We start from the raw sequence: 56,223 nt of genomic DNA, 5'->3' as shown, positions 1-56,223 counted from the left end.
TGCCGAGCGGCTGGCAGGCGTCGTGGCCCTGCGAGGCGGGGGTGACGTCGACGAACGTGACGTCGGTGGCCTCCGCGGCGCGGCGGACGGCGTCGTTCAGGGTGGCCTCGATGTCGTTGAGGTACGGGACGTCACCGGTCGCCACCGGCATGGCCGGGTAGCAGCCCCGCTCCGCCGGGAGGATCTGCAGGTAGCCCGCGATCGCGATCCGGGCGTGCGGCGCGGCGTCCTTCACCGTCTCCAGAGCCCGCACCAGCGAGGGGTAGGTGACGTTGTTGATCGTGTCGACGAAGCGGTCGCCGTTCTGCCGCTCGCAGGGGTTGCCGGTGCCGGCCGTCGTGGCCGCCGCCGTGCCGCAGGCCTGGATCGCGCCGATGAACACCCCGCTGTCGTTGCCGCCGATCGTCATCGTGACCACGTCGGTCGACGCCGAGAGCGCCTCGACCTGCGGACGGACGCCGGGGTACTGCGACGTCGTGTAGTCCTTGGTCTCCGCGCCGCCGCAGGAGACGTCGGTGAGGTCGTAGCCCCATCGCGTCGCGAGGACGTGACCCCAGTTGCGCGCCGACTGCAGGCACTGCGGCGGCGCGCCGAGCGCGGGTGGCTGCACGCCGCTGCCCGCGCTGTAGCTGTCGCCCATGTTCACGTACTCGACGGTGCCGGACGGACCGGGTTCCCCGCCTCCGCCCCCGTGGCCGTCGCCGCCCTCCCAGGCGAGGGCGGCCGGGACGCCGAGGCCCAGCAGGCCGAGCGCGGTCACGATCACCAGCAGCGTGCGCCGCAACATCGCGGTGGTGCGCATGGAGTCCCTTCGGTGGGGCGCCTGGCGATCGGGCGCGCGTGCCCGTCCAACGATCGGGTCACGGCGCGGTCACGGGCCGTGGGTGGAGGCAGCCCTCCCAGGGCCCGAGCCGGCGTGTTCTGCGGGTGTCGGGGTACGGGGAGACGATGGTGATCGTTCGCCGCCGCCGTCGCGTCACGGAGGATCCGCCATGGGCTCACTGCCGGATTTCGACTCCGCCTACCAGGGAGAACCCCTCGCCGAGGGCGTCGCGGACGTGCCGTGGAACATCGGCGAGCCGCAGCCGGCGATCGCGGCGCTCGTCGAGGCCGGGTGGGTGCGCTCCCCGGTGCTGGACGCCGGCTGCGGGATCGGCGCCACCGTCCTGGACCTCGCCGCCCGCGGCTACGAGGTCGTCGGCCTCGACGCCGCGTCGGCGGCCGTCGACCAGGCCCGGGCGGCGATCCGCGACCGCGGGCTGAGCGCGGAGGTCGAGGTCGCCGACATCAGCGACTTCACCGGGTACGACGGGCGCTTCGCGACGGTCGTCGATTCGACGCTGTTCCACTCGATGCCGGTGAACCGCCGCGCGGGCTACCTCGCCGCGATCGCCCGGGCCTCCCAGCCGGGCGCGGTGCTGCACGTCCTCGTGTTCGACGTGACCGCGCCCTTCCCCGATGACGTCCGCCCGAACGCCGTGAGCGCCGAGGAGCTGCGCGAGGCGGTCGCCCCGTTCTGGACGGTCGACATGATCCGGCCGTCGGCGATCCACGCGTACACCCCGCCTGAGTGGGGCCCCGACCTGCCGCTGGACGGCGACGGACGGCGCATGCTGCCCGCCCACCTGCTCACCGCCCATCTGCCGTCCTGAGTCGCGCTTCGCGACGGAATCGTGATGCCGCCTGGTCCTGGCGAGTGGTCGAGCGTCCTAGGGTCGAGCTGACCGGTCACTTCGGGTGATCGGACGGGGGCCGGCGTCCCGTGCTGCTCCCGGAGCGGGCGTGGGGGCGGCCGTGTCGACACTGGGGTGGGTGCTCGTCGGTCTGGGCGTGTGGCTGGCCGTCGCGGTCGTCGTCGCCCTCGTCCTGGCCCGCCTCATGTGCGAGGACCGTCCGACCGCCCTGGAGCTGCTGGACACGCATCGGCGGCTGGGGGACGAGAGGTCGCCGCCGGAGGAGCCCGAGGAGCCCGACGCCGACGTACCCACCCAACGCGACGGCGCCCATGACGATGCCGAGACGGCGGACCGTCGGGGGGAGGGCACCCGAGGCTGATCGCGCCAGGGTCGGCGCCCCCCGGGACGTCTGTCCGCCGGGCGGCCACGCTCGTACTCTCGGCCGTGGACCTGGGGAGGGCGGCAGGTGCTGGGGCCCGTCTCGCGGGTCGAGCCGGGTGGGGGGCGGCGATGTCGATCGTGGGGTGGGTGCTGGTCGGGCTGGGCGGTTGGTTGGTCGTCTCTGTCGCGGTGGCCTTCGTCGTCGCGCGCCTCGCGGGGCCGGACGTCCCGATCGCCGGCCGGAGCGTTACGGTCGAGGGTGACGACATGGGTGACGGCCCGCGCGAGTCGTTCCGTGTCCCGGGGAACACGTCGCGCGGCGCCGACCCGGACGTGCCCGCGCCGCGCGACGACGCCCACGACGGCGCGGAAGCGGCGGACCAGCGGCCGGACGGGTTCGGGTGAGGAGGATCCCGGCTCGGCGTCGACACGTCGGCGCTGCTCACGGCGGTGGGGCGACGTCCCGGATGTTGGCGACGGTGAACTCGCGCTCGTCCTGACGCAGATGGCACCAGGCGATGAGCCAGCGGTGGAGCAGCTGGACGGGCGTGACGACCCGGTGCGAGATCGTGCCGTTGCGGTCGCTGTAGGTGATCAGGACGTCGTGCTCGTGGTCGACCGCGTCGGCGAGGAGGTCGAGCTCGGCGCCGTCGAGGGACGGGTTCAGCTCGCCGAGCTCCACGGCGGTCGGGGAGCTGACCAGATGGTGACCGACGCCGGCCTCGAGGAGCTGCGCCGCGAGTGTCTCGGGCGCCAGCGACTCCCGGGTGGGTCGCCGGTCGGCGTCGGCGACGCGGACCTCGGCACGGTCGACGACGACGGCCCCGGTGGCGTCCTCCCGCACCGGGAGGTATCCGGCCCCGCGCAGGGCTGCCATCACCTTCCCGGGTTCGGACGCGCTGGCCAGCACCGTCGGCGCGAGCCGGGTGAGCCCCAGGGTCCGCAGGGCGCGGGCGCGCAGGACCTCCTCGGCCAGCGGCTCGTCGAGGACCAGGCAGGCGGCGGCCGGGCGTACCCGCACATGGCCGTGGCGGCGGGCGACGTCACCGACGAGGTACTCCAGCGGCTGGGGCAGGGCACGCGCGGACAGTCCCCGGAGGCCCGCCAGCAGACCGTCGGCGTCCCACCCCGCGTCGAGGGCGGCGCGGACGCTGGCCGGGGAGAAGCGATAGGTCGTCGCCGACCCGCGGGACTCGGGCTCGGCGGCGTCCGTCAGCAGCGCGCTCACCGCGGCGCTCGGGCGCCCCGAGACGACGGCGGTCAGGTCGGACTGCAGGACGACCTCGCAGGACGCGTCGACGAGGTGCTCCGCGACGCGCGCCGCCACGTCCCCGCCGGCGACCAGGGCGTGCCCGAGCGGGCTCACGGCATCCCCGACGACCACCCCGAGTAGCTCGGCCTCGCGACCGGTCGCGGTGACGGTCGCGGCGAGCGCAGCCTCGTCGTCCCCGTGCGCGGGGCAGAACCACGCGAGCTCGCGCTCGGTCGCCCGCATGGACCGGCCGCCGGCGGCGGTGAGCCACGTCCGGCGCACGTCACCGGACGTGGTCGGGACGGGCAGGGGCGGCGCGATCTCCTTGCCGTCGATCCTGCGCGCCCCGGGGACGTGGTCGAGGCCGAACCACGACGATGCCAGGCGGGCCCAGCGGCGGGAGGCGTCGTCCTCGCGCCACGGGGCGTAGGCAGCGGTGGGCGTGTACCCGTCGTCGGTGCGGCCGAGCAGGCCGGCGTCCGCGGCGAGGTCGATGACCAGCGCCACGGTGTGGTCGTCGCCGAGATCGAGCCGCTTGACCAGCCGGGAGCGCTCCCGCGTGCCGACCCCGCCCGACTTGAGCCCCGGGATCGGTGCGGCCTGCGCGGCGTCCAGGACGACGGTGACCAGGTCGAGGAACTGCTGCGCGGCGGCCACCGCGCCCTCGGCGGCCCGCTCGCCCCCGTCGGCCGGGGCCGGCAGCTCCGGCATCCCCCGCAGCTGCGTGTGCCCGACCCAGACCGCGACAGCGACCTCGAGGGGGATGTGGGCGACGCGCCCCTCGAGGACGAGGAAGCCGGCGTCGAGCAGGTGACGGTCCTCCGGGCTGATGTGCTGAGCCAGGGCATCGTGGCGGCAGAGCTCGACGAGCCGCCCGCGCGTTGCGGGCGGCAGGGCGGCGATCCGGCCCCGCAACAGACCCGGGTCTGCCCACGCGTCGTGCAGCGCCCCGGTGATCTCGGCCTTGCGGAGGCCGGTGACGTCGAGGTCGTGCGCGACGGCGACCCGGCGCAGCTCGTCGGCGACCACGTGCCGGGCGAGGCGCGCGATCGGTTCGTCGCCGGCGACCTCGGCGCGCCAGTGTTCCGCGAGCGGCTCGGGGAGCCGAAGGCGCGTGCCGTCGGGCCAGGCCAGCCCGGCGCCCATCAGGACGTCGACCGGCCGGCGGACCACCTCGAGGTCGGCCTCGAACCATGCGGCGACCGCGTCGACCGTCGCCCGGGCATCCAGCAGGGCCAGCGCCCGTCCCACCTCGACGGTGTCCCGGTCGAGGCGCCGCAGCGCCGCGACCAGCGAGGCGCGCCCGGCGAGGCGGTCGGCGAGGCGGCCCAGGTCGCGGGGGACGGGCTCCGCGCACACGTCCGGGCGGCGGCGCAGCAGGTCGACCAACGCCGGTTCGTCGAGCGCGGCGAGGTGGTCGGCGAGTCCGGTCCCCACGACCGGGAAGTCTGGCGCGCGGCCGTCGGCGACCCGTGGCCGGGTTCTGTCAGACGAGGTCGCGGAGCGCGCCGAGGAACGCACGCAGGTCGTCGGGGCCGCTCCGTGCGATGGCGTGGACCCGCTGCAGGTCGAGGCGCCCGTAGGCGTGGACGAGCAGGTTGCGGAACGCCGCGGCGCGCCCCAGGCGTGCTCCGAGCTCGGGATCGAGGAGGCCGGCGTCAGCGAGGAGCCGGAAGGCGTCCCCGTAGGTCGGCGGGCTTCCGAGGCCGAGTCGCACGGAGGTCGCGGCGGCCAGGTCGATGACGACCTGGATCGCCTGCCAGAGGTGGAGGACGACGGTGTCGGTCGCCGACGTCATCGGGCGGAGTTCGGCCGGGTCGTCGGGGAGGTGGTCGGCGACGCGGTCGAGGTGGGCGAGGACGGTCGCGCTGCGTTCGGCGAGGAGCTCGCCGTCGATGGCCCGACTCATCCGAGAGAGGAGAGGACGTCGGACTGCGCGGCGCGGATGACCGGCCCGGCGTCGCACCAGAACGTCACCGCGTCGAGGCGGAACTCGAGGAAGGCGTCCTGGCGGCGCTCGAGGAGGAGCACGCCGTCGCGAGCCGCACGGAAGCGCAGCAGCGCGCTGGCCCGCCGCAGGTCGACGAGGTCGACGGCGTCGGTGCCGAGGGTCTCGGTGAGGACAGCGAGGAGCGCGACAGGGTCGAAGCCGTCGTCGGCGAGACAAGCGAGGTCCCAGTCCGAGCCGGGCCCCGCGTCGCCGCGGGCGCGCGAGCCGTGGAGGAGCAGGACGTCGAGCCCGGCCGTGGCCGGATGTCCGTCGAGGGCCGAAGCGATCTCGACGATCTCCATGGGGCGCACCGTACCGCGATGCTGCTGGTCAGACCTGGAAGCTCTGTCCGGCGAAGGTCCACGAGATCGGGGTGGCGAGGTCGAAGCGCTGCTGGTCGATGAGGGCTTCGAGGGTGTCGACGCGGGGCAGCGACTCCTGCCAGACCTCGGCGGTCTCCTCGTAGGCGGGGTGCTCGAGGTGCTGTCGGCGGACCTCGAGGAAGCGTCGCAGCCAGGCGGGGGCGTCGGCGGCCTGCGGACCGGTCTCGGTCATCAGGGCGGGGAGGTCGTCGGGTCCGGTGCCGACGCCGTGCTGGATGCCGGTGTCGAGCAGGCAGAGCTGGCCGAGGGCGGTGGTGACACCGGCCGCGCGGGCGCGGTCCATGGCGGGCCGGAAGTAGAGGTCGTCGTAGACGGCGTCCTGGGCCTGGTTGAGCCGGGGGTCGGTCTGTGAGGTCGAGCGCCAGACCTCTTCGAAGCCGCCGAGGCCCTTGGTGCTCGATCCGTCGTTGCCGTCCTGGACCTGCCGGTCGATGGTCCGCAGCGCCGGGAGGTACTTGCTGAGCGGGGTCGGGCCACCGGCGATCTGTTCGTAGCGCTGCACGACCAGCAGGAGGTCGTGGGTGCCGCTGGTGAACCCGGCGCGGCCGGCGGTGATGCCGCGGCCGTCGTCGAGGCGCTGCGCGGCGGCGTAGGGCAGCTCGACCGTGGAGTTCTCGAAGGTGCTGATGACGGCCTCGGCGACGTGGCGGCGCGCGGGGTCGGTGAGGTCCTTCGGCCCGGGCGCGGCGGCGACCGTCGGGCTGCTGCACCCGGCGAGCACGGTCCATCCCGCCGCCGTGGCACCGAGGGCGCCCAGGGTGAGGAACCCTCGTCGCGGCAGGACGGGTCGATCACGAAGCACCGCGCGACTCTAGAGGTTCTCCCGTTCGGCCCCTCCGCGATCGGTCGCCGTGTCACGCTCCGAGCGGGTGCGCTGGGGGAGGTGGGGCACGTGGACGAGCGACGCTGGGGCTTCGCCGGGCTGGACGACGCGGAGTTCGCGGAGTTCGCCCGCAGCGGCCCGCCCACCGTGCCGCCGCCGGCACGGCCCTCCGAGATCGTCGTCGTGACCCTCGGCCCGGCCGGGCAGCTCGAGAACGTCGCGGTGGCCGACGACTGGCGCGAGTCGGTGGACCCCCGCCGGCTCGGCGCCGAGGTCGTCGCGGCGGCCGGGCGGGCGGTGGCGCGCAGGCTCGAGGAGAACCTCCGTGCGGCGCCGCCACCTGCGCCGTCGGGCGTGCCCGATCTGGCGCCCTGGCGGGGCTCGCTGGAGCGGCTGCTCGCCGACGTCGCCAGGGACGTCGCCCATGTCTCGGAGGCGACCCGGGTGCCGAGGGTCGCGACGCGCGCGAGCGCGGCACACCACGTCACCGCGACGGCCCACCACGGCGTCGTCACCGACGTCACCGTCGACATCACCTGGGCCCGCGGCGCCTCCGCCCGCGGGATCGAGATCGAGGTCGGCGAGGTGCTCGCCGGCGTCTGCGGCGCGGCCGACGCACGCCCGATGCACCCGGCGACCGTGGCGCTCCAGCAGCTCGCAGCCGATCCGGAACGGCTCGTCCGGCTGGCCGGGATGCGGCCGTGACCGGCCCGGACAACGGCGGCATCGACGTCGAGCTCGCGGCGCTGCGCGCCGACGCGGAGGTGTGGCGGGCCGGCATCGCGGCGCTCGAACAGCCACGCCGCGAGCTGGCGCTGGCGCTCGTCGAGCCCGCGGCGTTCTCGATGTGGGCGGTCGACGCCGGGGTCGATCGGACCTACGAGGACGTCCGCGCCCGGATGGGCCGGCTGATCGACCAGGGCAGTGCCGCCTTCCGCGCGATCGCCGACGCGCTGGGCGCCGCCGCCGACGTCTACGAGCGCGAGGACGCGGCCGGCGCGCACGGGTTCGACGCCCTGCGGCCCGGCGGCGGGTGAGCGGGCGATGACCGTGGTCGACGACGTCCGCGCCCAGGTGGACGATCTCGAGCAGAAGCTGCGGGAGTTCTTCGCCGCCGCCGAGGAGACCCTGGCCGCCGCCGCGTCCGCACCCGTCCCCGTGGGCGGGCCGGTCCTCCTCTCGCCCGAGCTCATGGACGCGGTGCGCGACGGCCTCCGGCGCGTGCGGGCGGAGATGCAGTCGGTGCTCGACCGGTTCGGTCAGTTCCTCGACCAGCCCGGCGACCCCGAGCGGCTCCGACAGGCCGCGGCGGGCTGGTCGGTGGTCGCCGACGCCCTGAGTGACGCGGGCGGCAAGCTCGGCCTCGACCAGATGCGGACGAACATCGAGTGGGAGGGCGGCGGCGCGGAGGCGTACAAGGCGATGGTGCCCCGCCAGGGCGAGCAGCTCAGCACGATGACCGCGCAGAGCCAGGCGCTCTCGACCTCGCTGCACGGCCTCGCCGACCAGATCGAGTCGTTCTGGCTCGCGCTCGGCGCCGCCGCCGCGCTGATGGTCATCGCCGTCGTCACCGCGATCGTCGGCGCGGCCACCGTGGTCGGCATCCCCGCCGCGTGCGGCGCGATCCTCGTGGCGGTCGGTGGCGCCGCGACCCTGATCCTCACGGCGGTGCAGCAGATGAACACACTGACCGACCGCATCGCCACCGAGCAGCGCGCCATGGGACAGGCGCTGCGCGACATCGGCACTGCGTGGCCGATGCCGAACGCGGCCGCCATGGCCGACGCGAGCGTCACCGACGGCGACGCTGCGGAGTGGCGGCCGAACCGGTGACCGGTATTCACTACTTCGGGTGACACCGATGCCGTAGCGATGACCACCCTCCGTGGCGATGGCTGATCAGGGGATCCATTTCGTGGTTCCGGAGTCACAGGGGGAACGGTCATGGACGCTGCCGAGCGGGAGAAGGTCGCCACGGCGCCGGTGTTCGTCGACGCGAGCGGGCGCCGCCGGCGCGGGCTCTCGGTGCTGGGCTACCTCGGCGCCTCAGCGTCGGTCGCCTACCTGGCCGCCTTCGGCCTCACCGTCACCTCGACCGGCGGCACCATCGACGCCGCCACGGGCGTGCCGCTGACGCCGAGCCCCCTGATCGACGAGGGCGACGACGACGACGGCGGCGTCGACGTCCCGGCCGACACCGTCGTCGCGGCGACCCCGGCGCACCCCCGCGTCACCGACGCAGCGGTCACCCGGCCGGCGGCCCGGCACGCGAGCCGCAGCGAGACGCCGCGCCACGCCGCGACGAGCAGCGAGACGCCGCGCCACGCCGCAACGAGCAGCGGGCGGCCGCGCCACCGCCCAGCGAGCAGCGTGCGTCACCGTGCGGCCGAGCCGACGGCCGCTCCCGTAGTGCACCGCGTGACGCGCTCGTCGCTGGTCGCCGTCCGCGTCGTCACGCACACGTCGCGACCCGTGGTGGTCTCCTCGCCCACCGGCGGGCACCACCGCGTGTGGGACGACCTCGACACGCACCGCCAGCGGCACCACCACCGCCACCACGCGCCGCGGCACGCGGCGCCCACGGCGGCGGGCACCCACACCACCACGTCGTCCGGCGGCTCGTCCCTCGGCGCCGCGGGCTCCGACATTCTCCCGATGGGAGCCTGACCGTGGCCCGTCACGCCGCCCGTCGCGGCCGCGACCTCCGGTCCGCCCAGCGCGCACCCCGCACCCGGCGCCCCTGGCTGCCGCGCCGCGGCGTCGTGCTCGTCGTGATCGCGCTGACGATGTTCGGCTGCCTGCTGCTGGTCGACGGGCTGGCGCGCTCGCAGGTCGGCGTCGACGCCGGCGGGGCGGTGCCGGAGGTCGACGCGACCGACGGCGTCCCGCCCGCCATCACCGACGGCGGTCCCGTCATCGACGCGCGCGGTGCGAACCCGACGAGCGCCCGGATGCCCGCGAAGACGGTCGCGCTGACCTTCGACGACGGCCCCGACCCCACCTGGACCCCGCGGGTCCTCGAGGTGCTGCAGCGCCACCACGTGCCGGCGACGTTCTTCGTCGTGGGCTCGAACGCCGCGCGCCACCCCGAGCTGCTGCGCGAGATCCGCGCCGCCGGCTCCGAGGTCGGCCTGCACACGTTCACCCACCCCGACCTGTCCGACGCGTCGGGTCTGCGTATCGACCGCGAGCTCTCCGAGACCCAGCTCGTGCTGGCCGGGGCGCTGGGGGAGTCGAGCTACCTGCTGCGCCCGCCGTACTCGTCGACGGCGAACGCGGTCACCCTCGACGCGCTGCACTCCTTCCAGGCCGCCGGGGCCGACGGCTACGTCACCGTGCTGTCCGACACCGACAGCCGCGACTGGGAGCGCCCCGGGGTCGACGCGATCGTGCGCAACGCCGTGCCGGCGAACGGCGCGGGCGGGGTCGTGCTGATGCACGACGCCGGCGGGGACCGCTCGCAGACCGTCGCTGCGCTCGACCGTCTGATCCCCGAGATGCAGGCGCAGGGCTACCGCTTCGCCACCGCGGAGACGGCGGTCGGGCTGCCCGCCGACAACCGGGCCGTGTCGGCCGGCGCGCACCTCGCCGGCGCCACGCTGATCGGGCTGGTGGCGGTGGCCGGGGTCGTCGTCGACGCCCTGACCTGGCTGCTGGTCATCGTGGGCGTGCTGGTGGTGATCCGGCTGGTGCTGATGCTGGTGGTCGCCGTGCGGCACCACCGCCGGCGGCATGCGCCCGGCTTCTCGTGGGGCCCGCCGGTGACCGCACCGGTCTCGGTGATCGTCCCGGCCTACAACGAGAAGGAGAACATCGCAGCGACCGTGCGATCGCTGGTCGCGAGCGAGCACCCGGTCGAGGTGCTGGTGGTCGACGACGGCAGCACCGACGGCACCGCGGAGATCGTGGAGGCGCTGCGGCTGCGGAACGTGCGCGTGATCCGCCAGGAGAACAGCGGCAAGCCCGCTGCGCTCAACGCCGGCATCGCGCACGCGCGCCACGACCTGATCGTCATGATCGACGGGGACACGGTGCTGGAGCCGTCGACCGTGGGACGGCTGGTGCAGCCGTTCGGGGATCCGAGCGTGGGCGCCGTGGCGGGGAACGCGAAGGTCGCGTCCCGGCGGGGCCTGCTCGGGCGCTGGCAGCACATCGAGTACGTGATGGGCTTCAACGTCGACCGCCGCGTCTACGACGTGCTGCGCTGCATGCCCACGATCCCGGGCGCGGTCGGCGCGTTCCGCCGCCAGGTCCTGCTGCAGGTCGGCGGCGTCAGCGACGACACCCTCGCCGAGGACACCGACCTGACGATGGCGATCTGCCGGTCCGGGTGGCGCGTGGTCTACGAGGACTCGGCGCGGGCCTGGACCGAGGCGCCGGCGACGCTGGGCCAGCTGTGGCGCCAGCGCTACCGCTGGAGCTACGGGACGATGCAGTCGATGTGGAAGCACCGCCGCGCGGTGGTGGAGTCCGGTGCCTCGGGCCGGTTCGGCCGCGTCGGGCTGGCGCACCTCGCGGTGTTCCAGGTGCTGCTGCCGCTGCTGGCGCCGCTCGTCGACATCTTCCTGGTCTACGGGCTGCTCTTCCTCGACCCGGTGACGACGCTCGTGATGTGGTCGTCGGTGCTGGCCGTCCAGGTCGTGGCCGCGATCATCGCCTTCCGGCTCGAGCGGGAGAAGCTCGGCGTGCTGGTGTTCCTGCCGCTGCAGCAGATCGTCTATCGGCAGCTGATGTACGCGGTGCTGATCCGCTCGATGGTCACCGCACTCGGCGGGATCCGGCTCGGGTGGCAGAAGCTGCGGCGTGTGGGTGGGCTGGACGAGCTCCTGGCGCAGAACCCGATGCCGCCGAGCGCTCCGGCGCCGTCCGGGAGCCGTCTGGTGGTCCTCAGCCGCCGCTGACCGACCCGGAATGGACACGGAGCGTCGTGGGTGTTGGCTGGGCGGACACCCACGAGGTCAGGAGTCAGCCATGCGTCGAGGTCGGAGCATTTCGTTGGGGGCCGTGGTCTACCTGATCGTCGGGCTGGTCGTGGCCCTGTCCAACGGCTACGGGATCACCGATCTCTCGTCGCTGCTGTCGTTCCTCCTCGCGTTGTTCCTGTGGCCGCTCGTGCTGCTGGGGATCAGCCTGCACGTGAGCCTCGGGGTCTGAGCCTCGTCGTCGGTCCGGACCTCAGGAACCGGGCCGGCGCCGTCCGAGAGCGTGCACGGTGAACCCGGCGCGGTCGAGGACGTCGGCGTCGAGGATGTTGCGGGTGTCGACGACGACCGGCTGCGCCACGAGCTGGGCCAGGTCGGACCAGGGGAGCGTGCGGAACCCCGGCCACTCGGTGAGCACGACGAGGGCGTCGGCGTTCTTCGCGACGACGGCGGGATCGTCGACGACCTCGATGCCGGCGAGCTCGGGTGCCTCCGAGTCCGGCGAGACCGCGGGGTCGTACCCGACGAGCTCGGCTCCGGCCTGCCGCAGCAGGGCGGCGACGGCGATGGCGGGGGAGTCGCGCAGGTCGTCGGTCCCCGCCTTGAAGGTGAGGCCGAGCAGGCCGAGGCGGGTGCGCGACAGCGACCCCGTGCGTGACCCGGTCACGGCCAGCCGGACCTTGTCGACCATCCGCTGGCGCTGCCGCAGGTTGGTCTCGATCGACGCGCGGAGCAGGCGGAACTCGAAGTCGACGACATCGGCGACCTGGAGCAGCGCGTGGGTGTCCTTGGGCAGGCACGACCCGCCCCACCCCGGGCCGGGGGTGAGGAAGGACTGACCGATGCGGTGGTCGTAGCCCATGCCCTCGGTGACGTCGTCGATGTCGGCGCCGACCCTCTCGCACAGCTCGGCCAGCGCGTTGACGTAGGACAGCTTCACGGCGAGGAAGCAGTTGGCCGCGTACTTCACGAGCTCAGCACTCGCGGCGTCCGTCAGCACCGTGGGGGTGCCGAGGCGGGAGTAGAGCGCCGCCACCCGTTCCGCCGCGTCCTGGGCGTCGCCGCCGACGACGATGCGGTCCGGGTTGAGGAAGTCGCGCACGGCCGAGCCCTCGCGCAGGAACTCCGGGTTGCTGACGACCGCGACGTCGTCGCGGCCGATGATCTCGGCGGTACGGCGGGCGGTGCCGACCGGGACCGTGGACTTGTTGACCACGACCATTCCCGGTGGGAGCACGTCGCGGACGTTCTCGAGGACGCTCTCCACGGTGGACAGGTCGGCGACCCCGCCCACGCCCATCGGCGTCGGCAGGCACAGGAACACCAGCTCGGCCGGCCCGTCGGGATCGTCGAGGGCCGCCTCGGCGCCCACCACGAAGGACAGGCGTCCCGCGGCGAGCCCGGTGGTGACGAGCTCGCCGAGGCCTGGCTCCAGGAGCTCGACCTCGCCCCGGCTCAGCGCCTCGACCTTGGCGACGTCGATGTCCGCGCACACCACCGAGTGGCCGAGGGAGGCCAGGCACGCGCCGGTGGTCAACCCTACGTAGCCCGTGCCGATGACACGCACGTGACGAGCGAACATCCGGCTCTCCTGGGGCCGCCGTGCAAGACGGTGAGAATGGTGGCAGCGCGAGCGTCCCGTGTCGGTCGTCAAGAGTGACGATTCAATGCCCGGCACCACCTGAGATCGTGGTGTGGTCCGCGACGTGATGGGCCGCCTGGAGGTCTTTCGTGACAAGCCCCGTCCTTTCGCTTGTCATGCCCACTCGGAATCGTCCGGAACTGCTCGAACGGGCGTTGCGCTCGGTCATCACCGCGATGGCCCCGGTGGCCGAGCACGTCGAGGTCACCGTCTCCGACGGCTCGGACACCGACGCCAGCGGGCGCGTGGTGGAGCGTCTGCTCACGGACTGGCCGGGCGGGCACACCTACGTCTGGAATCGTCCGGCTTTGGCAATGATCGAGAACATGAACCTCGCGGCCGGGCTGGCCGGCGGCGAATGGGTCCAGCAGCTCGACGACGACGATCTCATGCTGCCCACGTCCGGACAGTTCATGATCGACGGCCTCCGCCGCATGCCTTCCCGCGAGCAGGTCGTGGTCTTCGGGGCCCACATCGTGGACGTCGACGGGGTCAAACGACGCGAGCAGACCTTCGAACGCGAGCAGTACCTGCCCCCCGGAGAGGCGCTGCGTCGGCTTCTCCGCAACTCGTCCTTCGTGCGGGAACCGATGGTCGTCGTCCGCAGAACGGCACTCGCCGCGGCGGGCATGTTCGAGCCCGAGGTGGGCGACGCGGCCGACACGGACATGTGGGTCAGGCTGTTGTCCCGCTACGGCGCGCGGTGCATGCCCGTCGCCACCTGCGCCTACACGATCCACGAGGCCGCGGCGACCATGGGCATGTGGAACCCGCGCACGATCGATGTGCTCGACGGCATCTTCGACCGGGCCGTCGCCACCGGTGTCGTCTCCGAGCGTGAGGTGCGCCGCTGGGAGGCCGACTACATGCATCAATTCATTCTGGCCGGTGCCTATCGCCGGCTGCGAAAAGGGCGGCTCGCCGAGGCCAGAGATGTGCTTCGGCTGTTCCGGCTACCAACGGTCAGGGCGCTCGGCCCGTCGCCCAAGTGGTTGCCGGTCCGGCTCGCGTTTACGACCGCGGCCGCCATCCCTCTCCGGACGACCTAGCATCGCTCGGCGACGAGGGAGGAGGACCACAGGTGCTGTCGGATGTGCGGGAGCTCGACAACGACCAGCAGGTCGACGTGGACGTCTGCGTCGTCGGGGCCGGTCCGGCGGGGATCACGATCGCCCGGGAGCTGATCGGCAACGACGCCGAGGTCTGGCTGCTGGAGAGTGGCGGCAGGGATGCGGAACGCGGCGCGCAGCGGTTGAATCGAGGCCAGAGCGACGGTTATCCCCTCCACCGGCTGCACCAGTCCCGGGTGCGGGCGTTCGGCGGGACGAGCAGGCACTGGTTCCGGCCCGGTGATGACAGCTGGGCTGCTCGGCCACTCGACCCGATCGACTTCGAAGTCCGGCCCGGGATTCGCTATTCCGGCTGGCCGTTCGACCGCGCGCACCTCGAGCCGTACTACGTCCAGGCTCAGGAGCTCTGCCGGCTCGGCCCGTTCGACTACGACGCCCGGCGCTGGGCCGACCAGGATCGGACGCCACCCCTGCCGCTGCTCCCGGGTACGGTCGAGAGCACGGTGTTCCACCGCGGCATCGACGATTTCAGCGGGTTCTACGAGGAGCTGGTCCGCGCTCCGAACGTCACGCTGGTGCTCCACGCCTCGGTGGTGGACCTGGCCACCGACGGCGATCCCGGCCGGGTGAATCGTGTCGAATTGCGGCGCGAGGACGGCTCACGGTGCTTCGTCCGAGCCGGGCTGGTCGTATTGGCCGCGGGCGGGATCGAGAACCCGCGCTTGCTGCTGCAGAGCCGCCGGGTCCACCGCCACGGTCTCGGCAACGATCACGACCTGGTCGGACGGTTCTTCGCCGAACGCATGTCGGCCCGCACCGGGTACATCCTCCCGGCCTCTCCGGACCTGGTGCGTCGTGCCGGCCTCTACGACGTCAACGAGCCGACACCCGGGGTACGGGTGCAAGGGGCGCTGCGGGTCACGGACGCCGCGCAGCGGCAACGGCAGCTCCTCAACTGCGCGTTCTTCCCGCTGCCTCGGAACCTCTCCATGATGAGCGAGGCGGTCCGATCGCTCGCGACCCTGGCCAAGGCCCGGAGCCGCCGACCGCTGCCGGCGGGGATCGGCGGTCACCTCCGCAACGTCGTCGCCGGTCTCGGGGACCTCGGCACCTTCGCTCGAGAGCGTCTGCGTATGCCCGATGACGCCCGCGGCGTCCTCGCTCTGCGCGCCCAGGGCGAGCAGGCACCCAACCCGGATTCCCGGGTGACTCTCGGCACCCGGCGCGACCGGTTCGGCCTGCCTGTCGCTCGTGTCGATTGGCGACCGGCCGACTCGGATCGCGCCTCGATCCGAGCGTCGCAGGAAGCCGTCGACGAGGCGTTGCGGGGAGCGGGGCTCGGCCAGGTCGAGCTCATGTTGGGTGACGAGCAACCACCGACCCTGTTCGAGGGCAACTTCCACCACCTCGGCGCGACACGGATGCACACCGACGCGTCCCAGGGGGTGGTCGACGCCGACTCCCGGGTGCACGGCATCCGCAACCTCTATGTCGCGGGCAGCTCGGTGTTCCCGACCTACGGATGCTCCAATCCGACGCTCACGGTCGTCGCGTTGTCTCTGCGGTTGGCCGACCATCTGAAGAAGCGGCTGGCCGAGATCCGCGTTCACCCCGATGCCTCTCGATGACCCCGCCACCCCCGGGTCGGGTCGTGACCGGAGGCGGCGGTGGGCGCTGGTCGCGGGGAGCCTGGTACTCGGCTTGATCGCCGTCGTCACGATCACGGCCGGGTCGCGGAGCACGTCGCCACGTCCTCCCCAGGCGCCCCCGGGCGAACCAGCACGGCCGTCCGCGTCGTCGTGCCTCGATGGAGGCGGTGTGGGGATCGGCGTCGGGGACGACGCCCAGAGCGTCGTGAACGCGCACGGGCCCGGCACCACCTACATCGTCAAGGCGGGGGTCCACCCGCGGAACTTCAGCGTCCGGCCGCAGTCTGGTGACACGTACTGCGGGGAGCCGGGCGCGGTGCTGGACGGTGGGCGGAGCCTCCCGTCGGCGTTCTCGGGTGGGGCGACAGACGTGACCCTGGACTCGATCACGGTGCGGGACTACGAGAGCAGCAGGCAGGGCGCAGCCATCCAACCGGATCCCCGTGCCAGCGGCTGGCTCGTCCGCAACGTGTCGGCTCTGCACAACTCCTGGGCGGGTCTCCTGGTCGCCGACGGCATGAGAATCCTCGGTGGCCGCTACAACGACAACGATCAGCTGGGCATCGGCGGCAACGAAGCCACCGGCATCGTCCTGGACGGGCTCGACAACGACCCGACCACCCTGGACGGGCCCGAGCTGGCGCGCAACCACGTGCTCCGGGCCCCCTGTGCCTTCGAGGGCGGGGGCATCAAGTGGGACGTCGGGCAGGTCACCGTCCGCAACGCCCACGTCCACGACAACGACTGCAAAGGAATCTGGGCCGACATCAACGCCCACGACGTGGTCATCGAGAACAACCTGGTCGAGGGCAACCGCGCGGAGGGGATCTTCTACGAGATCAGCCGGGACGCGACCATCCGGAACAACCGGATATACCGCAACGGGTTCGGCGCCTCAGGGTGGTACTGGGACGGCGGCATCACGGTGGCCTCCAGCTCCGAGGTGGAGGTCTACGGCAACCGCCTCTCGGGCAACTACAACGGGATCACCGGAACCCAGCAGGAACGTCCCGACTCGACGCCACCGGCGCACCTGCTCACCGGCTTGCGCGTCCACGACAACATGATCTGCAGCACCGGGGACGGGGCGCACCCCGTAGGCGTGGGAGCCGACAACGGCGCCGACCTCGCCGCCCGGGACATCAGCTTCAGCGGCAACACCATCCAGCCGGCCTCCTGCGGGGCCTAGCGAAGCCGGAACGGCCCCGGGGAACGGGCGTCGATCAGTGAGCTGACGCCTCACGCCGCGCTGCGCGCGGGAGTGCCCGCCGCTCGCGCACCAGCGCCACCGCGCGCAGGATCCGCGCGGCGACCGCGTCGGGCGCCAGCACGGCGCTGCTGCGCCGTGCGCCTTCATGCAGCGTCCGGCGGGTTCGCGGCTCGGCGGACCGCGCCAGCGCGTCAGCCAGCTCGCGCGGGTCACGCGGATCCGCGACGAGCCCGTTGATACCGTCCTGCACGACCGTGCCGGCCGCGCCGGTCATGGGCGAGACCACGACCGGGACCCCCAGGGTGAGCGCCTCGACGACCACCCGCCCGACCAGGTCCTGCAGGGTCGGGAACACGAGCGCGTCACACAGCTCCATCGCACCTTTCAGCGCGCCGGGGTCGACGCTGCCGAAGAAGGTCACCGAGTCCTGTACCCCGCGCCGGGAGGCCAGTTCGACCAGGTGCTCGCGCTCCGGTCCGTCGCCGAAGATCCACAGAGCGCAGGGGCCGGTCGCACGCTCGTGGATGGCGACGGCCTCGATCAGCATGTCGACGCCCTTGGGTGCGATCAGTCGGCCGGCGTAGACGAACACGGGCGCGCCCTCCGGCGCGCCCGCCCCGACCGGGGCCCGGCCGGGCAGGTCGGGAGGCAGACCCGCGAGCCACCAGCCGGTGACGATCCGGGAGCGCGGCACCTTCAAGGTCTCGACGAGGTAGTCCCTGGCCGGCGGGTTGTTGGCGATGAACAGATCGATCGAGCGCGCCGTCAGCCGCCGCAGGGCGACCTTGGCCCAGACCGTGCCCGTCCGTCCGAGGTGCCGATAGTCCCCCTCCACCAGCGAGATCAAGGCCCGCCGCCGGACCAGTTTGGAGATGCCGGCGTAGAGGCCCACGAGGCCGAGCTCGTAGATGATGGCGACGTCCTCGCTCGCCCGCGCGAACTTCGCCAGCAGCTGTGGGCTGATCAGCTTGAAGCTCATCGGGTGCGTTCTGCCCGTGGCGCGGCCCAGCTCGACGAAGCGCCCGATGGGCCGCCCACCGTCGACCTCCTCGGCCCAGCGCACTTCCCGGACGTCGGCGCCGGCGCGCCGACACGCCTCCACGAGATACGGGTGCGGAGCCGAGTTGTCCCTGGTGACCCAGAGGACCCCGCCCCGCGCATCAGCCTGCAGCACCCCAACCTCCTGTCACGTACGCCGGGTTGCCGGTGGCTCCGTCACGCCGGCGGGCGGGAGCTGGCTGGCCGCACCGGGCTGCTGCCGTCCGGGAGCGTGATCGGACACCCGGTGGTGAGGATCGGCCCCCGGCCCAGTACAGTGATCGACACGATGGTCGGGCATCGTTCGCACCATCACGCCCGCCGCCGTTGCCCCCCACCGGCCGTGCGGCGTTCGGAGCATAACGGACATCAGTGCCCGTAGGCCATAGATCCTTTGCCTGCTCCGGTCCGCGGCTCCGGGCTTGCAGGCCCTCGCATCGAACTGGTCGTGCGGTCAGTCAGCGGGACCTCTCGCGTGAGCGGCGACCCGGCCGACGAGAGCAACCGCGCCGTACACGGCCGCGCGCACCCGGTCCCGGGCGCGTGGCGGCATCGTGGCGACCACTCGCCGTCCGAGCGGGAAGCGATTCTTGAACAACGCCCGTTCGAACCTGTTGTCGGGGGTCGTCGACGACGGGTGCCGCAAGGGCGAATCGATCGGGTGGGTCGGCACGGCGGTCTCGCGGCGCGACGGGCGTCTGGTGTGGGTGGCCTCCTGGTCGAAGCCGATGTTGGCGACGAGGTTGGCGCTCGGGATCACCGAGACGCCGCGGTTGATCAGCATCGCGAACGCCCAGCCGAAGTCCCACGTGTCGACCCGGCCTTCATGGACGTCGTCGAACCTCTGGCGCGTGATGTGGTACTCCGTGAACGGCATGCTCGACCGGACCACGGCACGCGCCTGCGGTTCCGCCCACTTCGTCAGCGCGGGGTCGTAGCGATTCCACGCCCTCCGCCACGTCGCCCATCCCCATATCGGGGCCGTCCGGCTGAAGACGTAGCTGCCCTCGGTCGAGTCCCACATCCCGAGCGGGTTGTGCCCGCCGATCATCATGACCTCGGGATCGTCGCGATAGCGCTCGAGGAGCTCGGCGCAGAACGGGAAGAAGTCGAGGGTGGGCATGCAGTCGTCCTCGAGGATGACTCCGCTCTCCTCGTGGGTGAGGAACCAGTCGATCGCAGCGCCGACGCCACGCTTGCAGCCCAGGTTCTCCGCCTGGTACAGCCGCCGCACCTCGCAGGGCCAGGTGACGTCGTCGAGCACGCGGCGGGTTCGGTCGCAGCGATCGACGTCGGAAGGGACGTCGACGCGGGGTCCGTCGGCGGCGAGGTACAGCCGTGTGGGAGCCGCCGCCCGGACGGCGTCGAACACCTGCCGAGTCTTCTCCGGACGATTGAACGCGATCATCAGCAGCGGGACATCGGCGTTCGGAGTACGGGGAGCGGATGCGCTTCGGGGGGATGGACGCACGTCGAAGCACGCTACCCGTCAGGATCGTCTTTCCTTCTGTCATTGTCGTGAATCGTGACGGGTGATGCCGGAGACTGTTTGGTTCCTTTTGACTCAATTGCATCTGGACGGCGACCTCGTGGCCCGGTTGGTTCAGGCCCTTGGCGCGATCGGCCGCGGCGCCGACGTCCTGAAGCCGAGTCAGGGTCTCCGGTCGACCACGCGAAGCGTATCGGCAATCACGATCCGTGGTCGGAATCGCGTTGTCCCTCGTGCCGAAGCGCCGAGCACGACGACGCCGAACCCCGCCGGGCGGCACCACGATGATCATCTCGGGCCGAGTCCCGCTCCTGATGACGCGAGCGTCGGGTGTCGGGTGGGATCGCGGGCCGGTTCCGGGTCGTCCGGTGGGATCAGGAAACGCCATCCACTCGCAATTTGCCGCAATTCGATGCAGTGCCACGATTCGGGCGGGGTGGTCGTCGAATTCGGTACACCTCACCGCCGCTCGCGCAGCCGCTGGCGGAGCCGCTTGGCGAACAGCCGCAGGTCGCCGTCGCGCTGTCCGGCGTACGCGCGCGGCAACGCGTGACGGCACGCACTCACCCCGGCCGGCAAGGCCACGGCGACCGCGTGGTCGTAGCCCGCCGCTCGGGCAGCGACGATCTCCCTATCGCCCACCTCGCCGAACGGGTACGCGAGGCCCTCCACCGGCGCACCCGTCACCTCGGCCAGCCGCACCCTGCTCTCCACCGTCTCCTCGCGCAGCTCGGCGGCGGTCAGCTCCGGCAGACAGCGGTGCAGCATCCCGTGCGACCCGATCTCCATCCCCGCGGCTGCGGCGGTCCGCACCTGCTCGGCGGTCATCAGCTTCTTGCGCGGCCCCTCGGGGTCCCACGCGTTCTCCCCGCCGAGCCGGCCGGCCAGCACGTAGAGCGTCGCCGTCGCGCCGTGGCGACGCAGCACGGGTAGTGCCTCGTCGAGGAAGTCGGCGTAGCCGTCGTCGAAGGTCAGGCCCATCCCGCGCCCGCCGGTGGCGAGCAGGTCGCGCATCGACATCCCGCGCAGGCCCTGGCGGCGCATCGCCCGGAGGTGACCGTCGAGCCGTTCGGGTGTCACGGTCACCCGGTAGGGGTCCTCGGCTGCCGAAACCCCCCGGCCTACCGAGTGGTACATCAGCACGAACGGGAACGCCGTCACACCATTCCGCCTCTCCGTCCTGTCCCCGCGGGCAGCTGCGCCTGTGCCAGTCAATCGGTTGCGGACACGACGCGTCAGAGCCACTCGATGGGATCAACCCACCTCGGAGCGGCGCGCCCCCAATTCTGACGATTCGCTCGGAGCGCCGGACTGCGAGCATGGCGCGCCAGACGAGGGGGAATCCGTGGCAGGCAACCGCGAGGTCACAGTGTCCGAAACAATGTGGACGCCGGAGGAGGCCAGTACGTGGGTCGGCGGGCCGCGTCTCGCCGAGTCCCTGTGGCGGTACCGGCGCGTCATCGTGCTCGTGGCGGTGCTCGCCGCCGGCGTGGGGCTCGCCGCAGCGCTGCTGCTCCCGGCCCGGTACGAGGCCCAGGCCAACCTGTACCTCCGAGACCCGGGAAGCCCGTCGGTCCAGCCGCTCGAGGGGTCCCTCCAGTCCCAAGCGGGCGACCACGCCATCTTCATGGCCACGCAGGCCCGGGTCGCCGGCTCGGAGGAGGTCTACAGCCGGGCGCAGGCCTCCCTCGGGAGCAGCGGCACACCCGACGTCAGGAGCTCGGTCACGGTCGCGCCCTCGGCCGACCTCACGGTCCTCACGATCACCGGCACCTCCAGCGACCCCCTCGAGGCCGCGAACATGGCCAACGCGGTCGGCGCCGCCTATCAGCAGATGGCCCGCGAGCGGATCGCCGCGGACGCCGAGGACGCGATCACACAGCTCCGGCGGGTCGTGGCCGTGCGTGATGCCGAGTTCGACGACGCCCGTACCCAGGCCGCGCAGGCGAGAGGCGCGGACCAGGCGGCTCTGGAGCGCAAGGCACAACACGTCGCCGACCTGATCAGCGATCTGCAGGTCCGTCAGGACGACATCGCTGCCCGGGCCGCCATGTACGGATCGGGCATCGTTACGTTCGAGCGCGCGGTGCCGCCGGCTTCGGCGTCGGGGCCCGCCCCGCTCCTGCTTGCCCTGCTGGGTGCCGTGATCGGGCTGATCGTGGCGGGCGGCTGGGCATGGTGGGCAGCCGGGCGGAACCGCCGCGTGGAGGCCGAGGGCGATGCCGGAGCGATCCTCGGGGTCCCGCTGCTCGGCGAGACGCCGCAGCTGAGCTCGAAGCTGCGTGGAGCGCGTGGACCGCAGTCGCAGCAGGAGGGTCCGGACCCGGTGGCCGCGGAGGCATACCACTTCGTGCTGGCCTCCCTGGAGCACGCTCTGTCCCGGATGGGCGGCGGCAAGGTCGTGGCCGTGGTCAGCGCTGGACAGGGTGACGGGAAGACCGTGACGGTCCTCAACCTGGCACTCGCGGCCAAGCGGGAGGGGCGCAGGGTGCGCCTGATCGACGCCGACGAGCGTACGCGGGAGCTGTCGCAGCTGTGTCGCGACGACGGGGAGTTCCCCGTGATCGGCCTCGGGGACGACGGCGAGGAGACGTACGCGGTCGCCGTCGCCGGAGCCTCGTCGGGGGAGGGGGCGCGCGAGCGCAACGGACGCCACCCGGCTGTTCTCTTCCGCTCGACGGCGTTCGGCGAGCTGGTCAACCCCGCGGACGAGGCCGACCTCGTTCTGATCGACACCCCGGCGCTTCTCGGCGTGTCGGAGGCCGTGACGATCGCCGACAAGGCCGACGCCGTGCTCCTGGTGGTGAACCGCGGCACCTCGTTGACCGACCTGCGGCGGGCCCGCGAACGGCTCGCTTTCACCGACACCCCGCTGATCGGCTACCTGCTCAACCGGGGGGCGGTGCGGCGTGGCTATGCGAGCTATGGGGGCTACGGCGGCACCGGCGGTACCGACGGCACAGGCGGTACCGACGGCATCGGCAGCACCGGCTGGGGCGTGCTGTCCCGAGGCTGGCGGCGCAGGAAGGGCACCGACGGACCTCCACGACAGGCGCTGCCCGACTGACCGCCGCGCGGGCACCCCGCGGCACCGGCTCGACAAGGGGGAGCGGATGGCCGGCATCCGTATCGCCGCCGTCATGGCGGTCCACAACCGCAAGGCTCTGACGTTGGCGTGCCTGGACTCCTTGCGCGCCCAGCAGGTGGCGGAGGGCACCCTCGACGTGTTCGTCCTGGACGACGCCAGCACGGACGGCACGGCCGAGGCCGTGAGACACCGCCATCCCGATGTCGGGTTGCTCGACGGCGACGGCCACCAGTACTGGAACGGCGGCATGCGCCGCGCCCTGGGCGCGGCCATGGCGGGTGACTACGACTACTACCTCTGGATGAACGACGACACGACACTCGTCGACGACGGCGCTCTCGAGCTGCTGCTGCGGACCGAGCAGCGGCTCCGCCAGGGTGGCCGCGGCCCGGTCATCGTGGTCGGGTCGACCCAGCACCCGGAGACCGGTGAGCTCACCTACGGGGGTCAGACCCGGCCGTCCCGGCGCCGCCGGCTGAGCTGGGCCCTGGTTCCGCCGGGCGACGAACCACGACAGTCCGAAACGATGAACGGGAACATCGTCCTGGTCCCACGGGCGGTGGTGCGGCGGATCGGCAACATCGACCCCGCGTACATCCAGCAGTTGGGCGACCTGGACTACGGGCTGCGAGCCCGTGCCGCCGGCTGCGAGGTCTGGCTCGCTCCCGGGACGGCCGGGCTCTGCGCCTCGCATCCGTCGCGACGGACCGACCGGCAGCCGTTGCAGCGTGAACTGGCCCGCCTGTGGTCGGTGAAGGAGCTGGCGCCCCGGCCCTGGTTCGTCTTCGCGCAACGCTGGGCGGGCCCGCTGTGGTTCTGCTACTGGCTCAGCCCCTACATGCGTCGGGGGCTCGGGCTGGTCCTGCAGCGCACGGGCGTCCTCTCCACCGTCTCGGGCGTTCGGTAGGGCGAGCGGGTGGACGCACCCCGAGCCGACGCGACGAGCGGCAGCGGCACCGGTGCCACGGGCACCGCGAACATGACCGCTTCGGCTGCGTCCGGTCTGAGCTGGTCCGTACTGTCCATCGCGGCCCTCGTGGTCGCCAACCTCGCCTACACGGCGACGGTCTCGCGGCTGCTCGACCCGGCGGACTTCGGACTCGTCGCGATGGCGAACCTCGTCGTGCTGTTCGGGCAGTACTTCGCGCGCATGGGGCTGGCGTCCGCGCTGGTGCAGAAGCCCGAACTGACCGACGAGGAGATCCGGGCCGCGTCGACCGCGGGCTTCGTGATCGGCGTGGTCTGCTTCGGGCTGGTGTGGCTCCTGGCCCCCGCCGTCGCCGTCCTGTTCCACACGCCGGAGGTGACCCCTGTCCTGCGCGGTCTGGGGGCGTCCTTCCTCTTCATGGGCTGGTCGATGACCGGGCTGGGCCTGCTCCGCCGCGAGCTGCGCTTCCGGGCGTTGTCGGTGATCTCGGTCGGCGGCTACGTGGTCGGCTACCTCGTCGTCGGCATCGGGCTGGCTCTGCTGGGGGCCGGGGTCTGGAGTCTGGTGGCGGCCATCGTCGCCTCGACGCTGATCCAGGCGGTGTGGCAGTTCGCCCTCCGGCCCCACCCGCTGCGGCCGGTGCTGGGCTGGCGGCACTACAGGGCGGTCTGCGGGTACGGCACCCGGCTCTCGATCGCCCACGTCCTGGACTACATCGGGAGCAACCTCGACACCTTCACCGTCGCCCGGATCGCCAGCACCGCCACGCTCGGCCAGTACAGCCGGGCGTACTACCTGGTGTTCCAGCCGCTCGGCAACTACATGTCCGCGGCGCTGACGAACGTGGTGTTCACGACCCTGAGCAGGGTCCAGGGGAACGTCGAACGGTTGCGCCGGGGCTACCTCAGCGTCATGTCGCTCGGTGCACTCCTGGTCTTCCCGCTCAGCGCGGGCATGGCCGTGGCGGCTCCGGAGCTGATCGAGGCGGTGCTCGGACCACAGTGGGGGGCCGCCGTCGGGCTGGTGCCGTGGTTCGCGCTCGCCGGCGCGTGCCACGTCGCCTCCCAGCTGTCGCAGTCGTTGGCCGAGGCCCGGGCGGAGCTGAACCGCTCGGTCGCGGTGCAGGTCGGGTACCTCGTGGTGCTCGCCGCGCTCATCGTGCTCGCACTGCAGTTCACCTCCCGCGAGGTGTGGCTCATCAGCGCGGCGGTGGCGGTCGCCGAGCTGCTGCGCTATCTCGGCTATCTCGTCCTGGCGCGTTCGGTGCTCGACCTGCGGGCGGCGCAGGTGTCCCAGGCCCACGTCCCGGCGATCTTCGCCGGGGTGGGCGTGGCGCTGGCGGTCGCGGCAGCCCGCTGGGTGCTCACGGGTGCCCCCGTCCTCGCCGTGCTCGCGGCCGAGATCGCGGTCGGTGCGATCGCGCTCGTGCTGTGCATCCGCGTGTGTCCCGCGACTGCCGTCCGCGCCGAGCTGTGGTTCCGGCTGGAATCGGCCGACCTGCTCGGTCCGCCGGACGGCCGACGACGGCGCGTGGCGTCCCTCGTCGTCGGCCCGCCCGACCGAGCCGTGAGCGAGGTGCAGCGGTGACCATCATCCTGCTCGGCATCGGCGCTGTGATCGTCGCGGCGTTCGGCATCGCCCTGCTCGACGTGACGATCCGACGAGCAGAGGTCGGCGCTGCGCTCGTCTTCCTCTCGGCAGTCGTCCAGGCGATGTTCATCTACGAGGTGCCGTCGGTGAGGCTGGGCGGAACGAGGGTGGGCGTCACCGACCTGGTGGTGGTCATCGTGCTCGCGGCGGCGACGGCCAGGTGCTTGCGACTGCGCGACTTCAGCCGGCACCTGCACTGGCTGATCCTGCTGGCCACGCTGCTTCTGGTGTCGCTGATCCTCGGCATCGCCGATCACGGGATCCAGACGAGCGTCGGTGACGCCCGCCAGTACCTCTTCTTCGTCGGGGCCGCCCTGTACATGGCGACGTTCCGGCCCACCCTTGAGCTCTACGAACGGATCGGCCGGGTCTGGCTGGTCATGGCCGGCCTGATGGTGCTGCTGGCATGCGCCCGCTGGCTGCAGGTGTTCGCCGGAGTCGACCTCGGGGTGCCGGCCGAGCGCAACGGCGTGGACACCGCGACCCGGGTCCTGGACGGGCCGTACGCGTTCTTCCTCGCCGGCGCGTTGCTCCTCACGGTGCCCTTCTGGTTCCGGCACGGCCAGGCGCGGTGGGTCCGATGGATGGGAGTGCTGCTGCTGGTCGTGGTGGTCGTGCTCGACCGCCGGACCGTCTGGCTGGCGCTGCTCGTCGGCGTCGCGGTGCTCCTGCTGCGTGGGCGCCGGCTCGGGGGGCGGGCGATCGCGCTCGTCGTCGTCGCCTCCGTGCTCACCGTCCTGGCCTTCGCCGGGGACGTGCTGGCGCGCGACCAGGCCCCGGCCGGGACGGTCACGAGCACCGGGACCCTCGACTGGCGGGTCGCAGGCTGGTCGGATCTCGTCACCGGCTGGTCGGAGAGCCCGGTGAACTGGCTGGTGGGCATACCGTTCGGCAGCGGTTTCAACCGCGTGGTGGAAGGTTTCGACGTCACCGCCCACCCGCACAACCTCTTCATCGAGACGATGATCAGGGCAGGTGTCGGGGGCCTGATCGCCTTGATCGCGCTCACCGTCGGCCTGCTGCGCCGGTTGTGGAGGGTCCGGGTCGGGGGCGCCGGGCTGTTCGACCCGGGGATGCTGGCCCCGCTGCTGGCCATGCAGGTGGTCTGGTACCTCACGTGGGTCCCGGGTCTCGAACAGGGCGTCGTCACCGGCATGGCCGTCGCCGTTGCGGCTGCCAAGGGCAGGGCAGCAGCTGCCCGGCGCACGCGGGGGCCCACCGGCCCGCCGGAACCATCCAGACAGGACACGGTTGGCGGTACTGAACCCGCCGAGGCGCTCCGACGGCCTCGGGTGTCGTGGGAACCGCCGCCACCAGGACCGTCGCGTGACGTCGCCGTCGACGATGCAAGGGCGGGCTCCGCCGCGGGCGAGCCCGACTGAGCCACATCCAGTTGGCCGTTCGGCCGGCCCCACCTCAACCCCTCGGTACGCCTCCGCACCGAGGAGTTGAGGTCGGGATCAGCTTCCGGTGACGCCGGAAACCAGCAGGGGCACCTGGCTCTGCTGCGGGACCACGACCGACTCGGGGGTGAGCGTCAGCTCGCGGAACCACTCGATGGTCCGTCGCAGTCCGTCCCGGACGTCCACCTGGGGCTCCCAGCCGAGGGCCGTGCGGGCGAGCGTGATGTCGGGACGACGGACGGTGGGGTCGTCCTGCGGGCGGTCGACGAAGACGATGTCCGAGCTCGAGCCGGTGAGGTCGATGATCAGGCGGGCGAGATCCAGCACGCTCATCTCCCCGCAGTTGCCGATGTTCACCGGTCCGGCCAGTTCGGAGTGCAGCAGCCGGACGAGGCCCTCGATGAGGTCGTCGACATAGCACACCGAACGGGTCTGGCTCCCGTCACCGGCGACGGTGAGCGGCTCACCGCGTACCGCCTGCCCGATGAAGGTCGGGATGGCGCGCCCGTCGTTGGGCCGCATCCGGGGCCCGAAGGTGTTGAAGATGCGGGCGATGGTCGTGTTCACCTCGCGCGCATTGCGGTAGGCCATCGTCGTCGCCTCCCCGAACCGCTTCGCCTCGTCGTAGACGCCGCGCGGGCCCACCGGGTTGACGTTGCCCCAGTACGTCTCGGGCTGCGGGTGGACCAGCGGATCGCCGTACGACTCCGAGGTGGAGGCCAGCAGGAACCGGGCCTGCTTGTCCCTGGCCAGGCCCAGGGAGTGCAACGTGCCGATCGAGCCCACCTTGAGGGTCTGCAGCGGCAGCTGCAGGTAGTCGATGGGTGAGGCCGGGGACGCCATGTGCAGGACGGCGTCGACGTGACCGGACACGTGGATGTAATCGGTGACGTCGGCCCGGACGAGCCGGAACCGCCTGTCCTCCAGGAGGTGCTCCACGTTCGCCGAGGTGCCGGTGCAGAAGTCGTCGAGGCAGACGACCTCGTAGCCCTCCTGCAGGAGTCGGTGGCACAGGTGCGAGCCCAGGAAACCCGCACCTCCGGTGACGACTGCGCGTCGAAGTCTCATCGCTTGTCTCCTGCTGCTCGTGGCGACGTCCGGGTAGCCGGGACCCGCTCCAGCCAGATCTCCCGCCAGTAGGCGTAGACACCGCGCGGGCAGCTCCGGTGGTAGTCGGCCGTGCAGACGACGTCAGCCAGGACGATGCAGGGCGTCTTCATCGTCTGCATCCGGCCGGTCGCTTCGTCGATGATGTGCTCCACCCGACGCAGCACCTGGGCCGTCCGCCCGCAGTACTGGAGCATCTCGCGGTCGAAGGACATCCCCCGGTTGAGGTTGTCCGCGTTGAGGGTCGCGCTGATCTCCTCGAGGGACTTGACCCTGACCCACTCGCCGGGCTGCAGGTCGAGGTTCTCGACGGGCGTCCGGTCCGCCGTGCCGTGGACGAACGGGTAGCGCTGCCCGCCGCGGAACCGGAACCGCTCGGGCACCCTGCGGCGCGAGAGGTCCTGCACCCGGTTGAAGGCGCCGATGGCGATGCCACGGATGACCTGACGGGCGGGTGCGTTGCCCGAGCGGACGTCCTGCACATACTGCGTCACGTCCCAGAGGGGGATGCCGACCGGCGCCGCGCGGGTCAGCTCGGTGGCCTGGCATGAGTAGACGGGCTCGTCGGATCCGTCCTCCCGCGGGCGGTACGCGCCGTGGGCCACCTCGGTGAGCCGCTCCCGCGTGCACCCGAGGCACCCCGGCGCCGGTGCGTCCGCGGCGGAGGCGTCCGGAGCCGGGGATCCCGGCGGGCGCAGGGGCAGCGGAACCGGCCCCGACGCGCACCGCTCGCCCCCGGGTCCGGAGACCCGGGTAAGCCAGGCGGTCTTCCAGAAGATCAGGCACCCCGCCTGGCAGCCGCCGTGGGCCTGGCCGTCGCACCGGACCCCTGCGAGGTGCACCGCGTCCGGCAGGCGCCGCAGGCCGGTCCAGGTGGCGGTGTCGCACGTCTTGTGCGCGATCTTGTCGACGACGAAGCGCCGGCCGCAGTACGGCAGCATCTCCGGCATGAACGGCAGCGCGTCGAGCTCGCCTCGCTCGTCGAGTCCGGCGAGGATCTCCTCCGCGGGCTTCACCTCCACGACGTCGCCGATGGAGAAGGTCGGCCTGGCGTCCGACCGCTGGACCGTCACGCTCATCGCGGTGCTCCCGCCGTGGTGCCGGACCCGACCGTGCCGGCCGGGTCGGGGATGGTCCTGGCCGGCCGCGGCGGGTGGGCCAGGATGTTGAGGACGAACGCCGGGTTGTTCCGCAGGTAGCGACGCCACAGCCGCCGCGGTTCCCGGCCCAGCCGGTACGCCCACTCCAGCCCGCCGCGCTGCATCCAGCGCGGAGCCTGGGGGACGGTGCCCGCCAGCAGGTCGAAGGCGGCCCCGACGCCGACGAGGGCGTTGGCGTCCAGCGCCCCCACGTGCTCGGCCATCCAGCGCTCCTGCTTCGGCGTGCTCAGACCGACCCAGACCAGCTGCGCGCCCGAGTCGTTGATGGCCCGGACGACCTCGGCGTCCTCCTCCGGGCGCAGCGGGCGGAACGGCGGCGTCCAGGTGCCGGCGATCTGCAGCCCGGGGAACCGCGCGGCGAGCCGCTCCGCGAGCAGCTCGGCGGTCCCCGGACCGCCGCCGTAGAAGAAGGACGACCAGCCGCGCTCGACCGCCCGGGCCAGGACGACCGCCATCAGGTCCGGGCCGTAGACACGGCTGACGTCGCGCCGACCGGCCCACCGGGCCGACCACACCATCGGCATGCCGTCCGGAGTCGTCAGCCCCGAGCCGTTGTGGATCCGCAACAGCTCCGGATCGCGCCGGCACTCCATCACGCCGTGCACGCCGGTGACGCAGACGTAGCGGTGCTCGCCGCGATCGACCCAGCCCGACACCTCCTCGACCGCGGAGTCGAGCGTCAGGCAGCTGATCCCCACGCCGAGCACGTCGATCCGGGAGGGACCGCCCGCCGTGGCCTCCGCGTCGCGCTGATCAGCTGCGCTCACCGCTGGTCAGCCTCTTCTCGATCCACTGGTAGGTGGGGCGGAGCCCGTCGTGGAGGGACGTCGTCGGCTCCCACCCCAGGACCTCGCGCAGCAGCGAGTTGTCGGAGTTGCGTCCCCGCACCCCCTGTGGGCCCCTGACGTGCTCCAGGCCGATGTCCCGCTTCCCGGCCACCTCGGCGACGACGCGCGCGAGCTCCTTGATCGACACCATCTCGTCCGTGCCGAGGTTGAGCGGCTCGCCGACGTCGGACTGCATGATCCGGTAGATGCCCTCGACGCAGTCGTCGATGTAGCAGAACGACCGCGTCTGCTCCCCGTCGCCCCAGATCTCGATGCTGCCGCCGTCCTCGGCGAGCGCGACCTTCCGGCAGAGCGCCGCCGGAGCCTTCTCCCGGCCGCCGTCGTAGGTGCCGTACGGGCCGTAGATGTTGTGGAACCGGACGATCCGGGTCTCCATCGGGTGCTCGCCGGCGTAGTAGGAGCACAGCAGCTCGCTGAAGAGCTTCTCCCACCCGTAGGCGTCCTGGGGCTGGGCCGGGTAGGCGTCGCTCTCCTTGAGCGGGACCACGTCGGTCTCGGTCTGCCGGTACTCCGGGTAGATGCAGGCCGACGAGCTGTACAGGTACCGCTGCACGCCGTGGACCCGCGCGGCCTCGATGGTGTGCAGGTTGATCAGCGAGTTGGTGTGCAGGATCTCCGCGTGGTGGGTGGAGATGTAGCCCATCCCTCCCATGTCCGCGGCGAGCGCGTACACCTGCTCGACCCCGCGCGTCGCCTGCAGCGCGGCGTCCCACCGGCGCAGGTCGAGCAGCTCGAACTCGTCGGCGTCCACGTCGGTGTACTCCGGGTACTTCAGGTCGACCCCGCGGACCCAGTAGCCCCTCTCCTTCAGGAACGTGACGAGGTGGTGTCCGATGAACCCCCCCGCTCCCGTGACACACACTCGCTTCACTGCAACCTCCCGGTGCGCGTGTCCTGCTTGTCGATCAGTAGGCGCCGCGGCCCCTGGCCACCGCGAACACCGTTTTCCAGATGATCAGAGCGTCGAGCGCGAGCGACCATTGCTCGATGTAGCGCAGGTCGAGGCGGACCGACTCCTCCCAGTCCAGGTCGGAGCGGCCGTTGATCTGCCAGAGGCCGGTCAGGCCGGGCTTCACGAACAACCGCCGCCGTGCCTCGCCCTCGTAGCGCCGGTCGGTGATCGGCAACGGACGGGGGCCGACGAGCGACATCTGGCCGAGCAGCACGTTGACCAGCTGAGGGAGCTCGTCGATCGACGTGCGGCGCAGCCACCGCCCGACCCGGGTGATCCGCGGATCGGCGGAGATCTTGAACAGTTCGCCGGTCCCGTGCTGGTTCAGCATGTCGAGACCGGGCCGCAGCGCCTCGGCGTCACGGACCATCGTGCGGAACTTCCACATCGTGAACTCGCTCCCGTGCCATCCGGCCCGGGCCTGGCGGAAGATCGCCGGCCCTGGACTCGTGAGCCGGATCGCGAGCGCGACCGTCAGGAACAGGGGCGAGAGGACGATCAGCGCGATGACGGCGACCAGCCGATCGAGGAGTGCCTTCGCCACGCGGCGGCCACCCGCCAGCTGGGGTTCGTCGACGTGCAGGAGGGGCAGTCCGCAGACCGGCCGGATCGCGATCCGCGGACCCGCGACGTCGAGCAGCGCCGAGGCGACGAGCAGGTCGATCCCCGACCTGGCGAGGCTCCAGGACAGCATCCGCAGAGCGGCTCCGTCCATCTCCGGGCAGGGCAGGACGGCGACGGCGTCGGCGGAGGTCATCCGGAGCGCGAGATCGACGTCCTCGAAGCCGCCCACGACCGGCACGCCCAGCGCGGTCAGGTCGGTCAGGTCGGTGGAGTTCCCCCCGACCGGGACACATGCCCCCACGATCCGCATCCCGTGGTGGGGATCGCGGCGCATCTGCCGGACCAGCTCGGCGCCCGTGCGCGCGTGCCCTACCAGGACGACATCGCTCATGTAGGACCCGCGGCGGCGCTCGCGGTGCACCCACTTGCGGAGCAGGTAGCGTCCCAGGAGCGTCAGGGCCGCCGCCATCGGCAGGGCGATGAGGACGTAACCGCGCGCGGTCTCCGCCTTCGTCGCCCAGGAGACCGTCGCGACCGTCGCGATCACGGCGACCGCGGCGATGAGGACGCGACGGAACTCCTCGAACCCGACCGACAGGAAGCGGGCCTCGTAGGCACGAGCGGCCGACATCGCCGCCAGCCACAGCAGGGGCAGCGCCGCGCTGAGCGCCACGTACTCCCACCGCGGCTCCGGTCCCGCGGAGTCGGCCCAGCGGATGTCGTACGCGGCCATCCCGGCCACCAGGGCGGCGACGCCGTCGATCGCGACGACGGTCCGGACGTAGCGGCGCTCCCACGCCCTACGGGACGAGCGGACCACCAGTGGCTGGTCCGGCGCCGCTCGGCTGGTGTCCGCCTCGACGATGCCCACGTCCGCACCCCCTCCTGCCGCTCCGTGAACGCTCAAGAATCGTTGCAGCTGACAGGCGGAATGTCGGTCGTCAAGAATGACGATTGATGTCCGGTCCCCGTGCGCCGTTTGTCTCAGGGATTTCGAGGGCCAGCGCTGCGGGCACGTCCGGTTGTGGAGCTGGCCGTGCGACATCGCGTGAACAATGGTGACGGAGGAAAGGCTTCCCCGGGGAATACCGTCTCGCCGCCGAGGAGAACGGCGCATCGTGAATATTGACGAAGCGGCCCGACGCGGTGGCGCGTCGGGGGCCGATGCTCAGGAGCTGCGTCTCGAGCGCTCGCGAGGGTCGGGCAGCTGGCGCAGCAGAGCAACAGCTTCCAGCTGCGAACTCACCTCCAGCTTCGCCAGGAGCGACCGGATCTGGGTGCGAACCGTCGGCATGCTCACCACGAAGTGTTCGGCGATCGTCGCGGCCCGCATCCCCGCGGCGAGCAGCTCGAGGACCTCGCGTTCGCGGGAACTGAGTCGCGCGAGACGCCGAGACAGCTCACGCTCCTGCGCCAGGTAGCGGCGATGGCGATCGAGCCATTCGCGGTGCTCGAACTCTGTCATGACCTGGCCGCCGGCCGCGGCGGTCATCACGGTGCGCAGGAGCACGTCGAACGAGCGCGACTTGGGCACGGAGCCGATCGCGCCGGCAGCGATCGCCGCGGCGATCCCCGGTTGGTCCATGCTCCCGCTGACGACCAGGACCTTCCATTCCGCCGCTCGCAGCCCATCGACCAGGTCGGCGCCGTGGAGGTACTGGCCCTCGGCATCCCGGCCCAGGTCGAGATCGAGGACAGCGAGGCCGGCGAGGTGCGGCGTCGGTCGGTCCATGAACAGGCGGATGTCCGGGACCGCGAGCGTCCTGGCGTCGAACCCCTCATTGCGGAGGGCCATCGTCAGCGTCGTGCTGAACAGCTCGTGGTCGTCGATGATCACGACCGGGTAGTCCTCACTCACCGGTACGGGTCGATCACCGGCGAGCTCGCTCATCACGAGGCGGTCCGGAGACGCGGCCGAGTCGGCGTCGTCGCGCACCACGGGTTCGCGGCCCCGCGAAGAGCCACGGTGAAGACGCACCCCGGCTCCTCGCCGCCCGGTGAGCCCGGGGTGAGGGCGCCGTTCTCGGCCGCGAGCAGACGACGGCACAGGTAGAGGCCGAGGCCGAGACCGCCCGCGCGTTCGTCACACACGCCACGCCCGAACATCGCGTCCTCGGCACCGGGTGGCAGGCCTGGCCCGAAGTCACGGACCTGCACGATCACCCGGTCGTCGCGGCGCAGGGCCGTGATCTCGACGGGGCTGCGCGGCGCGTGTCGCTCGGCGTTCGCGAGGAGGTTGGTGACGACCTGAGCGAGCGTCGTGGAGGACCCGATCGCGTGGAGGTCCGGCTCCACCTCCAGCCGGATGTCCATACCGGACGAGTCGCGCAGTGTCACGAGCCCATGCAGCACCGGCGCGACGGCGTAGGGCGTCACCAGCTCCGCACTCCGGTCGCCGACCGGGGATCGGAGCAGCATGTCGAGCCGGCTCAGCTCGGAAGCCACGACGGTGCCCAGCCGCTGCGGATCCGGGTAGCTCCCGTCGACGAGGGCCGCCGCGCCCGCGAGACCGGCGAGTCCGTTGCGCAGTTCGTGATCACGTTCGGCGGTGTGCGCGAGCCGGGCCACCGCGAGTCGGAGTTCTTCCTCCAAGGTGTCGTGCCGGTTATCGAACTGGGCCAGCGCCTGCCGGGCCAGACCGAGGGCGCCGCACAGCACAAGAGTGACGGCGACCAGGCGGAGCCCGGTCGAGACTTCCTCGGCGTCCACCAGAGGCCACTCGAGCGTCGTCAAGCGCAGGGCCCGCGCGACGCCCAGCAGGGCGATCCCCACACCGACCAGCCACAGACCTCGGTTCTGGCGGTTAGCCGCGCGCGCGGCAATCGCGACGCCCGACGCTGCCCACGCCAGCGTCAGACCGACGCCGATCGGTACGACGCCGGCCACCTCGCGCACCGTCTCGGGGAGAGCCGTACCCAACGCGGCGGCTCCGATGACGGCCGCGGCCGTACCGAGCAGCACCGCGAAGACACGCTGGAGCGAGAGCCGGGGCGGCGCGATCGCCGCGATCAGGAGCAGGCACATGACGATGCCGTCGGCGAGGACCCGCACCGCGACGGTGTCCGGGGCGGGGTGGACCGCCGCGATCGTCGAGGTCGGGATGACGAGCAAGCCGTAACAGGCGAGCGCCATGCTGACCCAGCCAGCCTGGTGGTCCGCACCGAAGCGGGCGGCGAACACCGCCAGCAGTGCCGCCGCGGCACCCGAACCCGCCGCGGCCAGGGCCAGGACCAACGCGAGATCGTCGGCGGCCAGCCGGCCCTCCACGAACCAGCCCGTTGCCACCAGCACGACTCCGGCACCGAGGGCGAGTACGTACTGGCACACGCGTCGAGGTTGGGTGACGTGATCGACCGAGACCGCGTCGGAGGCGCCCGCCGCGCTTCTGTCGAGGACCGTCCTGATCTCTAACCGCCCCTTCATCGCCACTCCCCCGCGGCAGGACTTCGGGCGACAGGACTCACCCGAGAACGACATGACCAACAATCCCGATGAGCAGGACCGGGCGGGAGAATCGACAGCGACCAGACCCCGACAGCTGGCAGCGCGGCTCCCCCCCAGGTGCCCCTGCGAACCGGGACGCTAGCAGCGGTGTGTGATCGATTCGAGGTTTCGGACCACACTTGGGTGGCTCTTGTTATCTCGAATGCACGAATATCGACGGAGAGTACAGCGTATCGCGGTCCAGAGTGACGCTACTGGGTGAACGCGGAGCGGCCACCTGCCCCCCATTTGTCCGCCGAACGTCAGCGGTGCTCAATTCACGACCAGCCGCACGATCGCCACGAGCCCGACGACGACGATCACCGCCCGGAGCACGGTGGGCGAGAGCCGCCGCCCGATCCGCGCGCCGAGGAGGCCACCGATCGTGGAGGTCACGGCGAGGATCGCCACGACAGGCCAGCTGATCGGCGCCACGACCGCGTAGATCGCCCCGGCGACGAGGTTGACCACCGCGGCGAGGACGTTCTTGTAGCCGTTGAGGCGCTGCAGCGGCTCGGTGAGCAGCAGGCCCATGACGCCGACGAGCATGATCCCCTGGGCGGCGGTGAAGTAGCCGCCGTAGACGCCGATGAGGAAGATCAGCGGGTAGAGCAGCCAGCCGCCGCGCGACCCGCCGCCGGACCGCTGCAGACGGCGCGTCAGCCACGGCTGGACGACGACCAGCACGAGCGCGATCCCCACGAGGAACGGCACGATCGTCTCGAACGCGTCCGGCGGCAGCGACAGCAGCAGGATCGTCCCCACGACCGCGCCGAGCGCCGACATCACCGACCAGCGGATCAGCTGCCCGCGGGCGCCGGCGATCTCCCCACGGTAGCCCCACGCGCCGGTGAACGAACCGGGGATGAGGCCGATCGCGTTCGACGTCGTCGCCGTCACCGGCGGGTAGCCGAGGGCCACGAGCACCGGGAACGTCACCAGCGTCCCGGATCCGACGACCGTATTGATGGTCCCTGCCCAGATTCCGGCGAACGCGATCAGCAGGCCGTGCCACCACGTCACGCGCGGACCCTAGGCCCGGTGCCCTCCGACGGCCCGGTGGAACGCGCGGGCGCGTTCCTCCAAGATCGTGGCGGCGCCCGGTGTCCTGGTTGGACTCTCGTTCCATGAACACCGCAGAGACCCTCGCCCATCAGGTCATCGCCTCCTTCGAGGCCGACGAGATCGAGCGCATCGGCGAGCTCGTCACCGAGGACTTCGTCGATCACGGCGCCCCGCCCTGGATGCCACCGGGCAGAGCGAGCTACGTGAACACCATGCGCTGGCTCAAGGACGTCCTGAAGATTCGCTACGAGGTCCACGAGACCCTCGCGCAGGGGGACTGGTTCGCCGCGCGCGCCACGGTCCACGGCGTGGCGACGTCCGAGCACCTGGGCTTCCCGGCGACGGGCCGCCCGTACGCGATGGAGACCATGCACCTCTACCGCGTCCGCGACGGCCTGCTCGCCGAGCACTGGGGCGTGCGCGACGAGCTCGGGGCGCTGTGGCAGTCCGGGGCGCTCGAGCCGCCCGCGCCGCCCGCGGCGTTCCTCCCTGTCGCGTCCCTGCCCGTCGAGGCCTGAGCAGGAGCATCCTGCGGTGGTGGCCGACACGCCCCGCGCCGCACCGCCGGCGCACGCGCACCGCGCCGAGCAGGTCCGCGAGACGCGGGCGCGGGTGCTCGGCGCGGCGCGGGAGCTGTTCGTCCGGCGCGGCTACACCGGCGCGACGGTCGACGCGATCGCCCTCCGCGCCGGGGTCAGCCCGCAGACCGTCTACAACGTCATCGGGACCAAGGCCGACGTCCTCAAGGCCGTCTACGACGTGGCGCTGGCCGGCGACGACGAGCCCCTGGCGGTCGGCGAGCGCCCGCACGCCGCCGCGATGGCGGCCGCGCCCGACGCCGCCACGGCGCTGCACCTCTACGCGCGGGTCGGACGACAGATGCTCGAGCGCGCCGGGCCCCTGCTCACGACCGTGCACATCCAGGCGCCCGGCCGGGATCCGCACGTGCGGGCGTTCGTCGAGACGATCGAGCGCGAGCGAGCGCTCGGGACGGCGACCACTGCTCGCTTCCTGGCCGACCGCTTCGGCCTGCGCGCGGGGCTCACGGTCGCCGAGGCCGGCGACATCCTGTGGACCCTCACCGCGCCCGAGACCGCCGACCGTCTGCTGCGCCGGTGCGGGTGGAGCCTCGACCGCTACGAGGCCTGGCTCGCGCGGTCGATGACCGAGTCGGTGCTGGGCACGGACGTGTGAGGTGCGCGTCAAGCACACCTGACGGCGATCGTCAGCCCGATCGTGTGACGCTGCCGGGCGTCTGTGGCGATAGTCGGTGTGGGGGGACGGAGGAGAGCGCCCGCCGCGCCCGACGCTGGGGAGCGGGGTGGCTCGGCGGGCGCTCTCCTGGGCGGACGCGCGCGGGACGAGGCCCCGCGCCGCGACGGTCACGGTCAGGGAGGTGAGCTGCGTGGCTTCGGTCTTCGATCCGGAAGGCGGACGCTATGTCCGGGTGCCGGAGCCGCCGGCGCGCCGCTCCGACCCGGCGATCCCCCCGTCGCCGACAGAGGCCGACACGGTGCGCGTGCGGCCGGCGGCGGACCCGGTCGTGCCCTCGCCCCGGGAGTCACCGGAGCTCGAGGAGCCCCGGGCGGATCGCGCCCCGCCGGGACGCGCTCGCCGCTGGGCCGCCGGCGTCGCCTTCGTCCTCGTCGCCGTGGCGGTCGGACTGGTGCTCGGCACCCGCCACCCGGTGCCGACCGCCGCCGCGCCCGAACCGCCGGTCTTCCGTCCCGGCGTGCACGTGGTGGGCGACGGGCCCTGGCAGATGCCGGCGGGGGTCTACGCCACCTCGGGGCCCACCGGCGCGGCCACGTCGTGCAGCTACGTACGTCTCCTCGGCTTCGACGGGTCGGCGGGGGCCGTCGCCGGGCAGCGGACGGTCGCGGGACCGGCGAGCATGCACCTGCGGCCCGGCGACGCCGGCGTCGTCCTCGAGGGGCCGTGCGACTGGGCGCCGCGGCCGCCCGTGGGCTGACGGCTCACGACGCGGATTCCGGGCATCCAGCGACCGCCACCGTCTCACCCGCCCGGGGTGTCCGCCGCGTGCCGTCCTGGCGCGGGCACCAGGATGCGGCGGGTGACCGACACGCTCGCCCTGCGCTGGGGCCCGCTGCGCCTCGAGGTGGAGCACGCGGTCTACGAGACGGTCGTGCTGCTGACGGTGCTGGTGGTGGCGCTCGACGACGGCATCGCGGACTTCGGCGAGGCCGCGCTGGTGGCCGTGGGGCCGCTCGTGGCGACGTTCGCCGCGTACGTCTTCGCCGGCGTGCTGGCGCGGGTCAGCCGGACGGGAGCGCCACCGCTGGCCCGGGGCGAGATCCGCCGCATCGTCGGCCACTCGGCGCAGGTCCTCCAGCTCGCCGTGCCGCCGGTGGTGATCGCGATCGTCGGCGCCGCCACGGACCTGTACACGCCGGAGGAGGCCGTCGACGCCGTCATCTGGTTGGGGCTGGTCTTCCTCGTGGTGATCGGCGGCATCGGCGGCTACCGCGCGCGGCGCACCGTGCTCGCCACGGTGCTCGGGGCCGTGGCCGCGGGGGTTGTGGGGCTGTTCGTCCTGTTGCTGCGGCTGATCCTGGAGCACGGCTGAGCTCGTCCGGTCTCCCGGGAACGATGACGGCGCGGCGGACGTCTCCTTGTCATGGTGTTCTCGGCGCGCCGCCTGCTGACGGCGGCTCTGCTCGTGGTCGCCGCGGTGATCTGGACGCGGATCAACAAGCCCGTCGAGGGCGCGACGCTGCTGGAGCTGTCGTCGCGCCACGGGATCACCACCGCCGACCTGCTCTCGGCGGTCGCCCTGGCGATGGCGATCGTGATCGCGTGGCCGAGCCCACGGCCGGCGAGCCCGACGGTCGCTAAGCCGCCGCGGCCGGAGCGGGTCTGGCCCGGAACCACCGTCCCGACCGCGTCCCCTCCAGGCGCTCCAGGCCGGCGTCCGGGAACCAGTCCCGGGCCCGCTCGGCGGTGACGACCACCCATCGCCGCGCCACCGCCCGCGCCAGCGCGACCCACTCCGGGTCGAGCGGGGTGGGCACGGTGTGCTCGCGGGCGAGGGTGAAGCCGGTGTCGGACGCGCGGGGGCCGCCGAACATGGGGTCGAGCAGCACGACGTCGACGCCCTCGCCGGCCGCAGCCATCGCCGCGAGCACCTGACGCGAGTCGCCGCGGCGGACCTCGACCGGCGCCGAGCCGGCGCGCGGGATAGGGCCCGCGAAGCCCTCGGTGGCCAGCAGGGCGAGGACGAAGTCGGCCTCGATGCCGATCACGGCGCCGTCCCGACCGACGGCCCAGGCGGCGACGAGGGCGTCCCGGCCGAGACCGAGCGTGGCGTCGAGGACGTGGTCGCCCGGCGTGAGCTCGCCGGCACGCACCAGCGGGTCGGTCTGGCCGTGGCGCAGCGCCCGCAGCCGCTTGGCCGCCGTGCCCTGGTGGAACGCGAGCCGCCCCCGCGCCGACTCGGCGACCCAGCCCTCCTCGGTGCACACGAGTGCCGTCGTCGCGTCGCCGCGCACCGTCGCGACGGAGGCCTTGCCCCGCTCGACGAGCGGGAGACCCCAGGTGTCGGCGACCCGTCGGGCCTCCGCGCGCACCGCGTCGGACGCCGACTTGCTCGTCGTCACGACGACGCCGCTCACGCCGGTCACTCCGCTCGCGCCGGTCACCGGTCGGCGTGCAGGTAGGTGCGCGAGTCGGGCAGGCACATGGGGGCGTCGGCGCGCGCCTTCACCCGCTCGGTGTCGAACACCCGCAGACCCCAGCGCGCGAGGGCGACGGTCGTCCGGTCGGCGTGCGGGTCGGTCGCGACGTCGGCGAGGGCCGGCCGGGCGCCCGGCTGCCGGGTGACGCCGAGGGTGTACGCGGCGGCGTGGCGCGGGCCGGGAGCGGGATGCCGGAGGAGCGCGGCGAGGTCGTCGACCGGGACGCAGTGGCGGTGGGTGCGCCACGCGCCGGTGCCGCAGGTGTCACCGATGCCCCACGCCGCGGCGTGCAGGACGGCCGGGTGCTCCGTCCCGGCCGCGACGATCTCGCGCAGCCGCGGCAGCGAGTCGTGCCCCTGGAGGTAGCCGAGGACGAACGCGGTCCGCTCGCGCAGCCAGCGGGGCACGCGGTCGGGGTCGCGGGGCATCGCCGAGATCGCGGTGGCGGCCACCCCGCTGACGTGGGCGACGTTGAGGACGTCGAGGGCCCGGCGCCGGCGCGTCTCGTCCAGGGTCAGCAACGCCTCGGCGACGAGCACCTTGGTGCCGTCACGCACCGAGCCGGGCAGCAGGGCGGGGTCGGCGTCGTCGAGCGCGTCGAGCACGACCTGCACCGCGGCCGGCTCCGGGCGGCCCGGCGGCCAGGGCCACAGTCGTCGCCCGTGCACGGACGACGGCGGCGCCAGCCACTCCGCCGGCGCCTGGTCGCCGCGGTGGGACAGGACCGCCGCGGCCCACGCGAGGCCCTCCTCGTCGCCGGGCTGCCCGCCGACGTCGGCGAGGAGGGAGTCGACGTCGCGGACGGCGCGATCGGCGGCCACGGCGAGGGCGAACATCCGCTCGCGCACCGGGCGCTCGCCGTCGCGCGCCCGGGCCACGATCGCGGCGTCCACCCAGTCCCACTCGGCCGGCGCGAACCGCAGCGCCTCGACCACCAGACCGGTGGCCGGGTACGGGTCGGCCGGCGGCCGTTCCTCGACCGCGAGGAGCACGTCCTCGATCTCGTCGAGCAGCTCCCGCTCGCCGCTGGCCAGCGGGAAGCCCTCCGCGTGGCCCGCGCGGCGCAGGCGGACCCGCCAGAGCATGCGGGTCAGTGCGCGCAGGCTGCGGAAGCCCATCGGCGACTGGTAGACCTCGCGGCCGATCTCCGCGACGGCCGGGAGCCCCAGCCGCGCCAGGACGTTGATCGCGGACGCACCGACCGTCGGGGGCAGCCCGGTCACGGCCAGCAGGTCGACCAGCGTCTGGCGGGCGTGCTCGCCCAGCGGGCCGGTGAGCAGGCGCTCGGTCTCGCGGCGGTCGCGGGCCTCCTGCACCAGGTCGCGGAGGGCCTCGCCCCGCACGATCGCCTCGACCGCGTCGCGCGCGGGCCCGGTGGCGCACAGCTCGCCGAACCACGCCCCGTGCACCCGCACGCCCGCGTCCGCGTCGCCCTCCTCGGCGAGCTCCTCGCGGAGGCCGACGAGGGTGGCGAGCGGTCGGCGGATGTGCGGCTCGATCTCCGTGGCCTGGGGCAGGGCGACCAGGGCGCGCTCGAGGTCCTGCAGGAACGACCTCGTGATCGTGGCGCGGTCGGCGGACGGGCGCCCGTACAGCGAGGCGTGGAGGTTGGACTCGCGCTTGCCCATCCGCTCGGCCAGCTCCGCGCGGGAGGCCACGTTCCGATCGATGAGGGCGATCGCCGCAAAACGGACGAGGCTGTCACCGGAATCGAGCGAAACGGACACCGGCCGGGTCTCGCGACCCCGACGCCTCGATGGCATGCACGATTATCTTCTCCCGCCGGGCGCAGGATCAACGGTTTTTCTTCTGCTTCCGCATCCCGGGGGGCTCCCTAAAGTCATGCACAGGTTGGGGGGAGCTCCAGGGTCCCGGCGCCACATCCGGCGCCGGCCCGGAACACCAGGGGAGGGAACATCATGATCGGGACCGTCGTCATCGCCGCCGCCGTCGCCATCGGCGCCATCTTCGTCATCGGCCTGCTCGTCGGCGCCAGCGTGCACCGCACCATCACCGACGAGGTCCGTCGCCGGCGCGACCAGGACCTGCTGCGCAGCCACCACGCCGTCACCGTGCGCCGTCTGCGCGCCGCGGCCGACGGGGAGGGCTTCACGCTCGCCGGCTGAGACTCGGGGCCCGACCGTGACAGGGTCCCGGGATGACGCGGCGGGGGCGGCTGGTGCTGGCCGGGGTGCTGGTGCTCGTGGCGCTGGCGTGGCTGCCGCTGAACAAGCCCGTCGAGGGGCCGAAGCTCCTCGTGCTCTCCGAGACCCACGCGATCGTCGCGGCCGACCTGCTGTCGGTGCTGCTCGTGGTGATCGCGATCGTGCTCGTGCTGAAGCGCTGAGACGACGAAGGCCCCGGCCGCCACCTGGCGACCGGGGCCTCCGCGTGTCGGGATCAGGTGTGGCGTCTCCGAGGGTCAGCGCTCGACGCGCTGAACCGGCCCGCGCGCCGGCGCGTGCCGGCCGAGCTCACGCTCGACGTGCCCGAGGAGCGCCGCGAGCAGGTCGTTGAGGGCGGTCAGGTCGTCGCCGTCGAGCGCGCCGGTGACCAGGCTGTGCTCGACATCGGTGCGCCGGTCGGTGGCGGACCGCCAGCGCTGCCGACCACTCTCGGTCAGCCGCACCGGGCGGCTGCGGCCGTCGCCGGACCGGGGCGCGGGCTCGACGAGGCCGGCGCGGGTCAGGCGGTCGAGGCGCAGGCTCGTGCTCCCCGAGGTGATGCCGAGGGTGCGGGCGATGTCGCCGGGCAGGAGCTCGCCGTCGCCCCGCGCCAGCACCGACAGGGCCTCCAGGTCGCCGACGCTCATGTCGTGGTCGGCGGCGGCGTCGGCGATCACCTCGTCGAACAGCCGCGAGAGCCGCCGGATGCGCTGGCGGGCAGACTCGACGTCGGGCTCTACAGCGGGGAGATGGGCCATCCACGTCGGGAGCTCCACGTCGACGGCGTCGCGGGGCTCGTCGGTGGTCACGGCTCGACACTATCTTGGCACTCAAGCTAGATTGTCTTGATACCCAAGGCATCAGGAGGTGGCGGCGATGAGCACGCCGCAGGACGGGGCCGGGAAGGTCTGGCTCATCACCGGGACCAGCACCGGGTTCGGGCGCGCGATCGCCCGGGCGGCGCTGGCGCGCGGGCACCGGATCGTGGCGACCGCGCGGAAGGAGGGCGACGTCGCGGACCTCGCCGCGGAGGCGCCCGAGCGGGTCCGCACCGCGGCGCTCGACGTCACCGACCCGGTCGCGGTCACGGCGGCCGTCGACCGCGCGGTGGCCGAGTTCGGCCGGATCGACGTCGTGGTCAACAACGCCGGGTACGGCAGCCGCGGCGCGTTCGAGGAGTTCACCGACGCGCAGATTCGCGCCCAGTTCGAGGTCAACGTCTTCGGCGCGCTGGCCGTCACGCGTGCGGTGCTGCCGGTGATGCGGGCGCAGGGGTCGGGTCACGTCATCCAGATGTCGTCGATCGCGGGGGTGCGTTCGGCGCTCGGCGGGTCGGCGTACTCGGCGACGAAGATGGCGCTCGAGGGCGCGTCCGAGGGGCTCGCGGCCGAGGTGGCGCCGCTGGGCATCAAGGTCACGATGATCGAGCCCGGGCCGTTCCGCACGGACTTCGCGGGGCGCTCGCCGGTCGTCGCGGACCCGATCCCGGCCTACGCGGAGATCCTCGAGACCTCGCGCGCCCGGTTCGCGACGCTCGACGGCACCCAGCCGGGCGATCCCGAGCGGGCCGCCCGCGCCGTCGTCGACGTCGCCGCGATGGACGACCCGCCGCTGCGTCTGCCGCTCGGCGCGAACGCGTTCGACACCGTGCGCGACACGTTCCACGCGCGCCTCGCCGAGCTCGACGCCGTCGAGCCGCTCGGGCGGGACACCGACTTCCCGGCCGCCGCGGCGACCTGATCACCCCGCGGTGGCGACCCTCCGGCACCCCTGACACCGTGGGCCGGTGATCGCAGCGGCGCGGGTGGTGCTCGGGCTGCTGCTCGCCGTGCTCGCGGTGACCGGGTGCTCGTCGGAGTACACCGAGGGCACCTCGGGGCCCGCGGCGCGGCCGGACCAGTCGCTCGAGGCCGCGCGCACGAAGCTGGAGCTCGTCCAGCAGGACGCCTGCTACACGTCGCGTGACGTCGCGGGGCTGTACCCGCGGTGTGGGCGGTGGGAGGAAGAGGTGCTGAACGTGGCGAACGCGGCCTCGGTCGCGCGCCCGGACCAGCGGGAGATCACCGATCCGGCGGCGGCTGTCGTCGCCGGTCACGACCACTTCCTGCGCGCGGGCTGTGCCACGGGCGGCGCGGCCGACCAGTGCGTCGCGGCGATCACCGAGACCCGTGACGCGGTGACGAGCCTGGGCCGGGGGATCACCACCGCCCGGTGACCCGAGCCGTACGTGAGCGAACTTCGGGGCTATAGCCCCGAAGTTCGCTCACGTACGCCGGTCAGAGGAAGGCGTCCAGGGTGATCGGGAGGGAGCGGACGCGGACGCCGGTGGCGTGGTACGCGGCGTTGGCGATCGCCGCCGCGACGCCGACGATCCCGATCTCGCCGATGCCCTTGGTGCCCATCGGGTTGACGTAGGGGTCGTCCTCGTCGAGCCACTCCACGTCCAAAGTGCCGACGTCGGCGTTCGTGGCGACGTGGTAGCCGGCGAAGTCACGGTTGACGACGTGGCCGAAGCGGTCGTCGAGCACGCTCTCCTCGTGCAGGGCGGCCGAGAGCCCCCACGTCATGCCGCCGAGGAACTGCGAGCGGGCGGTCAGCGGGTTCACGATCCGGCCCGCGGCGAACACCCCCAGCATCCGCGGCACCCGGATCTCGCCGGTGTCCGCGTGCACCGCCACCTCGACGAAGTGCGCCCCGAAGGCGTGCATCGAGTACTCGCCGGCCCACGGGTTGTCCGGCGTGTGGGCGTCGGCCTCGTCGCCGTCCTCGGGGTGGTCGCCGTACTTGTCCCGGAAGCGGTCGGCCGCCTCGACGATCGTCGCGCCCCACGACGTCGTCCCCGCCGAGCCGCCGGCCGGGCCCGCCGGGCCGAACGCGGTGTCGCCGATGCGCAGGTCGATCCGTTCGACTCCGACGTCGAGGGCGTCGGCCGCGATCGCGGTGAGCGCCGCCCGCGCGCCCTGACCGATGTCGGAGGCGGCGATCTCGACGGTGTAGCCCGCCGTGTCGCCTGTGCCGGTCGCCCGGATCGTCGCCTCCGAGCCGGGGAACCGCGGGACGGGGAAGGACGCCGAGCCCACCCCGGTGCCGTGCCACCAGCCGTCGACCAGTCGCGCCCGCGGCGCCGGGTCACGGTCGGCCCACCCGAAGCGCTCCGCGCCCCGGCGCAGGCAGGCCACGAGGTTGCGGCTGGAGTACGGGAGCCCTGACTCCGGGTCGACCTCGGGCTCGTTGCGCAGCCGCAGCTCGATCGGGTCGATCCCGAGCTCGATCGCCAGCTCGTCCATCGCGCACTCGCCCGCGAAGCTGCCCGGCGCCTCCCCGGGGGCGCGCATGAACGTCGGCACCCCGATGTCCAGGGGCACCACGCGGTGGGTCGTGCGCCGCGTCTCCGCCGCGTACATGCCGCGGCTGAACGCGGCCGCCGGCTCGACGAACTCGCCGATCTTCGAGCCTTGGTCGACGACGTCGTGGGTGATCGCGGTGAGCCGGCCCTCGCGGTCGGCGCCCAGCGCGACGTGCTGCACGGTCGCCGGCCGGTAACCGACCAGGTCGAACATCTGCTGGCGCGTCAGCGCGTACCGCACCGACCGGCCCGGCACGGCCTGCGCCGCGAGCGCGGTCAGCATCGTGTTCGGGTGGGTGCCGCCCTTCGAGCCGAAGCCGCCCCCGACGTGCTGGGCGACGACGTCGACGTCGGACTCGTCGAGCCCGAACGCCGCCGCGAGCGCCTGCCGGGTCCAGCTCACGGCCTGGGTCGCGTCGTGGACGACGAGCCGGCCGTCCTCCCAGCACGCGACGGTCGCGTGCGGCTCGAGGGGCTGGTGGTGCTCCATCGGCGTCCGGTAGGTCCGGCGCAGCGTGACCGCGGACGCCGCGAGCGCGGCCTCGGGGTCGCCGCGGGTGTCGTCCGTGACCCCGACGACGAGGGCCTCGGGGGTGTAGAGGTCGGGGGAGTCCTCGTCGAGGACGGCCGCGTGCGGCTCCTCGACGACCTCGACCGACACCAGCGACGCGGCCTCCCGCGCGGACTCCGAGGAGGTGGCGAGCACGGCGGCGAGGTACTGGCCGTGCTGGTGGATCGTCGACGACTGCAGCACGCCGTGGTCGGCGTCGGCCTCGCGGGCCAGGCGCGGGGCGTTCTCGTGGGTGAGGACGGCGACGACGCCCTCGAGCGCCTCGGCCGCGCTCGTGTCGATGGCCGTGACGCGCCCGCGCGCGACGCCTGCCTGCACCGGGAACAGGTACAGCGCGTCGCTGCCCGGCGTCTCGACGGTGTAGCGGGCCGTGCCGCGGACCTTCTGCGGACCCTCCGGCCGCGGCATCGCCGTGCCGACGGCGTGCGGGACGAAGGGACGGGATGCGGTGGTCATCGGGCCTCCTGCGCAGAGTTCTCCGCCAGCCCGCGCAGCGCGGCGGCCAGCGTCGCGGTGACCAGCGGGAGCTTGAACGCGGTGCCGCCGCGCGGGCTCTCCACGGGCCGGGCGTCGACGAGCTCGGCGCGCGCGGCGGCGCGGTAGGTGTCGTCGGTGGCCGGGGCGCCGACCAGCGCGCTCTCGGCCGCGGTGGCGCGCCACGGCACGTGGGCGACCCCGCCCAGGGCGACGCGGGCGTCGGTGATGGTGCCGCCGTCGTCGACCGCCAGGGCGGCGGCGACCGAGACGAGCGCGAAGGCGTAGGACGCCCGGTCACGCACCTTGCGGTACGTCGAGTGCGCGGCGATCGGCGACGCCGGCAGGTCGACCGCGGTGATCAGCTCGCCGTGGGCCAGTGTCGTGTCCCGCGTCGGGTCGTCGCCCGGGAGGCGGTGGAGGTCGGTCAGCGGGATCGCGCGCTCGCCGTCGCGGCCGAGGACCCGCACCTGCGCCTCGAGCGCGACGAGGGCGACCGCCATGTCCGAGGGATGGGTGGCGACGCAGGCGACGTCGGCCGGCTCGTGGGTGGCGCCGAGGACCGCGTGGTGCCGGGCCCAGCCGTCGAGCGCCGAGCACCCCGAGCCGGGCTCGCGCTTGTTGCACGGCGTCGTGAGGTCCTGGAAGTAGACGCAGCGGGTGCGCTGGAGCAGGTTGCCGCCGGTGGTGGCCATGTTGCGGAGCTGGCCGGACGCGCCGGCGAGCAGGGCATGGGCGAGCGCGGGGTAGCGGGCGCGCACCCGCTCGTCGGCGGCGAAGTCGGCGTTGCGCACCCCGGCGCCGATCCGCAGCCCGCCCTCGGGGAGATCGGTGATCTCGGTGGAGGTCAGCCCGGTGACGTCGACGAGCGTGCTCGGCGCGGCGAGGCCGAGCTTGAGGTGGTCGACGAGGTTGGTGCCGCCGGCGAGGAACGCGGCGTCCGGGTCTGCGGTCACGGTGGCGACGGCGCCGGCCGCGTCGTGGGGGCGCTCGTAGGCGAAGGGCTTCATCGGGCCACCTGCTCGACCGCGTCGACGATGTGCGCGTACGCCCCGCAGCGGCAGAGGTTGCCCGAGAGGCGCTCGGCGATCTCGGCACGGTCGAGCCGCACGTCGCCGGTGAGGTCGTCGGTGACGACGCTCGGCGCGCCGTGGGCGGCTTCGTCGAGCATGCCGACCGCGGAGCAGATCTGTCCGGGCGTGCAGTACCCGCACTGGTAGGCGTCGTGGTCGACGAAGGCCTGCTGCAGCGGGTGCAGCTCGCCGTCGGGGGCGAGGCCGTCCGCGGTGGTGATCTCGGCGCCGTCGTGGGCGACGGCGAGGGACAGGCAGGACAGGGTGCGACGCCCGTCGAGCAGCACCGTGCAGGCGCCGCATTGGCCGTGGTCGCAGCCCTTCTTGGGACTCGTGATGTCGAGGTGCTCGCGCAGGGCGTCGAGCACGGTGGTGCGGGTGTCGACCGTGAGGCTGTGGTGGTGCCCGTCGACGGTCAGGGTGAGGTCGAGCTTCACGAGCTAAGAGGTACCACGTTCCGGTTACGGCTACGCACGTGTTCGCCCAGAGCGGTCGGGGCCCGGTCGACGGGGCGCGGTCCCGGGCGGATAGTGGGGACATGGCTGAGGTCGAGGTCGCCGGGGTGGGCCAGGAACAGGGCAGCGAGGACCCGGTGCTGCTGCTGCGGGAGCGCACCGGCGGGCGGCGCTATCTCGCGATCTGGATCGGCGCGCCCGAGGCGACGGCGCTCGCCGCCGCGGAGGTGGCCGCGACACTGCCTCGCCCGCTGACCCACCGCCTGCTCCTCGACGCCGTCGAGGCGTTCGGCGCGCGGCTCACGGGTGTCCGGCTGACGGCGCTGGTGGACGGCCAGTTCCACGCCGAGCTCGACCTGGCGACGTCGGACGGCGGCACCCGCGCGGTGTCGGCGCGCGCGAGCGACGCCGTCACCCTCGCCGTGCACCAGGGCTGCCCGATCGAGGCCGACGAGGAGGTGCTCTCGGAGGCGGCGCTGCCCGCCACCGCGGTGGCGACCGTCGGCGGCGCCGAGGACGAGCCCGACGAGGCCGACCCGACCGCGGCCACCACGGCCGACGTCGAGGACGAGGTGGAGCAGCTGCGTCGCGCGCTGTCCGAGGCCACGCCGGACGACTTCCGCACCGACAGCGATTCGGGGACGGACCCCGACAAGGAGTAGGTCAGCCCGCGGTCCACGGCGGGCGGGCCGCGTCGACCGGGGCCTCGATCCCCGAGGGACTCCGCGGCGTCGGCACGGACGCGAACGCCGCGACCTGCCGGCTCCGGCGCTGGGCGCGCGAGAGCTGGGCCGCGAGCGCGGCCTTCGCCTCCTGCTCGCGCCGCGCCGTGCGGCGTGCGCCCCACGACAGCCGGGACGGCGGGCCGGCAGCCGGGACGGGCGGGGTGATCACCACGGCGTCCGGCGCCGGTGCCGCCGCGAGGCGCGACGCGGGCGCCACCGGGCGGATCGACAGCGTCGTCGCGTCGAGGCCGGGTGTCGGTCCGGCGGGTGTGGGTGCCGGGATCGTGTGGCGGATGGCCATCGCGATCCGGCGGTGGCCGTCGGCGGTCGCGTCGGCCGCGTCGGCCATGCCCTCCGGCTCGGGTCGGGTGTGGCGTCCCACGGAGCACCTCCGTCCGCCCAGCGAGGTCGGGGTGACGCTGGGCTGTTCGGCGTAGAGGCAGGGTTGCCCGGGTGAGCGCGTTCACACCTCTCGATTCCACGATCGTTGCTGCGCTGTCTCGCGATCGGTGGGGACGGCGCTCGAGACGGAGTACCTCGCGCGGCGGGAAACCATGATCCGCCCGGGTGCTCCTGTGACCCGATGACATGGGGTGGACGGAGCACCTGGAGGGATCACTCGCGCATCTGGGGTCCGGACAGACGAACGCCCCGGGTCCACGAGGTGGACCCGGGGCGCCCCCGACGTCATCGCACGGTCGTCGACCGCGCTTGGGTCAGAGAACCCCCGCGAGAACCGTTGATGCGTCGGCGGAGGAGCCGAGGGAGGCGAACGAGCCGGTGCGAGCGTGCCGGCCACCCGCGGACAACGCCGCCCCGCCATGAGATCAACGGTCGTGCTCCGGGCGAGTTCCGGCGAGTACGGGTCCCGCCCGCTCCGTCCCCACCGCCTCGCCGCGTTCGTCCTGGAGTGGTCGCCCGGGTTGCCAGAGTGGCGTCCACGCTGACGTTCAGCATCAGGAAATCCGCCACGACTGCGAGGCGGGGGTGGGCGCGGGTCCGATGGCGGACGGCTGCACCATGAACGCCGTGCCGACCCGTCGCAGCGTCCTCGCCGCGATCGGACTCGGTGCCGTCGGCCTCGGTCTCGCCGGCTGCGGAGACCGCGCGACGGCCACCGCGGCGACGTCGTTCCCCGAGATCCCGCTGCGGGTCGGCACGCGGTGGTCGGCGCGTCCCGCCGGTGCCCTGCCGACCAGCGGCGACGAGGGCGTGCCGCTGCGCACCGTCCAGCAGCCCGCGGGCACCCCGCCGCCGTCGATCGCCGGCGGCGCGCTCGTCGGGCACCTGCCGCCCGCGGCCGCCGCCACCTACGTCTTTCAGGACCTCACCGGCGTCGTGGGACGCATCGACCGTCTCGGCGCCGTGTTCGGCTTCGGGCCGGGCGACGGCTACGGCGCGCTGGCGCTCCTCGCCCTCGACGGGCGTCCTGCCGGCTCCGGGCACATCCACCTCGCGATCACGCCCCAGCGCTGGACCGCGGGCGTGCTGGTCGACGAGCGCCTGCAGGAGGTCGCGAGCGACGCCTTCACGGCGCCCCTGCCGCAGGACGGGCGGCCGCTGCGCGTGGATGTCGCCCACCGTGGCGACACCGCCGTCCTCGCCCTGCCCGACGGGACGATGCGCTCGCTGTCCGACCCGCGCTTCGCCACCGCCGGCGCCTCGGTCGCGGGGTGGGAGTTCTTCCGCATGGCCCCCGGCGGCGCCGAGGTGCGCTTCTACGAGACGTGGGCGGGGTAGGTGCGGCTCCGCCACCTGTGAGCACTTCGGAGTGCCCCAGCACGCCGAACTGCTCACGTGCGCGCAGCGCACGCGGTCGCGGAGGCTGGCGAGCGGTCTGACCAGGCATAGCGGCAGGTCCTTCCCGTTCGGGTGACGCCCGCCTCGTCGCTGTCCGGCCGATCCGCGCGTGGGTTGTCGCCGTGCGGTGGGTACGTCGCTGCGCGGACGGCCGGAGCCGATGACCGATCCGTCCGAGGGAGGACACCATGACCGCGCCCGACGACGTCGACCTCGACGCCGCGACGGACCTCGACGACCCCGACGCCGCGGCCACCGTCGTCGCCGTGACGGCGAGCAGCATCCCGGGGGAGTTCCTCGTGCCGGAGCTGGCCGAGGAGTTCACCGCCGACCAGCCCGCGTACACCGTCGACACCGTCGTGACGGACTCCGCCGGCGTCTTCGCGGCGCTGCGCGACGGCAGCGCGGACGTCGGTTTCGCCGGCGCCGAGCCCGACGGCGACGACCTCGACGCGATGGTGGTCGGCGCCGACGAGATCGTCCTCGCCGTCCCCCGCGGCCACGCGCTCGACGGCGACGAGCCGGTGACGGTCGCGGCGCTCGCCGCGACGCCGCTGGTCGAGCGCGAGGAGGGTTCGGGGACGCGCCGCTCGTTCACCGACGCCCTTGCCGCGCGGGGGACGCCGCTGATCACCGACCAGCGCTGGACGATCCGCGACACCAACGAGGGCCTGATCGAGGCGGTGGCCGCCGGCGAGGGCGTCGGCGTCGTCAGCTCGTGGGCCCTCGCACGGCACGGCCGCCCCGAGGTGCGCACCGCCCGCGTGGCGGGCGACCCGATCGAACGGTGCCTCTACCTCGTCCTGCGCCGGGATGACGACACGCTCGGCCCGGCGGCGACCGCGTTCGTCGCCCTCGCCCGCGAGCAGGCGGAGGCCTGAGCCGGGAACCGGGTCAGGCCCACCACCCGCCGTCGGGGCCGCGGAAGGCGATCGGCGCCGTCGGCGGGTCGGGGTCGGCGGGCGGCGGCGGGGTGACCTGAGCGGACGGGACGCCGACGGTCGAGTAGGCGAGGAGCAGGAGCGCGCTGACCCCGGCCACGATGATCCACAGCCAGGTGCCGGACACCCAGTTGCTGAACCCGTGCAGCACCGCGGCGATCCCGAGGCCGAGACCGGCCAGCGCCGCCCACTGCGACGGGTCCCGACGCGCGGCGAGGCCGAGGAAGTACGCGGTGATCCCGGCCCACGCGCCGTGGATGGCGGGGTTGTAGGTGAGCCGCCAGAGCATCTCCAGCGCCTCGACCCGCCCGCTGACGCCGGCGTAGTAGTCGAGCACGTAGTGGATCGCCTCGGCGGCGCCGAAGACGGCGCCGCTGACGACGCCGAGAAAGAGCACGTCCCGCGGCGCCATCAGCCGCCCCCGTGAGCGCAGCGCCAGCACGATGGCGGCGACGGGGAGCGCCTTGACCAGTTCCTCGGGCACGCCGACGGTGAAGATGCCGGCGAACAGGTTCTCTGTGTCGGCGTCGAGCAGCTCCTCGAGGAAGATCGCGAGGGGTGCCTGCGTGAACAGCGCCAGGAGCACCAGAGCCGTCGCGACGGCGGAGCCGGGAGAGACCGGCCGGAGCACGGTGCGGAACAGGAGCCACCAGGCGGCGGCGAAGTAACCGGCGAAGAGGACCACGGCCTGCTCGAGCCGGTGGTCCTGGACGAGCAGGAACCCGACCGGCGGCACGACCATGAGCGCTACGACCAGCGCGACCGGGCCGGTGCGCAGGGCCGGGTGGTGCAGCCACGCTCGCCAGGGGATCAGCGTGGCGAGGTCGGGCAGGGCGGACGGGGGCGCCGCGGCGTGGTGCCGGGGAGCGGAGTAGGTGACGGTCATGGTCGCCCTCAGCCCCGGGGCTCGGTGTTGTCGGCGGAGCTGCCCGTGTGCGCGAGGCGCTTGGCGAAGCAGTCGTCGGCGCTCAGGCCCTGCGCGCTGCACCACGCGTTCGCCTGGTCGGCGGTGGCGAAGGGCTGCGCGGCGACGACCACCCAGTACCCGCCCTCGCGGAACACCGGCCAGTCGGTGGAGTCGAGGAGCAGGACGGGCCCGTAGCGGTCGGACAGCTGGTTGTAGTGGCTCAGGATGTCGGTGCTGTCGTAGGTGATGCCGTCGGCGACCGTGCCGACCCGCTTCGACGACAGCTGCGGCACCCAGCTCCCGACGAGCGCCTCGACCTGTCCGCGGTTCGCGTCGGTCGCCTCCGAGAGCAGGGAGGTACTCGTCGCCTCGGTGTCGGTCGAGCTGCGGTAGCCGCTGAGGTCACCCGGGCCACCGGTCACGGTCGGGACCACGGTGCGCGTGGTCGTGGTGGAGACGGGGGCGGGCGCCGCGACGGTTACCGTCGTCGGGCGCAGCACCAGGACCCCGACCGCGACGAGCAGGCCGGCGACGAGCAGGCCGGCCACGGCGACCGTCCACCCCATCCAGGTCGGCGTCCCGGAGCGGTGCGCCGGTCCGGGGACGGGCGCCACGGGTGCGACGACGGGAGCGGCCGCGCGGGCGGCGACGCGAGCCGGGATGTCGGACGGCATCGGAGCCCGCATCGGGCCCGGCATCGGGGACGGCATCGGGCCCGGCATCGGGGACGGCATCGGGGACGGCATCGGGGACGGCATCGGCGTCGCCACCGGGGCGGGCCCCCGGGTCCGCACGGGGGCGCCGGCCGGCGTCGGCCGGACCATCGTCGCGACAGCGCCCGGGGCCGCCACCGGACGCAGGCCCGGGGGCCGCGAACCCAGCGGCCGCGCGCCGCAACGTGGGCAGCCCGTGGCAGATGGTGCGAGCGGCGCTCCGCAGCGGCACGTGATCATCGAATCCCCCCGACGAGGCGCGGGCCACTGTGGCCCGACATGCCTCGCATCGCCGCCCGCCACCGGCGTCGTTACGGCGTTCATCCTCACGAGTTACCGGCGTAACGGCGCAGTCCGTTGCGCCGAGAGAGGCGGCATGACCTGCACATTCGGCGCAGGCGGAGGACGCGGGGGTCCCCATGATCGACGACGCGACGACGGTGCGGTTCCGGCGCGGACCGGTGCCCACAGGCCCGGCCGCTCCGGCCCGTCCCACGATGTCCTGGCCGGGTCCGCCGATGGTCACGACGGCCCCCGCCCCGTCCGCGCCGTGGGGTCCGCCGCCCGCCGGCCTCGGCGGGCCGGGCACCGGCGGCATGCTGATGTACCCCGGCATCGCCCCGCCCGCCCGCCGCCCGCGCTGGCCGTGGGTCCTCGGCGCCGTCGCCGCCGTGGTCGTCGTGCTGGGTCTGTTCGGGACGGTCCTCGCGCCCGCGACGACGGTCAGCGGAACGGTCACCTTCTACGCGAGCAACTACCTGACGCTCGGCACTCCGTGCACCGGCCTGGGCCTCTACAGCGACCTCGAGCCCGGGCGATCGGTCCTCGTCTACGACGACAAGGGCGCCCAGGTGGGGCAGGGGACCCTGGGGTCCGGGATCGTCACGTCGTCCGGATCGAGCTCCTACGGATACGGCAACGCCTGCCAGTTCTCCTACAGCGTCTCCGCCGAGGCGTCGGACTCGTACCGTGTCGTGGTCGGCCAGCGCGCCGGCGTCGTCTTCACCGCGGAGCAGGCGGACGGACACGCCGACATCGCCATCGGGAGCTGAGCTCCGCTACACCTCGATCTGTCCGATCGACGTGGTGACACGCCGCGCAAACGGGTGAGATGACCTTCGCTCCCTGGTCCCTCGATCGAGTTCTCGTGACACTACGTGGATGGCGCGGGGGCAGAATCGGCGCGGCGGTTCGCCGTTCGGGGCGAGCACGCCCAGGACGGCGGAGGCGGGCCCGGAGATCGCCGGGGTGCACGACGACCAGGCGGACGGGCCGTACACGCCGCGTCCCGTGGACGACGTGCTGGTCGACGCGCTGGGGACGGACCGCCCCCTGCTGGTCGTCACCGGGGATCGACTGGCCGGGACGTCACGGGCAGTGCACCGCGCGTTGCGCCGCATGCTCGGCGACCGGCTGCTCCTGCCGGTCGTCGACCCGCACACCGTCGACCTGGCCGCGGCGCTGCAGCAGGCCGGTCTCACGGCCGTGCGGTCGGGGCCCGTGGTGGTGCTCGCCGACGACGCGCCGCCCGCGCTGCTCGACCAGCTCACGCCCGGCGTCCTCGGCGCGCTCGACGACGCCGTGCGGCTCGTGGTCACGACCCGGCGGACCTACCTGGACGCCTTCCTGGCGCCGGCGACGCGGACGTTGCTCGACGACGCGCTGGTGACCGTCCCGGCCGCGGGCGACGGGCGCCCGTTCGGTGAGCGTGTCCGCCCGCTCGTGAAGGCGCACGCGATCCTCGACCCGATCGGCTCCTCGTGGCTCGTCCCGCTCGGGCTGCTGCGCACCGCCGTCGACTGGGACCGTCTCGGCGTCCCCCTCCCGCTGACCCCGGCGCTGCTCACCGAGGTCGCGCCGATCCACCTCACCGCGCTCGGCGCGCCCGCGATGAGCCCCGGCGAGCTGCGGCGGGCCGTGCGCGAGCTCGTGACCTCCGACCACGGCGGCGTCCGCCTGCTGCGCAAGGTGCCGGCCGCGGGCGGCGGGACTCGCCTGGCCTCCGACCGCGTCTTCTCCCACCTCGCCGACACCGATCCGGCGGGCTGGGCCGTGCCGGAGGAGCTCGCCCGCGACCTGTGGTTCCGCCTCGACGCCGCGGACCGGGCGCGCGTCGCCCGCGTCGCGCTGGCCCGCGGCGACGACCAGGTGGCCCTGTGGCTCGCCACCCAGGTCTCGCCCGACGACCTCGAGCCCGCCGCGCTCCACCGCCTCGGCGTCACGCTCGCGGAGCGCTCGGCCGCGCACGCGCCGGAGCCGGGGCGCTGGGACCGCGGCGCGGTGAACTGGCTGTCCGCGGCGCTCGACCGCGCCGACGACCCCGACCTCGTGCGCCGCACCCAGCAGATGATCGTGCTGCTCGAGGAGCGGATGAACGTCCCGGCCCACGAGACACCCGAGCCGCCCGAGGTCCCGGCCGCCCGCCGTCCCGTCGACGACGACCCGCCCACGCCGCCCGCCCCGCGCCTGATCTACCTGCGCCCGCGCGAGACCAGCCGCGCGTCCTGACCGTCAGGACCCGGGCGCCCGGACGCGGGCCAGCGAGCGGTCCGCGAGGGTGAGCACGAGGAACAGGCCGGACGCGACGAGCATGACGATCGCGAGCTCGTGCACGCCCGGGGTCGTCGCGCCGTCGCGGAACACGATGCCGTTGGTGGCCGACGCCGTGATCGCGCCGAGGTAGAAGAACGTGCGCATCAGCCCCGCCGACGAGCCGAGCCGCTCCGGGTCGGCCTGGAAGTAGACCGCGTTCTGGTTCGCGAGGTTGTTCAGGCCCTGCGGCACGCCCGCGACGACCGCGAGGACGAGCAGGAACCAGATCGCGCTCCCGGCGTCGACGAACAGCAGCAGCACGGCGACGAGGACCTGGGAGAACGCGCCGGCAACGAGCTTGCCGCGGATCTCGGTGCGGCGGCCCGTCAGCAGGGAGACGACGATGCCGCCCCCGAAGATCGGCAGCAGCACGAGGCCCGCGACCTGCGGCGAGAGCCCGCGACCCTCCTCGAGCCACTGCGTGTAGCCGTAGAGCAGGGCGTACGACGTGATCGCCGCGAGCAGGGCGCGGGCGAAGGTCGCGAGCAGCGGGAGGTTGCCGCCGAGCACGCGCAGGTCGAGGAACGGGCGCGGCGTGCGCAGCTCCCACCACGCGAGCGCCACGCCGGCGGCCACCGTGACCGCCATCAGCCACCACAGCCCGGGCGACAGGTGCGTGAGGAAGAGCAGCAGCGTCACCAGGGTGGCGACGAACAGGGCGATGCCGACGGGGTCGACGGCCCGGGCGACCGCCCGGACCCCCGTCGCGCCGGTGATCGGGGTCCGCGGCAGGTACAGCGCGCCGAGCACCAGGCACGCCAGCGCGAGCGGCACGTTGACCGTGAACGTCGCGCGCCAGCCGCCGACACCGATGAGGAAGCCGCCCAGCGTCGGGCCGATCACCGCGACCGTCTGCGTCGACACGGCCAGCACGGTGAGGATGCCCGCGGGGCTGTCGTGGCCGGTCCGGTCGGCCTCGCCGCGGATCAGCGTCATCGCCGCCGGGTAGCCCGAGCACGTCCCGAGCCCGAGCAGCACCCGGGAGAGCACGAG

The 56,223-nt window shown here is 73.2% G+C and carries 56 protein-coding genes (2 of these 56 cut by a window edge); 29 read left to right on the top strand and 27 right to left on the bottom strand.

Annotated elements, in window-relative coordinates; translation table 11 throughout:
- Positions 1–802, bottom strand: partial view of an SGNH/GDSL hydrolase family protein gene (locus tag QSK03_RS15835; protein WP_285653784.1) — the 5' portion only. It extends 107 nt beyond the left edge of the window; only the first 802 of its 909 coding nucleotides appear in the window; it begins with the start codon at positions 800–802; the stop codon falls past the left edge of the window.
- A gap of 190 nt (positions 803–992) precedes the next feature.
- Between QSK03_RS15835 and QSK03_RS15830 the strand changes: the two genes are divergently transcribed.
- From QSK03_RS15830 to QSK03_RS15820, 3 genes are all read left to right on the top strand, one after another.
- Positions 993–1,652 carry a class I SAM-dependent methyltransferase gene (locus QSK03_RS15830; protein WP_285653783.1) on the top strand — a complete coding sequence of 220 codons (660 nt, stop codon included), beginning with the start codon at positions 993–995 and terminating at the stop codon, positions 1,650–1,652.
- A 160-nt stretch (positions 1,653–1,812) separates the two neighbouring features.
- A complete protein-coding gene (locus QSK03_RS15825; RefSeq protein ID WP_285653782.1) occupies positions 1,813–2,055 on the top strand; it encodes a hypothetical protein in 243 nt (80 codons plus the stop codon).
- A 131-nt stretch (positions 2,056–2,186) separates the two neighbouring features.
- On the top strand, positions 2,187–2,462 hold the full coding sequence (locus tag QSK03_RS15820; protein ID WP_285653781.1) for a hypothetical protein: 276 nt from the start codon (positions 2,187–2,189) through the stop codon (positions 2,460–2,462).
- Between the two features lie 37 nt (positions 2,463–2,499).
- Here QSK03_RS15820 and QSK03_RS15815 read toward each other — a convergent pair whose 3' ends face one another.
- From QSK03_RS15815 to QSK03_RS15800, 4 genes are read right to left on the bottom strand one after another with little or no spacing between them, the layout of a single operon-like run.
- Positions 2,500–4,746 (bottom strand): helicase-associated domain-containing protein, encoded by a 2,247-nt coding sequence (locus QSK03_RS15815; RefSeq protein WP_285653780.1) that lies wholly within the window; start codon positions 4,744–4,746, stop codon positions 2,500–2,502.
- A 49-nt stretch (positions 4,747–4,795) separates the two neighbouring features.
- Positions 4,796–5,218 carry a type VII toxin-antitoxin system HepT family RNase toxin gene (gene hepT / locus QSK03_RS15810; protein ID WP_285653779.1) on the bottom strand — a complete coding sequence of 141 codons (423 nt, stop codon included), beginning with the start codon at positions 5,216–5,218 and terminating at the stop codon, positions 4,796–4,798.
- On the bottom strand, positions 5,215–5,601 hold the full coding sequence (mntA, locus tag QSK03_RS15805) for a type VII toxin-antitoxin system MntA family adenylyltransferase antitoxin (protein WP_285653778.1): 387 nt from the start codon (positions 5,599–5,601) through the stop codon (positions 5,215–5,217). The genes hepT and mntA overlap by 4 nt, the downstream gene beginning before the upstream one ends.
- Positions 5,602–5,629: 28 nt before the next feature.
- Entirely contained in the window at positions 5,630–6,484 is an 855-nt protein-coding gene (locus tag QSK03_RS15800; RefSeq protein WP_285653777.1) for a chitosanase, read from the bottom strand.
- A 90-nt stretch (positions 6,485–6,574) separates the two neighbouring features.
- Between QSK03_RS15800 and QSK03_RS15795 the strand changes: the two genes are divergently transcribed.
- From QSK03_RS15795 to QSK03_RS15770, 6 genes are all read left to right on the top strand, one after another.
- A complete protein-coding gene (locus tag QSK03_RS15795) occupies positions 6,575–7,210 on the top strand; it encodes a hypothetical protein (protein ID WP_285653776.1) in 636 nt (211 codons plus the stop codon).
- On the top strand, positions 7,207–7,542 hold the full coding sequence (locus QSK03_RS15790) for a hypothetical protein (RefSeq protein ID WP_285653775.1): 336 nt from the start codon (positions 7,207–7,209) through the stop codon (positions 7,540–7,542). Before QSK03_RS15795 ends, QSK03_RS15790 begins: the two co-directional genes overlap by 4 nt.
- Before the next feature lie 7 nt (positions 7,543–7,549).
- Positions 7,550–8,338 carry a hypothetical protein gene (locus QSK03_RS15785; RefSeq protein WP_285653774.1) on the top strand — a complete coding sequence of 263 codons (789 nt, stop codon included), beginning with the start codon at positions 7,550–7,552 and terminating at the stop codon, positions 8,336–8,338.
- Between the two features lie 111 nt (positions 8,339–8,449).
- Positions 8,450–9,172 (top strand): hypothetical protein, encoded by a 723-nt coding sequence (locus QSK03_RS15780; protein ID WP_285653773.1) that lies wholly within the window; start codon positions 8,450–8,452, stop codon positions 9,170–9,172.
- Positions 9,173–9,174: 2 nt separating this feature from the next.
- Positions 9,175–11,406, top strand: coding sequence for a bifunctional polysaccharide deacetylase/glycosyltransferase family 2 protein (locus tag QSK03_RS15775; protein WP_352232003.1), 2,232 nt, complete (start codon positions 9,175–9,177; stop codon positions 11,404–11,406).
- Between the two features lie 103 nt (positions 11,407–11,509).
- Positions 11,510–11,659 (top strand): hypothetical protein, encoded by a 150-nt coding sequence (locus QSK03_RS15770; protein ID WP_285653772.1) that lies wholly within the window; start codon positions 11,510–11,512, stop codon positions 11,657–11,659.
- Between the two features lie 21 nt (positions 11,660–11,680).
- On the opposite strand, the gene QSK03_RS15765 is transcribed toward QSK03_RS15770, so the two are convergent.
- On the bottom strand, positions 11,681–13,009 hold the full coding sequence (locus QSK03_RS15765; protein WP_285653771.1) for a UDP-glucose dehydrogenase family protein: 1,329 nt from the start codon (positions 13,007–13,009) through the stop codon (positions 11,681–11,683).
- 149 nt (positions 13,010–13,158) lie between these two features.
- Here QSK03_RS15765 and QSK03_RS15760 point away from each other — a divergent pair, with 149 nt between their 5' ends.
- The 3 genes from QSK03_RS15760 (at position 13,159) to QSK03_RS15750 (ending at position 16,977) form a co-directional block, all read left to right on the top strand.
- Complete coding sequence (locus QSK03_RS15760) at positions 13,159–14,118, top strand: glycosyltransferase family 2 protein (protein ID WP_285653769.1); 960 nt, start codon at positions 13,159–13,161, stop codon at positions 14,116–14,118.
- Positions 14,119–14,150: 32 nt separating this feature from the next.
- Entirely contained in the window at positions 14,151–15,767 is a 1,617-nt protein-coding gene (locus tag QSK03_RS15755) for an FAD-dependent oxidoreductase (protein WP_285653767.1), read from the top strand.
- 190 nt (positions 15,768–15,957) lie between these two features.
- Positions 15,958–16,977 (top strand): right-handed parallel beta-helix repeat-containing protein, encoded by a 1,020-nt coding sequence (locus tag QSK03_RS15750; RefSeq protein WP_285653765.1) that lies wholly within the window; start codon positions 15,958–15,960, stop codon positions 16,975–16,977.
- A gap of 34 nt (positions 16,978–17,011) precedes the next feature.
- Here QSK03_RS15750 and QSK03_RS15745 read toward each other — a convergent pair whose 3' ends face one another.
- The 3 genes from QSK03_RS15745 to QSK03_RS15735 all read right to left on the bottom strand — a co-directional run bounded on the left by QSK03_RS15745 (position 17,012) and on the right by QSK03_RS15735 (position 20,611).
- A complete protein-coding gene (locus tag QSK03_RS15745) occupies positions 17,012–17,977 on the bottom strand; it encodes a glycosyltransferase family 4 protein (RefSeq protein WP_285653763.1) in 966 nt (321 codons plus the stop codon).
- Between the two features lie 513 nt (positions 17,978–18,490).
- Positions 18,491–19,408, bottom strand: a complete 918-nt coding sequence (locus QSK03_RS15740) for a hypothetical protein (protein ID WP_285653761.1) — start codon at positions 19,406–19,408, stop codon at positions 18,491–18,493.
- A 576-nt stretch (positions 19,409–19,984) separates the two neighbouring features.
- Positions 19,985–20,611: a polysaccharide deacetylase family protein gene (locus QSK03_RS15735; RefSeq protein ID WP_285653759.1), complete on the bottom strand. Its 627-nt coding sequence runs from the start codon at positions 20,609–20,611 to the stop codon at positions 19,985–19,987.
- Positions 20,612–20,744: 133 nt separating this feature from the next.
- Here QSK03_RS15735 and QSK03_RS15730 point away from each other — a divergent pair, with 133 nt between their 5' ends.
- From QSK03_RS15730 to QSK03_RS15715, 4 genes are read left to right on the top strand one after another with little or no spacing between them, the layout of a single operon-like run.
- The gene (locus QSK03_RS15730) at positions 20,745–22,592 is read left to right on the top strand and encodes a tyrosine-protein kinase domain-containing protein (protein ID WP_285653757.1); all 1,848 of its coding nucleotides are present in this window, start codon (positions 20,745–20,747) and stop codon (positions 22,590–22,592) included.
- Between the two features lie 46 nt (positions 22,593–22,638).
- Positions 22,639–23,520 carry a glycosyltransferase family 2 protein gene (locus QSK03_RS15725; RefSeq protein WP_285653755.1) on the top strand — a complete coding sequence of 294 codons (882 nt, stop codon included), beginning with the start codon at positions 22,639–22,641 and terminating at the stop codon, positions 23,518–23,520.
- 9 nt (positions 23,521–23,529) lie between these two features.
- Positions 23,530–25,128 carry a lipopolysaccharide biosynthesis protein gene (locus QSK03_RS15720; protein WP_285653753.1) on the top strand — a complete coding sequence of 533 codons (1,599 nt, stop codon included), beginning with the start codon at positions 23,530–23,532 and terminating at the stop codon, positions 25,126–25,128.
- On the top strand, positions 25,125–26,573 hold the full coding sequence (locus QSK03_RS15715; RefSeq protein ID WP_285653750.1) for an O-antigen ligase family protein: 1,449 nt from the start codon (positions 25,125–25,127) through the stop codon (positions 26,571–26,573). Before QSK03_RS15720 ends, QSK03_RS15715 begins: the two co-directional genes overlap by 4 nt.
- A gap of 78 nt (positions 26,574–26,651) precedes the next feature.
- On the opposite strand, the gene QSK03_RS15710 is transcribed toward QSK03_RS15715, so the two are convergent.
- The 8 genes from QSK03_RS15710 to QSK03_RS15675 form a co-directional block, all read right to left on the bottom strand.
- Positions 26,652–27,662 carry a UDP-glucuronic acid decarboxylase family protein gene (locus tag QSK03_RS15710; RefSeq protein WP_285653748.1) on the bottom strand — a complete coding sequence of 337 codons (1,011 nt, stop codon included), beginning with the start codon at positions 27,660–27,662 and terminating at the stop codon, positions 26,652–26,654.
- Positions 27,659–28,780: a hypothetical protein gene (locus QSK03_RS15705; RefSeq protein ID WP_285653746.1), complete on the bottom strand. Its 1,122-nt coding sequence runs from the start codon at positions 28,778–28,780 to the stop codon at positions 27,659–27,661. Before QSK03_RS15705 ends, QSK03_RS15710 begins: the two co-directional genes overlap by 4 nt.
- A complete protein-coding gene (locus tag QSK03_RS15700) occupies positions 28,777–29,628 on the bottom strand; it encodes a WecB/TagA/CpsF family glycosyltransferase (RefSeq protein WP_285653744.1) in 852 nt (283 codons plus the stop codon). The genes QSK03_RS15705 and QSK03_RS15700 overlap by 4 nt, the downstream gene beginning before the upstream one ends.
- Positions 29,615–30,580, bottom strand: a complete 966-nt coding sequence (locus QSK03_RS15695; protein ID WP_285653742.1) for an NAD-dependent epimerase/dehydratase family protein — start codon at positions 30,578–30,580, stop codon at positions 29,615–29,617. The genes QSK03_RS15700 and QSK03_RS15695 overlap by 14 nt, the downstream gene beginning before the upstream one ends.
- 34 nt (positions 30,581–30,614) lie before the next feature.
- The gene (locus QSK03_RS15690; protein WP_285653740.1) at positions 30,615–32,096 is read right to left on the bottom strand and encodes a sugar transferase; all 1,482 of its coding nucleotides are present in this window, start codon (positions 32,094–32,096) and stop codon (positions 30,615–30,617) included.
- 297 nt (positions 32,097–32,393) lie between these two features.
- Positions 32,394–33,116 carry a response regulator transcription factor gene (locus tag QSK03_RS15685; RefSeq protein ID WP_285653738.1) on the bottom strand — a complete coding sequence of 241 codons (723 nt, stop codon included), beginning with the start codon at positions 33,114–33,116 and terminating at the stop codon, positions 32,394–32,396.
- Positions 33,116–34,648 carry an ATP-binding protein gene (locus tag QSK03_RS15680; RefSeq protein ID WP_285653821.1) on the bottom strand — a complete coding sequence of 511 codons (1,533 nt, stop codon included), beginning with the start codon at positions 34,646–34,648 and terminating at the stop codon, positions 33,116–33,118. Before QSK03_RS15680 ends, QSK03_RS15685 begins: the two co-directional genes overlap by 1 nt.
- Positions 34,649–34,981: 333 nt before the next feature.
- A complete protein-coding gene (locus tag QSK03_RS15675) occupies positions 34,982–35,731 on the bottom strand; it encodes a sulfite exporter TauE/SafE family protein (protein WP_285653736.1) in 750 nt (249 codons plus the stop codon).
- Between the two features lie 104 nt (positions 35,732–35,835).
- On the opposite strand from QSK03_RS15675, the gene QSK03_RS15670 reads away from it, so the two are divergent.
- The 4 genes from QSK03_RS15670 (at position 35,836) to QSK03_RS15655 (ending at position 38,360) form a co-directional block, all read left to right on the top strand.
- On the top strand, positions 35,836–36,291 hold the full coding sequence (locus QSK03_RS15670) for an ester cyclase (protein ID WP_285653734.1): 456 nt from the start codon (positions 35,836–35,838) through the stop codon (positions 36,289–36,291).
- Positions 36,292–36,310: 19 nt separating this feature from the next.
- A complete protein-coding gene (locus tag QSK03_RS15665) occupies positions 36,311–36,967 on the top strand; it encodes a TetR/AcrR family transcriptional regulator (protein WP_285653731.1) in 657 nt (218 codons plus the stop codon).
- Between the two features lie 253 nt (positions 36,968–37,220).
- Complete coding sequence (locus QSK03_RS15660; RefSeq protein ID WP_285653729.1) at positions 37,221–37,745, top strand: Rv1352/Rv1906c domain-containing protein; 525 nt, start codon at positions 37,221–37,223, stop codon at positions 37,743–37,745.
- A gap of 102 nt (positions 37,746–37,847) precedes the next feature.
- Positions 37,848–38,360 (top strand): hypothetical protein, encoded by a 513-nt coding sequence (locus tag QSK03_RS15655; RefSeq protein WP_285653727.1) that lies wholly within the window; start codon positions 37,848–37,850, stop codon positions 38,358–38,360.
- Positions 38,361–38,625: 265 nt separating this feature from the next.
- On the opposite strand, the gene QSK03_RS15650 is transcribed toward QSK03_RS15655, so the two are convergent.
- Both QSK03_RS15650 and QSK03_RS15645 read right to left on the bottom strand, forming a co-directional pair.
- The gene (locus QSK03_RS15650; protein WP_285653726.1) at positions 38,626–39,405 is read right to left on the bottom strand and encodes a class I SAM-dependent methyltransferase; all 780 of its coding nucleotides are present in this window, start codon (positions 39,403–39,405) and stop codon (positions 38,626–38,628) included.
- Positions 39,406–39,428: 23 nt separating this feature from the next.
- Positions 39,429–41,126, bottom strand: a complete 1,698-nt coding sequence (locus QSK03_RS15645) for a HEAT repeat domain-containing protein (RefSeq protein ID WP_285653725.1) — start codon at positions 41,124–41,126, stop codon at positions 39,429–39,431.
- Between the two features lie 261 nt (positions 41,127–41,387).
- Here QSK03_RS15645 and QSK03_RS15640 point away from each other — a divergent pair, with 261 nt between their 5' ends.
- Positions 41,388–41,594: a hypothetical protein gene (locus QSK03_RS15640; RefSeq protein WP_285653724.1), complete on the top strand. Its 207-nt coding sequence runs from the start codon at positions 41,388–41,390 to the stop codon at positions 41,592–41,594.
- Positions 41,595–41,626: 32 nt separating this feature from the next.
- The gene (locus QSK03_RS15635; RefSeq protein WP_285653722.1) at positions 41,627–41,815 is read left to right on the top strand and encodes a hypothetical protein; all 189 of its coding nucleotides are present in this window, start codon (positions 41,627–41,629) and stop codon (positions 41,813–41,815) included.
- Positions 41,816–41,890: 75 nt separating this feature from the next.
- Here the strand turns inward: QSK03_RS15635 and QSK03_RS15630 are convergent, their stop codons facing one another.
- Entirely contained in the window at positions 41,891–42,442 is a 552-nt protein-coding gene (locus tag QSK03_RS15630; RefSeq protein ID WP_285653720.1) for a MarR family winged helix-turn-helix transcriptional regulator, read from the bottom strand.
- Between the two features lie 67 nt (positions 42,443–42,509).
- Between QSK03_RS15630 and QSK03_RS15625 the strand changes: the two genes are divergently transcribed.
- Together QSK03_RS15625 and QSK03_RS15620 are read left to right on the top strand one after the other, a co-directional pair.
- Positions 42,510–43,373: an oxidoreductase gene (locus tag QSK03_RS15625; RefSeq protein ID WP_285653718.1), complete on the top strand. Its 864-nt coding sequence runs from the start codon at positions 42,510–42,512 to the stop codon at positions 43,371–43,373.
- A 46-nt stretch (positions 43,374–43,419) separates the two neighbouring features.
- Positions 43,420–43,848: a hypothetical protein gene (locus QSK03_RS15620; RefSeq protein WP_285653716.1), complete on the top strand. Its 429-nt coding sequence runs from the start codon at positions 43,420–43,422 to the stop codon at positions 43,846–43,848.
- 61 nt (positions 43,849–43,909) lie between these two features.
- On the opposite strand, the gene QSK03_RS15615 is transcribed toward QSK03_RS15620, so the two are convergent.
- From QSK03_RS15615 to QSK03_RS15605, 3 genes are read right to left on the bottom strand one after another with little or no spacing between them, the layout of a single operon-like run.
- Entirely contained in the window at positions 43,910–46,006 is a 2,097-nt protein-coding gene (locus QSK03_RS15615) for a xanthine dehydrogenase family protein molybdopterin-binding subunit (RefSeq protein ID WP_285653714.1), read from the bottom strand.
- Positions 46,003–47,034, bottom strand: coding sequence for an FAD binding domain-containing protein (locus tag QSK03_RS15610; protein ID WP_285653712.1), 1,032 nt, complete (start codon positions 47,032–47,034; stop codon positions 46,003–46,005). The genes QSK03_RS15615 and QSK03_RS15610 overlap by 4 nt, the downstream gene beginning before the upstream one ends.
- Positions 47,031–47,534, bottom strand: a complete 504-nt coding sequence (locus QSK03_RS15605) for a 2Fe-2S iron-sulfur cluster-binding protein (RefSeq protein ID WP_285653710.1) — start codon at positions 47,532–47,534, stop codon at positions 47,031–47,033. The genes QSK03_RS15610 and QSK03_RS15605 overlap by 4 nt, the downstream gene beginning before the upstream one ends.
- 101 nt (positions 47,535–47,635) lie before the next feature.
- Here QSK03_RS15605 and QSK03_RS15600 point away from each other — a divergent pair, with 101 nt between their 5' ends.
- The gene (locus tag QSK03_RS15600; RefSeq protein WP_285653708.1) at positions 47,636–48,214 is read left to right on the top strand and encodes a bifunctional nuclease family protein; all 579 of its coding nucleotides are present in this window, start codon (positions 47,636–47,638) and stop codon (positions 48,212–48,214) included.
- Between the two features lies 1 nt (position 48,215).
- Here the strand turns inward: QSK03_RS15600 and QSK03_RS15595 are convergent, their stop codons facing one another.
- The gene (locus tag QSK03_RS15595; protein ID WP_285653707.1) at positions 48,216–48,659 is read right to left on the bottom strand and encodes a hypothetical protein; all 444 of its coding nucleotides are present in this window, start codon (positions 48,657–48,659) and stop codon (positions 48,216–48,218) included.
- A gap of 647 nt (positions 48,660–49,306) precedes the next feature.
- Between QSK03_RS15595 and QSK03_RS15590 the strand changes: the two genes are divergently transcribed.
- Together QSK03_RS15590 and QSK03_RS15585 are read left to right on the top strand one after the other, a co-directional pair.
- Positions 49,307–50,017, top strand: coding sequence for a hypothetical protein (locus QSK03_RS15590; RefSeq protein WP_285653705.1), 711 nt, complete (start codon positions 49,307–49,309; stop codon positions 50,015–50,017).
- 248 nt (positions 50,018–50,265) lie between these two features.
- On the top strand, positions 50,266–50,958 hold the full coding sequence (locus tag QSK03_RS15585; RefSeq protein WP_285653703.1) for a LysR substrate-binding domain-containing protein: 693 nt from the start codon (positions 50,266–50,268) through the stop codon (positions 50,956–50,958).
- Between the two features lie 13 nt (positions 50,959–50,971).
- Here the strand turns inward: QSK03_RS15585 and QSK03_RS15580 are convergent, their stop codons facing one another.
- Positions 50,972–51,904 carry a PrsW family glutamic-type intramembrane protease gene (locus tag QSK03_RS15580; protein ID WP_285653701.1) on the bottom strand — a complete coding sequence of 311 codons (933 nt, stop codon included), beginning with the start codon at positions 51,902–51,904 and terminating at the stop codon, positions 50,972–50,974.
- An 8-nt stretch (positions 51,905–51,912) separates the two neighbouring features.
- Positions 51,913–52,611 carry a hypothetical protein gene (locus tag QSK03_RS15575; protein ID WP_285653699.1) on the bottom strand — a complete coding sequence of 233 codons (699 nt, stop codon included), beginning with the start codon at positions 52,609–52,611 and terminating at the stop codon, positions 51,913–51,915.
- Between the two features lie 545 nt (positions 52,612–53,156).
- Between QSK03_RS15575 and QSK03_RS15570 the strand changes: the two genes are divergently transcribed.
- On the top strand, positions 53,157–53,690 hold the full coding sequence (locus tag QSK03_RS15570; protein ID WP_285653698.1) for a hypothetical protein: 534 nt from the start codon (positions 53,157–53,159) through the stop codon (positions 53,688–53,690).
- Positions 53,691–53,799: 109 nt separating this feature from the next.
- Positions 53,800–55,146: a hypothetical protein gene (locus QSK03_RS15565; protein WP_285653696.1), complete on the top strand. Its 1,347-nt coding sequence runs from the start codon at positions 53,800–53,802 to the stop codon at positions 55,144–55,146.
- A gap of 3 nt (positions 55,147–55,149) precedes the next feature.
- On the opposite strand, the gene QSK03_RS15560 is transcribed toward QSK03_RS15565, so the two are convergent.
- Positions 55,150–56,223: the 3' portion of an MFS transporter gene (locus tag QSK03_RS15560; protein ID WP_285653694.1), read on the bottom strand. It continues 342 nt past the right edge of the window; only the last 1,074 of its 1,416 coding nucleotides appear in the window; its start codon lies off the right edge, out of view; its stop codon occupies positions 55,150–55,152.

The sequence above is a fragment of the Actinomycetospora sp. NBRC 106375 genome (assembly GCF_030269665.1).
Classification (GTDB): Bacteria; Actinomycetota; Actinomycetes; order Mycobacteriales; family Pseudonocardiaceae; genus Actinomycetospora.
Note: the sequence above shows the minus strand (reverse complement) of the source record. Positions and strands in the feature narration are given on the sequence as shown.

Excerpts from the sequence above, each read along its gene's own strand:
- QSK03_RS15725 (WP_285653755.1), top strand. The coding sequence starts at position 22,639 with ATGGCCGGCATCCGTATCGCCGCCGTCATGGCGGTCCACAACCGCAAG.
- QSK03_RS15615 (WP_285653714.1), bottom strand. The coding sequence starts at position 46,006 with ATGACCACCGCATCCCGTCCCTTCGTCCCGCACGCCGTCGGCACGGCG.
- QSK03_RS15745 (WP_285653763.1), bottom strand. The coding sequence starts at position 17,977 with ATGAGCTTCAAGCTGATCAGCCCACAGCTGCTGGCGAAGTTCGCGCGG.
- QSK03_RS15580 (WP_285653701.1), bottom strand. The coding sequence starts at position 51,904 with ATGACCGTCACCTACTCCGCTCCCCGGCACCACGCCGCGGCGCCCCCG.
- QSK03_RS15610 (WP_285653712.1), bottom strand. The coding sequence starts at position 47,034 with ATGAAGCCCTTCGCCTACGAGCGCCCCCACGACGCGGCCGGCGCCGTC.
- QSK03_RS15670 (WP_285653734.1), top strand. The coding sequence starts at position 35,836 with ATGAACACCGCAGAGACCCTCGCCCATCAGGTCATCGCCTCCTTCGAG.
- QSK03_RS15625 (WP_285653718.1), top strand. The coding sequence starts at position 42,510 with ATGAGCACGCCGCAGGACGGGGCCGGGAAGGTCTGGCTCATCACCGGG.
- QSK03_RS15570 (WP_285653698.1), top strand. The coding sequence starts at position 53,157 with ATGGTCACGACGGCCCCCGCCCCGTCCGCGCCGTGGGGTCCGCCGCCC.
- QSK03_RS15680 (WP_285653821.1), bottom strand. The coding sequence starts at position 34,648 with ATGAAGGGGCGGTTAGAGATCAGGACGGTCCTCGACAGAAGCGCGGCG.
- QSK03_RS15830 (WP_285653783.1), top strand. The coding sequence starts at position 993 with ATGGGCTCACTGCCGGATTTCGACTCCGCCTACCAGGGAGAACCCCTC.
- QSK03_RS15575 (WP_285653699.1), bottom strand. The coding sequence starts at position 52,611 with ATGCGGGCTCCGATGCCGTCCGACATCCCGGCTCGCGTCGCCGCCCGC.
- QSK03_RS15685 (WP_285653738.1), bottom strand. The coding sequence starts at position 33,116 with ATGAGCGAGCTCGCCGGTGATCGACCCGTACCGGTGAGTGAGGACTAC.
- QSK03_RS15640 (WP_285653724.1), top strand. The coding sequence starts at position 41,388 with ATGATCGGGACCGTCGTCATCGCCGCCGCCGTCGCCATCGGCGCCATC.
- QSK03_RS15635 (WP_285653722.1), top strand. The coding sequence starts at position 41,627 with ATGACGCGGCGGGGGCGGCTGGTGCTGGCCGGGGTGCTGGTGCTCGTG.
- QSK03_RS15585 (WP_285653703.1), top strand. The coding sequence starts at position 50,266 with ATGACCGCGCCCGACGACGTCGACCTCGACGCCGCGACGGACCTCGAC.
- QSK03_RS15780 (WP_285653773.1), top strand. The coding sequence starts at position 8,450 with ATGGACGCTGCCGAGCGGGAGAAGGTCGCCACGGCGCCGGTGTTCGTC.
- QSK03_RS15705 (WP_285653746.1), bottom strand. The coding sequence starts at position 28,780 with ATGAGCGTGACGGTCCAGCGGTCGGACGCCAGGCCGACCTTCTCCATC.
- QSK03_RS15765 (WP_285653771.1), bottom strand. The coding sequence starts at position 13,009 with ATGTTCGCTCGTCACGTGCGTGTCATCGGCACGGGCTACGTAGGGTTG.
- QSK03_RS15710 (WP_285653748.1), bottom strand. The coding sequence starts at position 27,662 with ATGAGACTTCGACGCGCAGTCGTCACCGGAGGTGCGGGTTTCCTGGGC.
- QSK03_RS15785 (WP_285653774.1), top strand. The coding sequence starts at position 7,550 with ATGACCGTGGTCGACGACGTCCGCGCCCAGGTGGACGATCTCGAGCAG.
- QSK03_RS15600 (WP_285653708.1), top strand. The coding sequence starts at position 47,636 with ATGGCTGAGGTCGAGGTCGCCGGGGTGGGCCAGGAACAGGGCAGCGAG.
- QSK03_RS15820 (WP_285653781.1), top strand. The coding sequence starts at position 2,187 with ATGTCGATCGTGGGGTGGGTGCTGGTCGGGCTGGGCGGTTGGTTGGTC.
- mntA (WP_285653778.1), bottom strand. The coding sequence starts at position 5,601 with ATGGAGATCGTCGAGATCGCTTCGGCCCTCGACGGACATCCGGCCACG.
- QSK03_RS15565 (WP_285653696.1), top strand. The coding sequence starts at position 53,800 with ATGGCGCGGGGGCAGAATCGGCGCGGCGGTTCGCCGTTCGGGGCGAGC.
- hepT (WP_285653779.1), bottom strand. The coding sequence starts at position 5,218 with ATGAGTCGGGCCATCGACGGCGAGCTCCTCGCCGAACGCAGCGCGACC.